General features: G+C 68.6%; 52 protein-coding genes (2 of these 52 running past the window's edge). 24 read left to right on the top strand and 28 right to left on the bottom strand.

Annotated elements, in window-relative coordinates:
- Both ABIB15_RS05180 and ABIB15_RS05175 read right to left on the bottom strand, forming a co-directional pair.
- On the bottom strand, positions 1–312 hold the 5' portion of the coding sequence (locus tag ABIB15_RS05180; RefSeq protein WP_354475828.1) for a DUF6023 family protein. Its footprint begins 240 nt before the window's first position; only the first 312 of its 552 coding nucleotides appear in the window; the start codon lies at positions 310–312; its stop codon lies off the left edge, out of view.
- 183 nt (positions 313–495) lie between these two features.
- On the bottom strand, positions 496–1,053 hold the full coding sequence (locus ABIB15_RS05175) for a DinB family protein (RefSeq protein ID WP_354475827.1): 558 nt from the start codon (positions 1,051–1,053) through the stop codon (positions 496–498).
- 126 nt (positions 1,054–1,179) lie between these two features.
- On the opposite strand from ABIB15_RS05175, the gene ABIB15_RS05170 reads away from it, so the two are divergent.
- Positions 1,180–2,430 (top strand): alkaline phosphatase PhoX, encoded by a 1,251-nt coding sequence (locus ABIB15_RS05170; protein WP_354475825.1) that lies wholly within the window; start codon positions 1,180–1,182, stop codon positions 2,428–2,430.
- 251 nt (positions 2,431–2,681) lie between these two features.
- Positions 2,682–3,272, top strand: coding sequence for an SOUL family heme-binding protein (locus ABIB15_RS05165; protein WP_354475824.1), 591 nt, complete (start codon positions 2,682–2,684; stop codon positions 3,270–3,272).
- On the opposite strand, the gene ABIB15_RS05160 is transcribed toward ABIB15_RS05165, so the two are convergent.
- The 6 genes from ABIB15_RS05160 to ABIB15_RS05135 form a co-directional block, all read right to left on the bottom strand.
- Positions 3,269–3,553: an iron-sulfur cluster biosynthesis family protein gene (locus ABIB15_RS05160; protein WP_354475822.1), complete on the bottom strand. Its 285-nt coding sequence runs from the start codon at positions 3,551–3,553 to the stop codon at positions 3,269–3,271. The genes ABIB15_RS05165 and ABIB15_RS05160 overlap by 4 nt on opposite strands.
- Positions 3,554–3,693: 140 nt before the next feature.
- Positions 3,694–4,749, bottom strand: a complete 1,056-nt coding sequence (locus tag ABIB15_RS05155; protein ID WP_354475821.1) for a 2,3-butanediol dehydrogenase — start codon at positions 4,747–4,749, stop codon at positions 3,694–3,696.
- A gap of 97 nt (positions 4,750–4,846) precedes the next feature.
- On the bottom strand, positions 4,847–5,362 hold the full coding sequence (locus ABIB15_RS05150; RefSeq protein ID WP_354475819.1) for a flavodoxin family protein: 516 nt from the start codon (positions 5,360–5,362) through the stop codon (positions 4,847–4,849).
- Between the two features lie 32 nt (positions 5,363–5,394).
- Positions 5,395–6,324, bottom strand: a complete 930-nt coding sequence (locus tag ABIB15_RS05145; protein ID WP_354475818.1) for an alpha/beta hydrolase fold domain-containing protein — start codon at positions 6,322–6,324, stop codon at positions 5,395–5,397.
- 12 nt (positions 6,325–6,336) lie between these two features.
- The gene (locus tag ABIB15_RS05140; RefSeq protein ID WP_354475816.1) at positions 6,337–6,966 is read right to left on the bottom strand and encodes an MBL fold metallo-hydrolase; all 630 of its coding nucleotides are present in this window, start codon (positions 6,964–6,966) and stop codon (positions 6,337–6,339) included.
- Positions 6,963–8,066, bottom strand: coding sequence for an S-(hydroxymethyl)mycothiol dehydrogenase (locus tag ABIB15_RS05135; RefSeq protein WP_354475814.1), 1,104 nt, complete (start codon positions 8,064–8,066; stop codon positions 6,963–6,965). The genes ABIB15_RS05140 and ABIB15_RS05135 overlap by 4 nt, the downstream gene beginning before the upstream one ends.
- 208 nt (positions 8,067–8,274) lie before the next feature.
- Between ABIB15_RS05135 and ABIB15_RS05130 the strand changes: the two genes are divergently transcribed.
- A complete protein-coding gene (locus ABIB15_RS05130) occupies positions 8,275–8,574 on the top strand; it encodes a hypothetical protein (protein WP_354475812.1) in 300 nt (99 codons plus the stop codon).
- Between the two features lie 10 nt (positions 8,575–8,584).
- Here the strand turns inward: ABIB15_RS05130 and ABIB15_RS05125 are convergent, their stop codons facing one another.
- Both ABIB15_RS05125 and ABIB15_RS05120 read right to left on the bottom strand, forming a co-directional pair.
- On the bottom strand, positions 8,585–9,379 hold the full coding sequence (locus tag ABIB15_RS05125; protein ID WP_354475810.1) for a nuclease-related domain-containing protein: 795 nt from the start codon (positions 9,377–9,379) through the stop codon (positions 8,585–8,587).
- 127 nt (positions 9,380–9,506) lie between these two features.
- Positions 9,507–10,562: a zinc-dependent alcohol dehydrogenase family protein gene (locus tag ABIB15_RS05120; protein WP_354475808.1), complete on the bottom strand. Its 1,056-nt coding sequence runs from the start codon at positions 10,560–10,562 to the stop codon at positions 9,507–9,509.
- Between the two features lie 116 nt (positions 10,563–10,678).
- Here ABIB15_RS05120 and ABIB15_RS05115 point away from each other — a divergent pair, with 116 nt between their 5' ends.
- Together ABIB15_RS05115 and ABIB15_RS05110 are read left to right on the top strand one after the other, a co-directional pair.
- Positions 10,679–11,452 carry a lysophospholipid acyltransferase family protein gene (locus ABIB15_RS05115; protein WP_354475807.1) on the top strand — a complete coding sequence of 258 codons (774 nt, stop codon included), beginning with the start codon at positions 10,679–10,681 and terminating at the stop codon, positions 11,450–11,452.
- 125 nt (positions 11,453–11,577) lie between these two features.
- Positions 11,578–12,690, top strand: a complete 1,113-nt coding sequence (locus ABIB15_RS05110) for a baeRF11 domain-containing protein (RefSeq protein ID WP_354475805.1) — start codon at positions 11,578–11,580, stop codon at positions 12,688–12,690.
- Here ABIB15_RS05110 and ABIB15_RS05105 read toward each other — a convergent pair.
- From ABIB15_RS05105 to ABIB15_RS05095, 3 genes are read right to left on the bottom strand one after another with little or no spacing between them, the layout of a single operon-like run.
- Positions 12,678–14,741, bottom strand: a complete 2,064-nt coding sequence (locus ABIB15_RS05105) for a glycosyl hydrolase (protein WP_354475803.1) — start codon at positions 14,739–14,741, stop codon at positions 12,678–12,680. The genes ABIB15_RS05110 and ABIB15_RS05105 overlap by 13 nt on opposite strands.
- A gap of 1 nt (position 14,742) precedes the next feature.
- Positions 14,743–15,474 carry an HlyD family secretion protein gene (locus ABIB15_RS05100; protein ID WP_354475801.1) on the bottom strand — a complete coding sequence of 244 codons (732 nt, stop codon included), beginning with the start codon at positions 15,472–15,474 and terminating at the stop codon, positions 14,743–14,745.
- The gene (locus ABIB15_RS05095; RefSeq protein WP_354475799.1) at positions 15,471–17,249 is read right to left on the bottom strand and encodes a glycosyltransferase family 2 protein; all 1,779 of its coding nucleotides are present in this window, start codon (positions 17,247–17,249) and stop codon (positions 15,471–15,473) included. Before ABIB15_RS05095 ends, ABIB15_RS05100 begins: the two co-directional genes overlap by 4 nt.
- A gap of 403 nt (positions 17,250–17,652) precedes the next feature.
- Here ABIB15_RS05095 and ABIB15_RS05090 point away from each other — a divergent pair, with 403 nt between their 5' ends.
- The 3 genes from ABIB15_RS05090 to ABIB15_RS05080 all read left to right on the top strand — a co-directional run bounded on the left by ABIB15_RS05090 (position 17,653) and on the right by ABIB15_RS05080 (position 20,377).
- A complete protein-coding gene (locus ABIB15_RS05090) occupies positions 17,653–18,834 on the top strand; it encodes a MarP family serine protease (RefSeq protein ID WP_354475798.1) in 1,182 nt (393 codons plus the stop codon).
- A gap of 149 nt (positions 18,835–18,983) precedes the next feature.
- Positions 18,984–19,556 (top strand): hypothetical protein, encoded by a 573-nt coding sequence (locus ABIB15_RS05085; protein ID WP_354475796.1) that lies wholly within the window; start codon positions 18,984–18,986, stop codon positions 19,554–19,556.
- A gap of 8 nt (positions 19,557–19,564) precedes the next feature.
- A complete protein-coding gene (locus ABIB15_RS05080; protein ID WP_354475795.1) occupies positions 19,565–20,377 on the top strand; it encodes an SDR family NAD(P)-dependent oxidoreductase in 813 nt (270 codons plus the stop codon).
- Between the two features lie 65 nt (positions 20,378–20,442).
- Here ABIB15_RS05080 and ABIB15_RS05075 read toward each other — a convergent pair whose 3' ends face one another.
- Together ABIB15_RS05075 and ABIB15_RS05070 are read right to left on the bottom strand one after the other, a co-directional pair.
- Positions 20,443–21,537, bottom strand: a complete 1,095-nt coding sequence (locus tag ABIB15_RS05075) for an LLM class flavin-dependent oxidoreductase (protein ID WP_354475993.1) — start codon at positions 21,535–21,537, stop codon at positions 20,443–20,445.
- 50 nt (positions 21,538–21,587) lie between these two features.
- Positions 21,588–21,773, bottom strand: a complete 186-nt coding sequence (locus tag ABIB15_RS05070; RefSeq protein WP_354475793.1) for a hypothetical protein — start codon at positions 21,771–21,773, stop codon at positions 21,588–21,590.
- A 64-nt stretch (positions 21,774–21,837) separates the two neighbouring features.
- Here ABIB15_RS05070 and ABIB15_RS05065 point away from each other — a divergent pair, with 64 nt between their 5' ends.
- Complete coding sequence (locus tag ABIB15_RS05065; protein WP_354475791.1) at positions 21,838–22,563, top strand: RNase H family protein; 726 nt, start codon at positions 21,838–21,840, stop codon at positions 22,561–22,563.
- On the opposite strand, the gene ABIB15_RS05060 is transcribed toward ABIB15_RS05065, so the two are convergent.
- Positions 22,564–23,004 carry an SRPBCC family protein gene (locus tag ABIB15_RS05060; RefSeq protein WP_354475789.1) on the bottom strand — a complete coding sequence of 147 codons (441 nt, stop codon included), beginning with the start codon at positions 23,002–23,004 and terminating at the stop codon, positions 22,564–22,566. It abuts the gene before it with no gap.
- A gap of 1 nt (position 23,005) precedes the next feature.
- Positions 23,006–24,457 carry a phytoene desaturase family protein gene (locus tag ABIB15_RS05055; RefSeq protein WP_354475787.1) on the bottom strand — a complete coding sequence of 484 codons (1,452 nt, stop codon included), beginning with the start codon at positions 24,455–24,457 and terminating at the stop codon, positions 23,006–23,008.
- A 110-nt stretch (positions 24,458–24,567) separates the two neighbouring features.
- On the opposite strand from ABIB15_RS05055, the gene ABIB15_RS05050 reads away from it, so the two are divergent.
- Both ABIB15_RS05050 and ABIB15_RS05045 read left to right on the top strand, forming a co-directional pair.
- The gene (locus tag ABIB15_RS05050) at positions 24,568–25,614 is read left to right on the top strand and encodes a M4 family metallopeptidase (RefSeq protein ID WP_354475785.1); all 1,047 of its coding nucleotides are present in this window, start codon (positions 24,568–24,570) and stop codon (positions 25,612–25,614) included.
- A gap of 20 nt (positions 25,615–25,634) precedes the next feature.
- Entirely contained in the window at positions 25,635–25,913 is a 279-nt protein-coding gene (locus ABIB15_RS05045) for a protealysin inhibitor emfourin (protein ID WP_354475783.1), read from the top strand.
- Positions 25,914–26,379: 466 nt separating this feature from the next.
- Here ABIB15_RS05045 and ABIB15_RS05040 read toward each other — a convergent pair whose 3' ends face one another.
- The 4 genes from ABIB15_RS05040 to ABIB15_RS05025 all read right to left on the bottom strand — a co-directional run bounded on the left by ABIB15_RS05040 (position 26,380) and on the right by ABIB15_RS05025 (position 29,857).
- Positions 26,380–27,165, bottom strand: coding sequence for a nuclease-related domain-containing protein (locus ABIB15_RS05040; protein WP_354475781.1), 786 nt, complete (start codon positions 27,163–27,165; stop codon positions 26,380–26,382).
- A gap of 225 nt (positions 27,166–27,390) precedes the next feature.
- Positions 27,391–27,924, bottom strand: coding sequence for an adenine phosphoribosyltransferase (locus ABIB15_RS05035; protein WP_354475779.1), 534 nt, complete (start codon positions 27,922–27,924; stop codon positions 27,391–27,393).
- Positions 27,925–27,969: 45 nt separating this feature from the next.
- Positions 27,970–28,662, bottom strand: a complete 693-nt coding sequence (locus ABIB15_RS05030; protein ID WP_354475777.1) for an alpha/beta hydrolase — start codon at positions 28,660–28,662, stop codon at positions 27,970–27,972.
- A gap of 52 nt (positions 28,663–28,714) precedes the next feature.
- A complete protein-coding gene (locus ABIB15_RS05025) occupies positions 28,715–29,857 on the bottom strand; it encodes an acyl-CoA dehydrogenase family protein (protein ID WP_354475775.1) in 1,143 nt (380 codons plus the stop codon).
- 85 nt (positions 29,858–29,942) lie between these two features.
- Here ABIB15_RS05025 and ABIB15_RS05020 point away from each other — a divergent pair.
- Positions 29,943–30,840 (top strand): IS5 family transposase gene (locus ABIB15_RS05020; protein WP_354475774.1). Its coding sequence is split into 2 segments (ribosomal slippage): positions 29,943–30,293 and positions 30,295–30,840, totalling 897 coding nucleotides; the frame shifts between segments, so codons are not numbered across the junction.
- On the opposite strand, the gene ABIB15_RS05015 is transcribed toward ABIB15_RS05020, so the two are convergent.
- From ABIB15_RS05015 to ABIB15_RS05000, 4 genes are all read right to left on the bottom strand, one after another.
- Positions 30,837–33,080, bottom strand: coding sequence for a HelD family protein (locus tag ABIB15_RS05015; protein ID WP_354475773.1), 2,244 nt, complete (start codon positions 33,078–33,080; stop codon positions 30,837–30,839). The genes ABIB15_RS05020 and ABIB15_RS05015 overlap by 4 nt on opposite strands.
- Positions 33,081–33,186: 106 nt before the next feature.
- Positions 33,187–34,404, bottom strand: a complete 1,218-nt coding sequence (locus ABIB15_RS05010) for a PrsW family intramembrane metalloprotease (protein ID WP_354475772.1) — start codon at positions 34,402–34,404, stop codon at positions 33,187–33,189.
- Positions 34,401–35,813, bottom strand: a complete 1,413-nt coding sequence (locus tag ABIB15_RS05005; RefSeq protein ID WP_354475771.1) for an FAD-binding oxidoreductase — start codon at positions 35,811–35,813, stop codon at positions 34,401–34,403. Before ABIB15_RS05005 ends, ABIB15_RS05010 begins: the two co-directional genes overlap by 4 nt.
- Complete coding sequence (locus tag ABIB15_RS05000) at positions 35,810–36,724, bottom strand: ribokinase (RefSeq protein ID WP_354475770.1); 915 nt, start codon at positions 36,722–36,724, stop codon at positions 35,810–35,812. The genes ABIB15_RS05005 and ABIB15_RS05000 overlap by 4 nt, the downstream gene beginning before the upstream one ends.
- 109 nt (positions 36,725–36,833) lie before the next feature.
- Here ABIB15_RS05000 and ABIB15_RS04995 point away from each other — a divergent pair, with 109 nt between their 5' ends.
- Positions 36,834–38,315, top strand: a complete 1,482-nt coding sequence (locus ABIB15_RS04995) for a DNA-3-methyladenine glycosylase 2 family protein (RefSeq protein ID WP_354475769.1) — start codon at positions 36,834–36,836, stop codon at positions 38,313–38,315.
- A 306-nt stretch (positions 38,316–38,621) separates the two neighbouring features.
- Here ABIB15_RS04995 and ku read toward each other — a convergent pair whose 3' ends face one another.
- On the bottom strand, positions 38,622–39,485 hold the full coding sequence (gene ku / locus ABIB15_RS04990; RefSeq protein WP_354475767.1) for a non-homologous end joining protein Ku: 864 nt from the start codon (positions 39,483–39,485) through the stop codon (positions 38,622–38,624).
- A 104-nt stretch (positions 39,486–39,589) separates the two neighbouring features.
- Between ku and ABIB15_RS04985 the strand changes: the two genes are divergently transcribed.
- From ABIB15_RS04985 to ABIB15_RS04960, 6 genes are all read left to right on the top strand, one after another.
- A complete protein-coding gene (locus ABIB15_RS04985; RefSeq protein WP_354475765.1) occupies positions 39,590–42,058 on the top strand; it encodes an ATP-dependent DNA ligase in 2,469 nt (822 codons plus the stop codon).
- Entirely contained in the window at positions 42,010–42,792 is a 783-nt protein-coding gene (locus ABIB15_RS04980) for a glycosyltransferase family 2 protein (RefSeq protein ID WP_354475763.1), read from the top strand. The genes ABIB15_RS04985 and ABIB15_RS04980 overlap by 49 nt, the downstream gene beginning before the upstream one ends.
- A gap of 110 nt (positions 42,793–42,902) precedes the next feature.
- Complete coding sequence (locus ABIB15_RS04975) at positions 42,903–43,403, top strand: hypothetical protein (protein WP_354475761.1); 501 nt, start codon at positions 42,903–42,905, stop codon at positions 43,401–43,403.
- Positions 43,404–44,190: 787 nt separating this feature from the next.
- A complete protein-coding gene (locus tag ABIB15_RS04970) occupies positions 44,191–45,090 on the top strand; it encodes an aminodeoxychorismate lyase (RefSeq protein ID WP_354475760.1) in 900 nt (299 codons plus the stop codon).
- A gap of 30 nt (positions 45,091–45,120) precedes the next feature.
- Positions 45,121–46,152, top strand: a complete 1,032-nt coding sequence (locus ABIB15_RS04965; protein WP_354475758.1) for a glutathione S-transferase family protein — start codon at positions 45,121–45,123, stop codon at positions 46,150–46,152.
- A 41-nt stretch (positions 46,153–46,193) separates the two neighbouring features.
- Positions 46,194–46,889, top strand: a complete 696-nt coding sequence (locus ABIB15_RS04960) for an alpha/beta hydrolase family protein (protein WP_354475756.1) — start codon at positions 46,194–46,196, stop codon at positions 46,887–46,889.
- 352 nt (positions 46,890–47,241) lie between these two features.
- Here ABIB15_RS04960 and ABIB15_RS04955 read toward each other — a convergent pair whose 3' ends face one another.
- Positions 47,242–48,771 (bottom strand): CYTH and CHAD domain-containing protein, encoded by a 1,530-nt coding sequence (locus tag ABIB15_RS04955; RefSeq protein ID WP_354475754.1) that lies wholly within the window; start codon positions 48,769–48,771, stop codon positions 47,242–47,244.
- A 210-nt stretch (positions 48,772–48,981) separates the two neighbouring features.
- On the opposite strand from ABIB15_RS04955, the gene ABIB15_RS04950 reads away from it, so the two are divergent.
- Genes ABIB15_RS04950 through ABIB15_RS04935 form a run of 4 tightly spaced genes read left to right on the top strand, consistent with a single transcriptional unit; the run spans position 48,982 to position 53,551 of the window.
- On the top strand, positions 48,982–49,692 hold the full coding sequence (locus tag ABIB15_RS04950; RefSeq protein WP_354475752.1) for a hypothetical protein: 711 nt from the start codon (positions 48,982–48,984) through the stop codon (positions 49,690–49,692).
- A 30-nt stretch (positions 49,693–49,722) separates the two neighbouring features.
- Positions 49,723–51,867 (top strand): S9 family peptidase, encoded by a 2,145-nt coding sequence (locus tag ABIB15_RS04945; protein ID WP_354475750.1) that lies wholly within the window; start codon positions 49,723–49,725, stop codon positions 51,865–51,867.
- Positions 51,864–52,127 (top strand): mycoredoxin, encoded by a 264-nt coding sequence (locus ABIB15_RS04940; RefSeq protein WP_502908909.1) that lies wholly within the window; start codon positions 51,864–51,866, stop codon positions 52,125–52,127. Before ABIB15_RS04945 ends, ABIB15_RS04940 begins: the two co-directional genes overlap by 4 nt.
- Positions 52,128–52,165: 38 nt before the next feature.
- Positions 52,166–53,551 carry a maltokinase N-terminal cap-like domain-containing protein gene (locus tag ABIB15_RS04935; protein WP_354475748.1) on the top strand — a complete coding sequence of 462 codons (1,386 nt, stop codon included), beginning with the start codon at positions 52,166–52,168 and terminating at the stop codon, positions 53,549–53,551.
- Between the two features lie 157 nt (positions 53,552–53,708).
- Here the strand turns inward: ABIB15_RS04935 and ABIB15_RS04930 are convergent, their stop codons facing one another.
- Positions 53,709–55,880: a DEAD/DEAH box helicase gene (locus ABIB15_RS04930; protein ID WP_354475747.1), complete on the bottom strand. Its 2,172-nt coding sequence runs from the start codon at positions 55,878–55,880 to the stop codon at positions 53,709–53,711.
- A 334-nt stretch (positions 55,881–56,214) separates the two neighbouring features.
- Here ABIB15_RS04930 and ABIB15_RS04925 point away from each other — a divergent pair, with 334 nt between their 5' ends.
- A protein-coding gene (locus ABIB15_RS04925; protein ID WP_354475746.1) for a phosphodiesterase crosses the window boundary here: on the top strand, positions 56,215–56,410 show its 5' portion. 758 nt of this gene lie beyond the right edge of the window; only the first 196 of its 954 coding nucleotides appear in the window; its start codon is at positions 56,215–56,217; its stop codon lies off the right edge, out of view.

Raw genomic sequence — 56,410 nt, 5'->3', positions numbered from 1 at the left:
GCTCGTGATGTGAAACTCGACCGGGCTCTCGCCGCGGCACACGACATGAACCAGATAGTCGCCGGGCGGCACGCTTCCCAGCCCGACCCCACTGCCGACGTCATCCGTCGAGGCGTCGAGCCTGCCGGAGGCAGCGCCCTCGAAACCCTCGGTGTCACGGAACGGGAGCGCATTCTCCGACCACTCGACCTGCTCATCCATCTGGCTCTGGATAATGGTCGCGCCGGCGGCGCATCCTGCAAGGAGCGGCACCGCGACGAGTCCGACGGCGGCTACGGTGACCGCCTGACGCAGACGAAGAGGACTCCTCATTACGTCACCCTGGTGTGTGCGTCGCCGCGGCGTCTCTGGCTCTGGCGGGGTCACACCGCGCTGTTCCGCAGCAGCGCGCGGTCTTTGCGTCCAGACCTGCCGAGGCGTTCGATGAACATGAAGATGCGGCACTTCGCGCGGAACACGCGAGTTGTGTACTCGCTGCTCGCGTCGTCGCGCAGCTCAACACGCGCCGCTGTCGCGCCGCCGCTTGACCTTATCGGTGCCGCCCACATCGTGCAGATGATGCACGGGATCGTGGATGAAGTACCGCGCGAGCGACTCGACCGTGAAGGCGCTCCCGTCCGAGCGCAGTCCCGTACGTCCGAGGTCGACATCGTGGACGGCGGAATAGTCGCGCGCGAGGGCATCCGCCGCTGCGACGAGCTCGACCGCGACGACCGCCGGGTCCTGCTCGTTGTAGCGCTCGGCGATCGCGGTCGCGTCTTGGTCCCAGTTCGCGAAGGCGGGCGCATCCCTCTCGAGCATGAGGTGCAGTCGCTCGCGGAAAATGCGGAACACGTCGCGCACATGGGCGGCGTATTCGAGGGGTGACCAGGTCGCATCATCCGGGCGGTCCCGCACGTCGGGCTGCGCCAGGCGCTCGGGCCAGGCCGCGGCGGTGAGCTCGATCAGCGACGGGATGTCGCGGAACGAGACTTTGCCGGCATCGAATCCGCACTCGGGGCAGGGCTTCTCGAGAACCCACTTCCAGTTCTTGTCGTCAGGGGTGATCGGCATTCCGCGAGCCTAACGAATGACCGGGCCGCGGCCGTGACGCGCGATGTTCACCTGCGGCCTCTGTGCCGTTCGCGTGCCGCAAATAGCGTCGGGCCCGTCACTCGCATCCACACACTAGGAGAAATCATGCGAAATCGATTAGCAAGCTCAGCAGCAGCCGGCGTCATTTCCGCCGGGGTTCTCGTCGGCGTCGGCTTCGCCCCCGCCGCCTACGCCGCCGGCGGCCCGATGGGCTTCGATCCCGTCGACGGAACCCCGTACGGTGCGGCGACCGCCGACTGGACCGAGCCTTTCGTCATCCCGGCCGGCTACACCCAGTCCCTCATCGCAGACGAGACAACCCTCGACATCTACCCGGGCGGCGTCGACGACCTCACCGACATGAACACCGTCAACGAGACCGGGCGCCACGCCGGTCGCTACCTCTACCGCACTCATGAGGTCGGCGCGAACGGGTCGATCTCCGTCGTCGACCTTACGACAGGCGACGCCAAGGTCATTGCACAGGATGTCGACTGGAATCGACTCGACGGCATTCGGTGGACGCCATGGGGCACCATCCTCTTCGCCGAGGAGACCACGGGCGGGCGCCTCTTCGAGGCGATCCTCGACCCCGCCGACCCGACCGTCGTGCTCGACGTCGTCGAGCGCACCGAGGTCGGTGTCATGCGCCACGAAGGCATCGAGGCGCTCGCCGACGGAACCGTCTTTGTGATCGACGAGCTCAACGGCGGATCGATCTACAAGTTCGAGCCGACGACCCGCGGCGACCTCTCCGACGGGCAGCTCTACGCCCTCAAACTCACCGGGCTCGCCGATGACGCACAGGCCTGGAACCAGTCCACCTTCAACGACAAGGTCGGCGCGTTCGAATGGGTTGCCCTCGACATGGACGCGGTCGTCGTTGACACCGACGCGGCGGCGAACGCCGTCGGAGCGACCGAGTTCGGCCGCCCCGAAGACGTCGAGGTGATCGGCAGCACCCTCTATGTCGCGAACACCTCGGAGGACCGCGTGGTGGCGATCGACCTCAACACGCAGGTGCTGACGCCGTTCGTCCAGGCCGGCCTCAACGTTCCCGTCGAGGATGCGGCGGCGGGGGTCACGGGGTTCAACAACCCCGACAACCTCGCGCAGGGTCCGGATGGCGCGCTCTGGATGGTCGAGGACAACTACCTCTCCGACGTCTGGGTAGCCGGCCGGGATGCTCGCAAGGACGGCACCGCCGACAGCGTCGAGCAGTTCGCCTCGCTCAAGGACACCGGCGCCGAGATCAGCGGAATCTACTTCGGCAAGGACCCGAAGACGCTGTTCCTGAACGTGCAGCACCCGACCAAAGCACTCGCCGACGGCACCTGGGCGATCACACGCCGCTAGAAACACCATGGCGGGCCCGAGTGTGCCTCACCACCGAGAGTGCTCGTTTACGCCGAGTGTGCCCGACGGACCAGACACGCTCGGCGTAAACAGGCACAGTCGGCGACCCTGACGAGGGCACGGACGTGCGGGACGCGGTCACGGTAGCGCACTCGGGGTAGCGCACTCGGGGTAGCGCACTCGGGGCGGCGCACTCGGGGCGGCGCCTGCAGCCCAGCCGAGTCCCGACCACCGGGTGTAGCTTCACCACCATGACCGAGCAGCAGCCCTACCTCGTGCTTCGCACCGAACCCGGCTTCGAGCTGCGCCGGTACCCCGCACACATGGTGGCCGAGGTCACCGTGAGCGCCGGGTTCGACGATGCCGGCAATCGCGCCTTCCGCTACCTGTTCGGCTACATCACCGGCGAGAACCGGTCACGGCGAAAGCTCGCCATGACATCGCCGGTGGTGCAGCAGTCCGCCCCGGAGGCGATGGAGATGACCGCGCCGGTCGTGCAGAGGACAGCGGATGCCGGCTCCTACACGGTCGCGTTCGTGCTGCCCGCGATGATCACCGCAGAGACCGCCCCGGAGCCTGTGCGACCCGAAGTGCGCGTTCGGCTGGTTCCGCAGAGTCTCAGCGCCGCAACGCAGTACTCCGGGCGGTGGACGCAGGCCTCCTACCAGCAGCACTGCGCCGACCTCCTCGCGGACGTGTCGGCTGCGGGGATGACGCCGCTCGGCGAGCCTCGGTTCGCGCGCTTCGACCCGCCATACAAGCCGTGGTTTCTGCGCCGCAACGAAGTCCTCATCGACGTTGCCGATGGTGCGGCGCCCGGCGGTGACGGGGCCGCGCGCTAGGAGGCGGTCCCGACCGAGAAGCGCACGGCACCGTCGTCCTCGACGTCGGCATCCAGAACCGCCTCAGACAGCGCCTCAGCCGCGCTGGGGTCGAGGAAGACGCGGGCCCCGCCGTTCTCGACGAGGGTGTCGCTCGGCTCGGCGGCCGGAACGACCGAGATGCTGAAGTCGGCTGCATCTCCGTCGGCGGCAATGCGAAGGCCTCCGGATTCGGACTCGGTGGACTGCGCCGAGATGGCCTTGACGACAGTGCTCGCCTTGTCGGTAAGGGTCAGAGTCACGGTTCTACCTTTCATCGGTGGGGCATCGGATCGAACTGCCGAGTCTTCTACACCTCGACGCGCGATCACAACCCGACTCGCGATCTCGGATGGTTTACACACGTGCGGGGCGAGGCGATCGCCCCGCACGGGTGAGCTCACTACGGGTGAACGAGGATCTTCACCTGCGTGTCGTTGTGATTGATGAGGGTGTCGAATCCCTTGCTGACGAGGTCGTCGAGGGCGATCTTGCCGGTGATGAAGGGAGCCAGATCGACCTTGCCGTCCTGGACGAGCTTGATCGTCGCCGGGTGGTCGTTGGCGTAGGCGATGGTGCCGCGCAGGTCGATCTCCTTGAGCACGAGCTTCTGCATGTCGACGGTCGCCGGGTGACCCCAGATCGACACGTTGACGACCACCCCGCCGGGCCGAACCGCGTCGAGCAGGGTGTCGAGCACGACATTGACGCTCGAGCACTCGAAGCCGACATCGACGCCGTTGCCACCCGTGAGCTCGCGGACCTTCGCCACGACATCCACTTCACTCGGGTCGAGCACGTGGTCGGCGACCCCGGTGCTCGTCGCCTTCTCCTTGCGCGCCTGGCTGAGCTCGGAGATGAAGACGGTGAGCCCCTCGGCCTTGAGCACGGCGGCGAGAAGGAGGCCGATGGGGCCAGCTCCGCCGATGAGGGCGGTGTCGCCGGCCTTCGCCCCACTGCGCACGAAGGCGTGATGCCCGACGGACAGTGGCTCGATGAGCGCGGCGACATCGAGCGGAATGTCACCGATCGGGTGCACCCATCGGCGCTCGACGACGACCTTCTCGCTGAGCCCGCCGCCGTGGCCGCCGAGCCCGATGAAGTTCATGTTCTCGGAGAGCTGGTAGCTCTCGCCGGGTCCGGTGGACACGTCGGGGCCGACGATGTAGGGCTCCACGACGACGTTCTGTCCGACCTCGAGGTCGGTCACGCCCTCACCGACGGCCGTAATGGTGCCCGAGAACTCGTGCCCCATGGTGATCGGGGCCTCTTCGCCGGAGATGGGGTGCGGATGCCCCGGCGCGGGGATGAAGATGGGCCCGTCGAGGTACTCGTGCAGGTCGGTGCCGCAGATGCCGCACCAGGCGACATCGATCGCAACGGTGCCGGGGCGGAGCGTTGGGGCATCGACCTGCTCGATGCGGATGTCGTTCTTGGCGTAGTAGCGAGCGGCTTTCATGGGGATCTCATTCCTCTTGAGGCCGTGAACGCGGCCACAATCTCAGGCTACGCCCGCTCCCCCGTCCGCGCCGCACGGCAGCGCGATCACCCTCCCGCTATGAGCGCACCGAGCCCTCCATGGCAGCGTTGACGATCGAGCGGGCCCACTCCGCTGCGCGCTCGAGTTCGCCATCGATCAGCGGACCTCCATAGCCCTGCACGCGGAATGACTCCTTCTTCACCACCATCTGCGCGCCGAGGCTACGCAGTTCCTGCTTCGCGGCCTTCGCTGCCGAGCCCGGCAACCTCGGGGCGTTCACCCGGGTGTCGAAGGTCGCCGCCTTCGTGGCGTGCGGGAGCACCACATCGGCCAGCCACTCCCGGATTCCACGACCGGGCGCATGCGGCGCGGCGTGATCAGAGACAGCGCTCTCGCGAGTAGTGGACCTGGACATCGAGAACGCGTGCGTCGGTCCGCCGACCAGGAGCAGGTCAATGCCCTCGAGCGAGACCGGCGCCGTGTCCGCCTCGACCACCTCGACGTCCATCTTCGTCGCCAGCTCGGCCGCGACCGCCCGCGCGATCTGCTCCGTGTTACCCCAGAGACTCTCGTAGACCACAAGGGCGTGCATGGCGCCCCTCCAATTGTCGGCGTGGAATCAGGCTAGGGCTCGACAACGCCCTTCGGACAGGGCTTGACCGTGAGCATCGCCGCCGTGATCACCCGGCGTGCCTCGCGCGCCTCGGGAATCGGCAGCAGCGGGTACACGTGCAGCATTTCGGGCGCCTCGTGGTAGTCGAGCGGGTGTCCGGATGCCGCCGCAAGGCGCACGAGCCGCGATGCGTCCGCGTTGACGATGTCGCGGGTGCCGCTGAGCAGGGTGATCGCACCGAGCCCGGCGAGGCTGCCGTTGATGGGGCTGACCAGGGTGTCGTCCTCGGCAAGCTCACCGCGGTAGAGCCGGCCGGCGGCGTGTGTTCCCGGCACGGCGAGCCAGGGGTCGCGCGGCGCAATGACCGCGAGCTGGGGATCGGTTCCGCTGATGTCGAGCCACGGCGAGATGAGGACCAGGCGCGGCGCGCCCCGATTCTCGTCGCGCAGCCGCATCGCGACGGCAAGACCCATGCCCCCGCCGGCGGAGTCGCCAATTAGTGTCGTGTTCTCGGCCCCGACCTCACCGATCAGCGCGGCGGCGAGTTCGGTCGCCGCCGGAACGATCCGCGCGGCAGTGTCTGCCGGTGCCAGCGGAAAGATCGGCACCGTGAACCGTGCCCCGGACGAGATGGAGAGGTCGGCGATGAGCGACCAGTGTTGGGCGGCGATCTCGAAAACGTAGGCGCCGCCGTGCAGGTAGAGAGCGCGGCGACTCACGGGTGCGCCGCGCGGGGCGACCTCGTACACGGGCCATCCGCCGACCGTGCGCACGGTGATGTCGACTCGACGCGAGAGCCTCCGGGGAGGCGCCCAGCTGCGGGGTCGAACCCGCAACTGGGCGACGCGCGCGAGTGTCGCCTCGGCGGTGTTGAACTGCTTCTTCGACCCCCGGAGGGTCAGGGCGAGCGGCATGAACCTGCTGGCGAGACTCTGCATCATGTGGGGCGCGGGCTACTGCCCGCGCGCGATCCACTCCGCGAGGTGGGGAGCCTCGGCGCCGATCGAGGTCGAGTCGCCGTGTCCGGTGAGCACGACGGTCTCGGGTGGCAGCACCAGCAGGCGCGACTGGATCGACTCGATGATCGTGCCGAAGTCGCTGTGCGACCGCCCTGTCGCCCCCGGCCCACCTTTGAAGAGGGTGTCGCCCGAGAACAGCGTGTGTTCGCTCGGGAGGTAGTAGCAGGTCGACCCGGGCGAGTGCCCCGGAGTCGCGACCGCGGTGATCGTCGCCCCCGCGATCTCGAAGGTCTCTTCATCGCTGACCTCCCCCTCTGGCGCGATCCCGGGATACACCTCGTCCCAGAGCATCCGGTCGGCGGGATTGAGGTAGATCGGCGCGTCCACTTGGTCGGCGAATTCGCGGACGGCGCGGATGTGGTCGTCGTGCGCGTGCGTCAGAAGGATTCCGATGACCTCGCGGTCGCCGACCGCAACCGCCACGGCCTTCGCGTCGTGCGCGGGGTCGATCACGACCACCTCGTCGTCGTCACCGACGATCCACACGTTGTTGTCCACCTCCCAGGTGCCGCCGTCAAGTGAGAAGGTGCCGGAGGTCACGATGTTGTCGATGCGCAAGCTCACGACGACACCGCCGCCGAGATCTCGACGACCGATCGCAGCACTTCGCCGCGGTGCATCTTCTCGAAGGCCTCCTCGATGTCTCCGAGCCCGATGCGCTCGGAGACGAACGCGTCGAGGTCGAGGTTGCCCCGCTTGTAGTGGCTCACGAGCATCGGGAAGTCGCGCGACGGCAGGCAGTCCCCGTACCAGGACGACTTGACCGCCCCGCCGCGGCCGAAGACGTCGAGCAGCGGCAGTTCGATCGTCATCTCGGGTGACGGGACCCCCACGAGCACCACTGTTCCGGCGAGGTCGCGCGCGTAGAACGCCTGGGTGAAGGTCTCGGGCCGGCCCACGGCGTCGATGACGACGTTCGCACCGTTGCCCTCGGTGAGGGAGCGGATCGCCTCGACCGGGTCGTCGTCGCGGGAGTTGACGCCGTGCGTCGCCCCGAGCGAGACGGCGAGGTCGACCTTGCGCTGGTCGATGTCGACGGCGATGATCGTGGTCGCGCCGGCGAGTTTCGCGCCGACGATCGCGGCGATGCCGACGCCGCCGCAGCCGATGACGGCGACGGAATCGCCGAGGCCGACGTCGCCCGTGTTGATTGCGGCGCCGATGCCGGCCATGACGCCGCATCCGAGTAGCCCCGCGGCGGCGGGGTCGACGTCCTCGTCCACCTTGGTGCACTGGCCCGCCGCGACGAGGGTCTTCTCGGCGAAGGCTCCGATGCCGAGCGCCGGCGAGAGCTCCGTGCCGTCCTCGAGGGTCATCTTCTGGGTCGCGTTGAAGGTGTTGAAGCAGTACTGCGCCTCCCCGCGGCGGCAGGCCCGGCACTGCCCGCAGACCGCGCGCCAGTTGAGGATGACGCGGTCCCCCGGCACGACGTTCGTGACGCCGTCTCCGACTGCCGCGACGACTCCCGTGGCCTCGTGCCCGAGCAGGAAGGGGTAGTCGTCGTTGATGGCGCCCTGCTTGTAATGCAGATCGGTATGGCAGACCCCGCAGGTCAGGATGTCAACGAGCGCCTCCCCCGGTCCGGGGTCGGGCACGAGAATCGTCTCAAGCGAAACGGGGGCATTCTTGCTCCTGACGACGACCGCCTGAACCCTGTGCACCATCTGTGTGGACCGTTCCTCTCGTTGTGCTGCCGACTTGTTGTGCGTTCCCCATCAGATCACAGTCGGCTGATGGCTCGAGTTCGCCTCGATCGGGCACGCAATTCGACTCACTGTCACGTCTTTGCAACATTCAATCGATTAATGCTCGACACTGGGCTAGCGTAACGAGAGCTGGCCCAGACCCCGCCAGCGCGTTCGGGGGAGATTCGTGGCAGAGCACACCCGGGAGCACCCGATCCTCACTCCGACGCCGCAGCGTCGGCGAGCGCTCCGGATGAAGCCCGAGACCCTCGCGTTCGCCGCGGCCCTCCTCGGAATTATCGCTGCCGCCCAGTCCGCCATCCCGGCGATCAGCATGGTGGGGCTCGTGCCCGCTCTCCTCGCGCTCGCTGCGGGAATCGCCGCAATGCAGCTCAGAACCACCCGGCCCGGCTTCGCGATCGCGGGAGTCACCCTCGGCGCACTCGCCGTCGTGGTCGCGATCTCGATGAGCACGTCCGCGGGCTGATCCCGCGCGGCTAGGTGACCGACAACAGGTTCGAAAGCGCCAGGGCTCCCACACCGAGGGCGCCAAGGACCGCAGTCAGAGCGAGCACGATCCAGCCTCGCGCGCGCGATCGTGCGGCGTCGACCTCGGAGCGAAGCACTGCGAAGGACGCCTCGGGGCTCTCCGCCTGGTCGTCGACGAGCGGGCAATCGCGCCAGGTCGCGGGGGTCTCCGCGGCCGTCGCGATCCGAGCGACGGCGCCGTCCGAGTGAACAATGGGCTGGTTCAGGAGCCACGCGCACACCTCGCCCGACTCGAGCACCGCAACCGATGAAGGGCGACGAGAGGTCGAGGCGGGATCGATGATGACGATGACCGGGCGCACCTCGACGGCTTCACCGAGCGCCCTGCCCAGCGACGTTGCGGCACGCTCGGCCTCGTCACGCGCGATGCGAATGAAGTCGGTGGGCCGCCCATCGACACGCACGGTGCCCCCCATCACGACCACTCGCTGCCCGCTCGGGTTCCTCGTCGTGATTGCGTAGAGGCCTCCAGGACCGATTGCCAGGTGGTCGACTTCGCTCGTGCTCGAACTGAGCGGAACGGCGTGCAGCACCGTCCACTCGTCGCCCAGGCGCCCGAGCTCCCCGACCACCTCCACTTCCCCCAGGGCGCCGCGATACCAGCCGCGCACCTCCGGATTCAGTGGAGACTGGCCGAAGACCCGGGCCGCAGTGCCCCGATCGGCGGTCGCGGACTGGCGCCGCAGGCATTCGCGCATGACCGTGTACGAAGGGATGCGCTCCCTCACCGGTTCACGTTGCACCGTTGGGATTCCAGCCGTGTGATTCGTTCATCGTGTTTTCCCGCCGTCCACAGTTCCGGGCTGTATTGTGCCCGGATCAGAGTATGCGAGATTATCTCGGCGTATTAGCCCCCGAACGGGGAGCCTCTCACGCGTTGAGAATGACCTTCAGGGCCTTTGTCTCGGCGGCGCGCCCGAACACGTCGTAGGCCTCGATGATGTCCCCGAGCTTGAAGGTGTGACTCACGAAGTTCTCGGCCACGATCTTCTTCTGCGCGACGAGTTTGAGCAGGATGTCGAGCGTGTCGGTGTTGACGAGCCCCATGCTGATGTTGATGTTCGAGATCCATAGGTCCTGCAGCGGGAAGTCGACCGACTTGCCGTGCACACCGACGTTCGCCACGGCACCGGCCGGGCGCACGATGTCGAGACACATCGTGAAGGTCAGCGGAATACCGACGGCCTCGATCGCGACGTCGACGCCGAGCCCATCGGTCATCGCGAGCACCTGCTCCTTCCAGTCGGCATCACTCGAGACAACCGTGTCGGTGGCGCCGAACTTCCTCGCCTGCTCGACCCGGTTGGCGTCGAGGTCGATCGCGATGATCCGTGAGGGACCGTAAAGACCAGCAGTGGCGATCGCCGCGAGGCCGACCGGCCCCGCACCGACGACCGCGACAACGTCGCCGGCCTTGACCCTGCCGTACTTCACGCCAATCTCGTGCCCGGTCGGCAGGATGTCCGAGAGCACGGTTCCCTGCTGGGGGGTGACGTTCTGAGGAAGCCGGTAGACCGACGTCTCGGCGAAGGGCACACGCACGTATTCGGCCTGCGTGCCGTCGATGAGATGGCCGAAGATCCAGCCGATGCCGGATGCTCCCTCGTCGGCGAGGCAGTGCGAGTAGACGCCCATCTTGCAGTAGCTGCAGTGTCCGCAGGCGGAGATGCAGGAGAGGATCACCTGGTCGCCCACCGTGAGGCTCGTAACGGCGGCGCCCAGCTCGGTGATCGTGCCCACGCCCTCGTGGCCGAGGATCCGACCCACCTCCACAGTGGGGACATCCCCCTTGAGGATGTGCAGGTCGGTGCCGCAGATCGTCGTCGTGTCGATCTTCACGATGATGTCGGTCGGCTGCAGGATCTTCGGGTTGGGAACGTCTTCCCATGACTTCTGGCCTGGACCTTTGTAGACGAGCGCCTTCATGGAGTTCCTTTTCGAGAGATGGGCATAGTTCAACTGTCCCGACCGTAGCCCCATCGCAACCGGCACTGCTAGAGCCCTAAGCCCCGAGGCTCAGGAACCGGTTCTACGATGGTGAGGTGAGACGTCGCCCCACCGAAGCCATCTACGACACCGCCATCATCGTCGGGCGCGCCCTGTTCGGATTCTGGCGTCTTCGACGCGCGGAGACGGGGCTCGCGAACATCCCGGACTCGGGGGGAGCGGTCATCGCGATGACCCACTTCGGCTACCTCGAATTCGCCCTCGTCGAGTGGGCGACCTGGATGCACAACACGCGCCGCATCCGCTTCATGGCCAAGCGAGCGGTCTTCGACAAGCCCGTGCTCGGCTCCGTCCTGCGGGGAATGGGCCACATCTCGGTGGACATGACGGCTGGCGCCTCGGCCTACACCGAGGCCGTCTCGGCCCTGCGCAATGGCGAACTCATCGGCGTCTTCCCCGAGGCCGGCGTCAACTCCTCGTTCACGGTCCGTGAGCTCAAGACGGGCGCGGTGCGCCTCGCGGCAGAGGCCGGAGTGCCGATCATCCCCGTCGCGATCTGGGGAGGCCACCGCCTGCTCACCAAGAACCACAAGGTTGCGTTTCGCGAGCGCTTCGGCATTCTCGTGACCTACGCCTTCGGTCGCGCGATGACCGTCACGGCGGACGACGACGTGCGTAAGCGCACCAACGCGCTGCGCGACGAGCTCCAACGCCTCGTCGACGGGCTGCAGTCGGAATATCCGGTCGACGGTACCGGCCAGTGGTGGCAGCCGCGTCACCTCGGCGGAACCGCTCCGACACCCGAGGAAGCGGCCGCGGCCGACGAGGAACGACGCCAACGCCGCGAACGAGAGGCCAGCGGCGGCTGACCCCCGCAGCTGACGCTCGGGCGGAGCCCACGGGCCGTAGGACCCTTTCGGCCCCTTCGGGCTCGGCGTACCCTCCAAGTGATCCGTCGCCGCCGCAGTAAGCCGCAGTCAAAGGAGCCACGTCAATGCAACCGGTGCTGCCCACCCAATCCGACCTACGCGAACTCACCAGTCACCGCGACGAGGCGTGCGTATCGATCTACCTTCGCTCGTCGCCGATACCGAGGGAAAGCGACGAGTCGAGGATTGCGCTCAAGGGAGCCGTCGCGCACGCGGAGCGCGAACTGAAGGAAAAGGGAATGGACCCCGCGAAGTTACGCGAGATCATCGGGCCGCTCGAAGGCCTCGACGACAATCCGGTCTTCTGGACCGACCAGGCCCGGGGCTTCGCGATCTTCGCCGCGCCGGGATTCCTGAGGGTCTTCCGGCTCGTCAACGACCTGCGCAACCACCTCGCCGTCGGCGATCGATTCGACATCGGAATGCTGCTGAGGGCCGTGTCGTTCAGCCATGAGGCCTTCGTGCTCACTCTCACGGAGGGCACGATCGAGCTCTACGCCCTCTCGAGCAGCCAGCCGGTGCGGCACCTGGAACTGCAGCTGCCGGATGATGTGCACAGCGTGCTCGAGTACACGACAAGCGAGGACGACTTCGCCATGCCGCGCGCCCAGGGTGCCAACGGAGAGAAGACCGAGCAGCACAAGTACTGCCGCATCGTGCAGGATGCCGTGCTCGACGCGATCGGCGCCAGCACGATTCCGCTGATCATCGCCGCGAGCACCGACCTCGAGCCGGCCTATCGCGCCATCAACCGCTACCGGCACCTCGCCGACCAGGGCATCGGGGCGAACCCCGAGTCGCTGAGCCTCGTCGATCTCACTGAGCGCGCCCGCGCGATTCTCGACGACCTCCACGCCGCCGACCTCGCCTCGTGGTGGGAGCACTTCGAAGTCGAACGGTCGCGCGACAAGGCCACGACCGACCTCGGGCACGTGGCGAGGGCGGCGACGGCCGCCGCGATCGACGAGCTGGTCTTCGACATGGACTCTGCCCTTGAGGGCTCGATTGACGAGGCCGGCGCGCTCAAGGTGGCACCCGGCGTGTCCGCCGACACCTACGGAATCGTCGACGAGATCGCGGCGCGGGTGCTGCGCTCCGGCGGCACTGCGCGGGCCGTCAGGTCCGCGGACATGCCGGCCGGCTCCCCCGTCGCCGCGGTGCTGCGCTACCCCTTCTGACCCGCCTCGACCATGAGCCACGCCAGCATGTAGGCGCGACTGTTGCCGTCGTCGATCCGCTCGTCGCTCAGCGTCCGCGCGATGTCGATGGCCTCCGCCGCGGCATCCGGCCCCTCAAGGGCGGAGTACATGAGCAGGTAGTCGCCGAACAGAACGTCGAACCCGTCGGGTGCGGAATCCTCGAGGTTCGCGCGCACCCGGTCGGGATCGACCCCGAGATAGCCGGACACCGGGCTGATGGGCAGCACGACGATGCCGAGCATCGCGCTCGACTCGGCACTGAACCACGTGGCGTAATCGCGCTTGCCACCCCAGACGAGGGAGGTGATGGTGTGGTCGAACCCCTCGTAGATCGGATCGTCGAGCGGGAAGTCGGTCCAGTAGGCGCGCGCGGAGTCCGCCTCGGCCGACAGCATCGAGGTCGCCGCGGTCAGCAGCTCCGGCTGGTCGCTCGCCGTCGCCCAGAGGGCGAGGCCGTTCCAGGCGGTCACCGCCTCGGAGCTCGACTCCTGGTTGTTGCCGTCGCCGAACGGCGAGGTGCCGCTCGCCCAGGAGTGGCTCCCGTACGCGTCGAACACCCGCAGCTCGGGAAAATAGCTGCTCTCGCCGGAGGTGGCGAGATCGGCCGCAAGCAGGTTCATGACCGGAGCCCACTCCTGAGCGAGGTCGGGGTCGTCGGCCGCGACGACGCCGGCGGCGTAAAGGAAGTAGCCGTAGTGGAAGTGGTGGTCGTTGAACTCCTCGGAGCCGAACGATGGCATGAGCCCGACGATCCCCTTCCCCTCCGCGTCGTAGACGAAGCATTGGACATCGCGCACCTCACAGCCGCCCGGCTCCATCCACTCGCCGATCTGCCTGACGAGACGGTCCTTCAGCTCGTCAGCCGCGTCGTCGGCTCCGACCTGGCGAGCGACGCTCATCAGGTTCACGGAGCGGTACAGCGACTTGCCGCCGAAGTAGGTGTCCTCGGCGAAGGGCAGCGACGAGGCCACATCGGCCTCGACCTGGCCGGCCAACTCGGCACGCTGCTCGTCGTCCAGGCCCGAGAGGTCGAGCTCGCCCGACGGCTCGAGCAGCGGCGCGGACCACGACAGGGTGTCGCCCGCGCACAGCCGCATCTCGCCGTAGACGCTCGAATAGCTCCCCGCCGCGCAGTCGGTGGTGCCGGCGAGCGCCCCGTGCTGGTGCGGCAGTGCGGCGAACAGGGTCTCGCCGTCGCCCTCCGTCTCGTAGCGAATGCTCGTGGTGACGCGCTCGGCGTCGACGGCGTAGTCGAGGCTCGTTCCGGTGACCGGATTCCGCGCCGCCTCGGCGAAATCGGCGAGCTCGGCGCCGTCGGCGACCGCGAACCAGCTGGCGTGCTGGTCGCCGTCGAGCTTCAGCGTCGTGCCGGTGTCGGAGAGCGACCCCTCGCTGACCAGGCCGTAGGTCGTGCCGTCGATCTCCGCGGTCCAGAGGCCCTCGGAATTGTCGGGTGTGAACGCCGTGCGCAACTCGACGTCCACCGCCTCGGATGCCGTGAAGTGTACGAACGGCGATCCCTGCGCAATTACAGTGGCGCCCAGTTCGGTGTCGCCGTCGAACTGGGAGATCGTGACCGACGCGGTGTCGTAGGCGGTGACCCGGTGGGAGTCCGCGCCGATGTCGGCGCCGACGTGCCCGACGAATCCGCCCATGATCACCTTCGGTGCGGTGGTGACGTTGGGCACACCGAGCTCGAACCCGCCATCGGTGAGTTGGAACGACAACGGGAGCGGGAATACCGGCATCGAGTCCTCGCCGAAGACGAGGCCGGAGAACCAGCGGTTGGTCGGCGGAAGCAGTCCCTCGGCCAGACGCGCCTCGGGCAGCTCCGCGACCGTGCGCTCGGGCAGGGCATCGATGAGGGGTGCCACGACGGAGTCGGGGAAGATTTCGGCGCCCGACTCGCCCTCGCCGGTCGGCCCGGGCCCGGCATCCGACCCGCCGAACGAGCAGCCGGTCACAGCGACCAGCAGTGCAAGTGCCGCGGCGGCGGGTGCGAGCTTCCGGGCAGACCGGTGGTCAGCCATGTCAGAGTCCGATCTTGCGCAGGAAGTCGAACAGTCCATCGCCGACCCCGGCAAGCGGGCCGTCGTCGCGCAGCGCGAGCCTGGCCGTCACGGGGGTGCCGCGGGAGACGAGGCCGTTGAACGCGCCGTCCTCGAGCTCGTCGCTGTCGATGCGCACGGAGGTCTCGGCCTCCCCCTCCGTCGTGGTGACCTCGATCGAGCTCACGACGCCACGGATGAGCGCCTGGTTCGGCAGTGCGATCTCGACCTGCGCACCATCTTCAATGCGGGCGTAGTCCCGGCTCGAGAGCACGTAGTCGGCGGCGACGTACAGCGAGCTGGCCTCGTCGATCGTCGCGAGCACCTGGCCGGCCTGCACGAAGGAGCCCCGCTCGGTCGTGATTCCCGAGACGGTGCCGTCGACGGTCGCTGTGAGGGTGACGATGCCCTCCGGGGTGACCTGGTAGGCGACGGTGTCGGGCTGCACGAGCCCCTCCGCGAGGTCGGCCTGGAGCGACGGGCTCTGCACTGTGAAGAGGGTGTCTCCCTCGGTCACCGCGTCGCCGTCGTCGACGAACCGCTCGATCAGCGTTCCGCCGTAGTCGGTCCCCACTGGGTACCTGTCGGCCTCGATCGAGGCCGAGGTGCTCGTCACCTGCGCCTGGCGCTGGTTGAAGACCACGGTGAGGGCCGCGACGATGACGACTACTCCGATGAGTCCAAAGAACAGTTTGAAGCGATTTTTCCAGGTCATGAGAGCGGTGCCGCCTTTCGGGCAGAGCGGGAGGTACGGGAAGTGGGTGCGGTGGCGCGCCGGGCCTTGGCGGTCTGTCGTTGCGTGCTCGACTCGCGCATGGCGGCGACGACGAAGCTTCCGAGGATGAACGTGTTGGTGACGTTCCAGGCCATCGCGAGCGTCGCGACGCCGTTGTCGACGTCGCGCCAGATGGCAACGACCGAGGTGAGCAGCAGGAAGACGAAGAACAGCACCTGGGGAATCATGTAGTTGAAGGGAGAGCTGACCTTCGACTTGTCGCCGGTGGCGCTCCAGCGCTGCTCCTTGCCGACGAGCACGTTGACGAGCGCGGCGACGTAGATCGGGAAGGATGCTGCGGCGAGCATGAGCGTCTCCCAGCGGAAGGATCCCATCGTGTAGAACGCGAGCAGGATCTGCAGCAGGTAGAAGCCCGCGTAGTAGAGCACCCAGGTGACGACGGTGGTCTGCAGGTCGACGGGGCGCAGGTCGAAGAAGATCTCGAGCGGCGGGACCAGCAGCAGGAGCAGCGGGCTGATCCCGGTGAGGTAGAAGGATGCCGTCACGAGGTACTGGAGGCGCTGGTCGAGGGTGAGGTTGCGTTTCGGGCTCAGCGGGTTGTGCTTGAGCAGGATCTCGAACCCGCCGGTCGCCCAGCGCAGCTGCTGCTTCGTATAGGCCTCGACGGTGTCGGGGGCCGCGCCGATCGCGAGCGTCATCGGGACGAAGATCGTGCGCCAGCCGCGCTCGTGCAGCATGAGCGAAGTCCACACGTCCTCGGACTTCGAGTCGGTGTAGATGCCGCCGACGTCGTTGACCGCCGTGCGCCGGAAGATCACGTTGGTGCCGACGCAGAATGCCGCATTGAAGCGGTTTCGCCCCGGCTGGATGAACCGGTAGAACACCGCCTGCATATAGCCGGCGCCCCGCGAGATGACGTTGTGCAGGTTGCCGTAGGTCTGCGGCGTCTGCACGAACGCGACGTGCTCGTCCGAGAAAAACGGAACCGTCTCGACGAGGAACTCCTCGGAGGGTACGAAGTCGGCATCGAAGATCGCGAAGTACCCGGCGCTGCTCAGCGAGAGCGCGTGGTTGACGTTCCCCGCCTTGGCCCCGCCGGAACTGAGGCGCCGGACGTAGCGGGCTCCGAGCTCGCTGGCGAGGTCGCGCACCTCGTCGGAACGGCCGTCGTCGAGAATCCACGTGGTGTGTGCGCCGCGGATTCTGAGGGCTGCCCCGACGGTGCGCCGGATCACGTCGAGGTCTTCCCCGTAGGTCGTGATGAAGACGTCGACCGCGATCGGGGCGCCGTCGAGGTAGAGCTGGTCGCTCGGCGAGCCGGTCGCGGCATCGCCGAAGAGCTCGCTCTTGGCCTGGTGGAAGCCGAACTCTCGCGGGTCCTGCGTTCCGGAGAGAATCGTCCACATCGACAGGAGGGCCTGAACGATGAGAATCATCTCGGCGATGATCACCATCGTGTAGGGCAGCCAGTCGCCCCTGCTCTCGGGGTTCAGCAGGAAGCCCGCGTAGGCGAGGATGCCGAGGGTCGCGATGAGCACCAGCATGACCAGCGACGGCGACTGGGTGCGAACACCCGCGCCGGGGTTTCTCGCTGCTCGTGTGGTGCGCTGGAGTGCGGGCGCCCTGGCGGACTCCGCGGCGGCGAGCCGCTGCGTAAATGCGGCATCCGGGTCGAGCGGCGTGGAGTCGGACCCGTCGGTGAGGGAGCCAGAGGGAGGAGGGGAACTGGGGGGTCGAGATTCCAGGGTCGTCATATCGTCTCTTTCGGGGTGAAGAGCTGGGCGTGCGGGGCAATATGCCAGCAACGACGAATTCGGGACGCGCGAGCGCCACGGGGCGACAGGACAACAGACGGCAGGAGTGTAAGCCAGGTCGTCGGCGGTCAGATCGCAGCGACGTCGCTGGCATCCGCGTGCCACGTGGTCGTCGGGTAAACGACCGGTGGCGGCGGTGCGGAGTGGTTTTTCAGCCGACTAGGAGGCAGAAAAACGACAACTCACAACGGCGGGTGTATTTTCACCCTATGTCACGGTCGCTCATGATGGGAAGTCCCAAATGTCGAGTTCGTGAACACTTCCCAGCGGAAGCACGTAACCTCGAACGCGCTGACGGTTCGTTCGAGTCCGGGCGCGCCGCCGATCAGACAAGGACCCATGCATGCCGGTACCGGCCCTTCTCGACGTGCTGCTCGTGCTGGTTCTGCTTGTGTTCTTCGTCTACGGCTACCGCGCGGGCCTCGTGCGCAGCCTCAGCGGAATTGTCGGCATGGTGGCCGGGGGAATCGCCGCCTTCTTCATCGTGCCGCTCGTCGGCGCGTGGGTGCCGTCTCCGGAGTGGCGCACGCCGGCGACCCTCGCGGCCGCGATCGCCCTCGTCCTCACCGGTCTGTCGATCGGCGCATCCGTCGGCTACGCCCTGCGGCGCCAGGTGGACCGCATCAAGCTGCGGGTCGTCGATCGCGCCCTCGGCGCCGGGCTCACGACGGTCGCGGCGGCGCTGATCGCCTCGATGCTCGCCTTCAGCATCGGCACCCTCGGCGTGCCGATTCTGACCACGGCGATCGCGTCATCGACGGTCATCCGCACGATCAACGCGTGGACGCCCGTCCAGGTGCGCGGATTCCTCGCGGAGGTGCGCTCCATCGCGGTCGACGAGGGCATCCCGAATATCGTCGAGGCGTTCCAGGGGCCGAGCCCCGAGATCCCGAACGTCACGACCGACAGTCCCGAGCTCACGGAAGCGGCTCGCTCGGTGGTGCGGATCACCGGCAACGCCTACTCGTGCGGGCAGAACCAGTCAGGGAGCGGGTTCGTCGTCGCACCGGGACGGGTCGTGACCAACGCGCACGTCGTCGCCGGCGTCACCGAACCCGTCGTCGAGGCGCCGGGGCTCGGCGCCCTGCCGGGTCGCGTGGTCTACTTCGACCCGGTCGACGACCTGGCCGTGATCGCGGTCGACGCACTCTCGGCCGCCCCGCTCGAGCGCGGCTCGGACCTCGCCGTGGGGAGCGCGGCGGTCTCGAGCGGTCATCCGTTCGGCGGGCCGTTCGACTCGGACGCCGCCGAGGTGATCTCGGTCGGGCCGGTCAACGTCGCCGACATCTACGGGAACAACCCGACGCCGAGGCAGGTGTACACCCTCGCTTCCGACGTGCAGGAGGGCGAATCGGGGGGCCCGCTGCTGAGCGAGTCGGGAGTTCTGGCCGGGGTGATCTTCGCCAAGTCGGCCACGACCGAGAACATCGGCTACGCGCTGGCGATGGAGGAGGTCGAGCCGGTGGCCGTGCTCGCCGCCTCGCTGGAGAGCGCCGTCTCGTCCGGAGCCTGCACGACCGGGTAGCCGGGCGCGTGTGCACGCGAGATTGACGACGAGCGGAGGCAGGCTCGACAATTCTCGACTCGGAGGTGTTAACTGGCGAGAACGGCAGTCCGTCGTGACCGGCGGCCTCCGCGCCCCCGCCCCGCCCCCGCTTCCCAGGAGTCACCGACGTGAACCACAGCGACAACGTCCAGGCCGCCGCCACCCTCTCCGTCCCGGAGCATGACCTCGGGATCAGCTCGGAGCCATTCGAGGTCACGGCGGAGCTGGTGGCCACGAACCTCAACTTCGGCGGGGGCCAGCTTCCCGACGAGATGATGAGTACCGTCGAGCGGATCTGGCTCGACACGGACTTCACCTGGCCGACGACCCTCGCCGTCACGCGCATCATGCTGTCGGTCGAGCCCTCGCCCGACACCGAGCCGCCGCAAGAGGTCTGGTCGCGCGTCTCGATTCTCGGAACAGGGTGGGCGAGCGATCGCCCGGTCTCGCTCACGTGGAACAATGCCTTTGGATTTCCCGGCGCGTCGATCGCGCTCCCGGCGGCCCAGCCGAACGACAACGGTTTCTTCGGCATCGACGTCGTGATGAAGACGACACCTCGGCGGCACTCCGACTTCGTCTGGGAGCACAACAACCAGCTCGTGCTCGTGGCACAGCAGAAGGACGAGGCCGGCCAGATCGAGCACAGCGCGGCGCAGCGCGCGATTCCGCCGCACGTGATCTGGCAGTGGGCTCGCTAGCCGGGCCGGTGGGCGGGACGCCGGAGGCCGCCGAGCCGGCGCGAGCATCCAGACCCATCGCCCTGGTCACGGGGGCAACGGCGGGGATCGGGGCGGAATTCGCCCGTCAGCTTGCCGCCAGCCGACACGACCTCGTTCTCGTGGCGCGAACGACCGAGCGTCTGGAACGGGTCGCGGCGACCCTCACGGCCGATCACGGCGTGCGGGTCGCCGTGCTCTCCGCCGACCTGATGACCGTCGACGGCCTCGCCGCGGTCGAGGCGCGGGTGCGCGCATCCGACTCCCCCGTCGACGTGCTCGTCAACAACGCCGGATTCGGGCTGCTGCTCCCGTTCGACGAGAACACGGCCGAGGCCGAGGCCGGGCACCATGATCTTCTCGTGGCGGTGCCCCTTCGCCTGATGCACGCGGCACTCCAGCAGATGCTGCCGCGCTCCTCCGGCACAATCATCAATATCGCGAGCGTCGCAGGCTTCACCCCGCGCGGCAGTTACGGTGCCGCGAAGGCCTGGCTGATCAGCTTCAGCCGCTGGGCGAACATCCACTACCGCCCGCGCGGCATCACCGTGACCGCGGTTGCTCCCGGATTCGTGCGCACCGAGTTCCACGAGCGGATGGATGTGCAGACGGACACGATTCCCGCGGTGCTCTGGCTCTCGCCCGAGCGGGTGGTCAGGATCGCCCTGCGTGACGTCGCGAGGGGCAGGGCGGTGACAGTGCCGACCGTCCGGTACAAGCTCATCGTGGCCCTGTCGCGGGTGCTGCCCGCGCGACTCGTCGCGGCGGGGACACTGACCCGACGGCCCGCCACTGGCGCGTAGAGACGCGCACCCCGGCCAGTCCCCTCCGGCGACGCCGGGACCTCGCCCAGCACGGGGAGAGCCGTCTAAGTTCTGAGGCTCTCGCGCATCCCGCGAGCGGCGAGCATCGAGGCGTGGGTGGGCGCATCCGGAACGTCGGCTGGCCGGTTCTTTGCGAGTTCGGCCCGCAGCACCGGCACGACTTCGGAGCCGAGGATCTCGAGCTGGTCGAGCACGACGCCGAGGGGAAGCCCGGCGTGGTCGACGAGGAACAGCTGCCTCTGGTAGTCGCCGAAGTGGTCGCGCATGCCCGCATACCGGTCGATGACCTGCTGCGGGCTGCCGACCGTGAGCGGGGTGGACTCGGTGAACTCCTCGAGTGTCGGCCCATGCCCGTAGACGGGCGCGTTGTCGAAGTACGGTCTGAACTGTGCCACCGCATCCTGCGAGACCGCGTTCATGAACACCTGTCCGCCGAGGCCGACGATCGCCTGCTCCGCCCGGCCGTGGCCGTAGTGCTCGTAGCGCTCCCGGTACAGGCCGATGAGCTTCATGTAGTGCTCTTTGGGCCAGAAGATGTTGTTGGCGAAGAATCCGTCGCCGTAGTAGGCGGCCTGCTCGGCGATCTCTGGGCTGCGGATCGACCCGTGCCAGACGAACGGGGGAATGCCGTCGAGCGGCCGGGGTGTGGACTGGAAACCCTTCAGCGGGCTTCGGAACCGGCCCTCCCAGTCGACGACGTCGTCGCGCCACAGTCGGTGGAGCAGGGCGTAGTTCTCGACGGCGAGCGCGATTCCCTCGCGGATGTCCTTGCCGAACCACGGGTAGACCGGTGCCGTGTTGCCCCGCCCCATCATCAGGTCGACTCGACCGCCGGAGACGTGCTGCAGCATCGCGTAGTCCTCGGCGAGCTTCACCGGGTCGTTGGTCGTGATGAGGGTCGTCGCCGTCGACAGGATGATCGACTCGGTCGTCGCGGCGATGTAGCCCAGGATCGTCGTCGGCGACGAGGGGATGAATGGCGGATTGTGGTGCTCGCCGAGAGCGAAGACATCGAGGCCGACCTCCTCGGCCTTCCGTGCGATTGCCAGAATCGCCTTGATGCGATCATTCTCGCTCGGGACCCGGCCGGTGGTGGGGTCGGGCGTGACGTCCCCGACGGTGAAGATTCCGAACTGCATCACGGCCTGCTCCCTTCGAGCGCGTTACCCATGGTAGGCACGGCTGCCCGTCATCCGCGCGGGCTGGACCGGGTCAGCAGCGAACGGAGGCCGACGAAGACCAGTCCGGCGACGATCAGGACCACGATGACCCTGATCAGGAGCGCGAGCGCGCTGAATACGAATCCGACGAGCCACCACGCGATGACGATCGAGACAATGACGCCGATGACCGTGATGACGGTGGTTTTGTTCATCCGTCGAGCTTATCCCCGCCCGAATGGGACACTTGTTCGGTCCCGTCTTCGAGAGGCTATATTCGTGATCACCGCTGCCGCCGACGGCTCCGCCCTCGGCAATCCCGGTCCGGCCGGCTGGTCCTGGTACGTCGACGAGTCGTGCTGGGGTGCCGGCGGCTGGCCGCACGCGACCAACAACCAGGGCGAGCTCAAGGCGGTGCTCGAGCTGTTCCGGGCGACGGCACACCTCGACGACGAGCTCCTCGTGCTGTGCGACAGCCAATACGTGATCAACTCGGTGACGAAGTGGATGCGCGGGTGGAAGGCGAAGGGCTGGCGCAAGGGCGACGGCAAGCCCGTCCTCAACCTCGAGCTGCTCATGGAGATCGATGAGGCGATCGCGGGGCGCAGGTACCGGTTCGAGTGGGTCAAGGGCCACGCGAATCATCCGCTCAACGAGGCGGCCGACTCCCGGGCGCGGGCCGTCGCCGAGGCGTTCCAGCGTGGGGCGCGAATTCCGTCGGGGCCCGGCTGGGTCCGTGAAGGGGATCCGTCGCGCGATCCCCTCCATGAGGGACTCGTCGGTGCCGCGATCACGGCCGAAGTCGCTGCCGACATCGCCGCGGATGTCGCGAACAACGTCGCGTCATTGCCGAGCACGCATCCGCAGCTCTTTTCCTTCGAGGCCGAACCCGACCCGGAAACGGCGCTGACGGTGCTCCTCAGCCCGCAGGAGCACGCTCGGCTGCTGGAGCGGGCCGCGGCCCGCGGCGTGAGCCCCGAGAGGCTTCTGCGCGACCTGATCTGACTAGCGCCCGGCCCCACCCTCCGAGAGGTAGGCGAGCCGGCGCAGCGTCTCGATGTTGCGGCCGTGGATCAGCATGTCGCGCACCAGCTTCGGTAACAGGCGCCCCGGGCCATCGGAGGCATCCTCGACGATCCTGACGACGCAGCCACTCCCGCGGGGCTTCACATCGATCACGACGGAGGCCTCACCGATCGGCCACCCCCGTGCCCGCATTCGCGCGTGCCGGGGCGGGTCCCATTCGGTCATGCTCGTCGTGTCGTCGATGATGGCCGGCCACACGCCGAACGAATGCGCGATTCGACACCCGGGGGCGGGCCACCCCTCATCCACGGCGCGGATGCGCGAGGCGCCGACCACCCAGGCGGGATAGAGCCACCCGTCGGCAAGCACCCGGAACACGGCCTCCGGTGTGCAGCGCAGCACTCGGGTGGTGGCGGCCATGTCAGGCCACCCCGAGGCGGGGAGGAGTCGTGATGCCGAACTCCGCGGCGAGGGCGCTGCGGGCGGCGTAATAGCCGGGCAGCCCGTGCACGCCGGGGCCCGGCGGGGTCGACGACGAACAGAGGTAGAGGCCCGGTGCGGGCGTACGCCACGGGTCGGCCGACAGCACCGGTCGGGCGACGAGCTGCCAGAGGCTCGGCGCTCCAGCGGCGATGTCGCCGCCGACGTAGTTCGGGTTGTAGCGCTCCATCTCGACCGCGTTCTGGCTCGACGACGCGAGGATCACATCGCGGAATCCGGGCGCGTACCGCTCGATCTGCGCGGTGACGGCCTCGGTGGGGTCGGCCGTGGACCCCGCGGGCACGTGCGTGTACGCCCAGAGCGTCTGGAACCCGAGGGGCGCCCTCGACCGGTCGAGCAGGGTGGGTTGCGACGCGAGCACGTAGGGGCTTCGCGGATGCCGGCCAGCGGCGACCTCCGCCTCCGATGCGGCCAGCTCCGCACGGGAGCCTCCCAGATGCACAGTGCCGGCGGCGCGAACCTGCTCGTTCGCCCACGGCACCGGTGCGGAGAGGGCGAAGTCGACCTTCGCGGCCGCATTGCCGTAGCGGAAGCGTCGCAGCGCTCTGGCATAGCGCGGGGGAAGGGCGTCGCCGGCGATGGAGGCGAGCGAGCGAGCGCTCACATCAAGGATCACGGCTCTGGCCGATGGCAGCTCGGCGAGGGAGGTGACCTCGGTGTCTGTGACGATTTCGCCCCCGTGGGCGATGAGGTCCGCGGCCATCGCGTCGATGATCGCCTGGCTCCCGCCGACGGGGATCGGCCAGCCCTTCGCGTGCGCGTGGGTGGCGAGAACGAGCCCGACTGCAGCGGTCTCGAGGCTCGGCATCCGGCGGATCGAGTGGGCGTTGACCCCCGTGAGCATCGCGGGGGCCTCGTCCTCAACGAAGCGCGCGTTCCACGCCGGGCTACCCTGCTCCAGGATGCGGGCGGCAAGGCGGAGCGCGGTGAGCGGATGCCGGGGAAGCTGCAGCATGTTCGACCCGGTGAACTGGGCGACCTCCGCCGCATGGTCGACGAGGGGGCCGAATAGCCGCTTCCACGCGCGGCCGTCAGGGCCGAGGCCCTCCGCGGTGCGGTCGAGGTCGCGCCACGCGACCCCCGCCCTGCCGTTGTCGAGCGGATGCGCGTAGGAGATCTCGGGCAGGAGGAGCGTGATGCGCCGGTCCAGCTGGAACTTCTGGAAGAAGCCGGACGCGAGCGCCATCGGGTGGACCGCCGAGCAGACGTCGTGCAGAAATCCGGGGAGGGTCGACTCGACGGTGCGGGCGCCGCCGCCGATCGTGGGGTTGCGTTCGTACACGCGCACCGACAGCCCCGCCCTCGCCATCGTCACGGCGGCGGCCATCCCGTTCGGCCCTGACCCTACGACGATCACATCGATGGTGTGCATCCTTCCAGCGTGCATCGTCGAGAGTGGATAACCCAAGTCTCGCACCACGTCCGGGCGGGGACCATCGCGTCGCGATACCGGCTGTCGGGGGCTCGTGGCACGATCGAGCAATGAGGCACACGATCGTTCCCCCGTATCTGCTCAGGCGACTCACCACGCTCGACGACCCGGAGATGGCGCACGTCGCGCAGGCCGCTCGGGAGTCCCTCGCGATGGACGAGTCGATCCGTCGCCACCGGGCCGTCGCGGGCGAGCACGGGGCGCAGCGGGGCGCGCGCCGGCTCGGACCTTCCGCGCGCTCCATCTTCGACGCCGAGCGGACCGAGAACCTGCCGGGCACCCTCGTGCGGTCGGAGGGCGACGAGCCAGGACCCGACATCGCGGTCACGGAGGCCTACGACGGGTTCGGTCACACGCACGCACTCTTCCGCGAGGTCTACGGCCGCGCATCCATCGACGACGACAACCTGCCCCTGCTCGGCACGGTGCACTTCGGACGCGACTACGAGAACGCCTTCTGGGATGGCGAACGCATGGTGTTCGGCGACGGCGACGGAATGGTCTTCGGCCGGTTCACCGCCGCGCTCAGCGTGATCGGGCACGAGCTCGCGCACGGTGTCACCCAGTACACCGCGAACCTGATCTACCGGGGCCAGTCGGGAGCGCTCAACGAGTCGATCTCCGACGTGTTCGGAGCACTGGTCGAGCAGCGGGTGCTCGGCCACACCTCGGAGGACGCCAGCTGGATCATCGGCACCGGGCTGTTCACCGATCGGGTCGAGGGGGTGGGCCTGCGCTCGATGAAGGCGCCAGGAACGGCCTACGACGACGACGTTCTCGGCAAGGATCCTCAGCCGGCCGCCATGGAGGACTACGTCGACACGGTGGAGGACAATGGGGGTGTGCACCTGAATTCGGGCATCCCCAATCGCGCGTTCTACCTCGCCGCATCGGCGATCGGCGGCAATGCGTGGAGCTCCGCCGGACAGATCTGGTACGACACGGTCTCGGGCGGCACGATTCCGGCATCCTGCGACTTTGCCGCGTTCGCCCGTGCGACAGCGGGCGCCGCTGCCGCCCGGTTCGGCTCCGACTCCGACTCGGTCGAGCATGTGGCCGTGGCCGAGGCGTGGGCGACCGTCGGGCTGGGCATGTGACCGGGAATGCTAGGCCGGCCATGAAGATCACGGTGACCCGCAGCGGCGGCATCGCCGGACTGACACGCGAGTGGGTGGTGCGTGTCGAGGAACAGGGCGACCCCGATTCATGGTTTCGGCTCGTCGAGCAGTTACCGTGGCAGGAGCCTCATCGTTCGCCGGCGCAGCCCGACCGCTACGTCTACCGGATCGGGGTGTCGCGCCGTCGCATCACGCTGCCGGAACAGGATCTGACCGGGCCGTGGCGCCAGCTTGTCGACCAGGTGCGCGACGCGGTCGAACGGTCCGAGAGAGAGTGATGGACCGGAAGCCCCCCGGCTTCCGGTCCATTCCGCGCCCTATGGCACTGATCATTCCCCCGAATGACCCACTGACCATTCCCCCGAATGGTCTACTTCGCCTTCCCCCCGGAAAGCGTCGTAGGACAATGATGCGGCATTTCACGACGTGAGGAATATCCCCACTCCGGGGGTTCCCCTGTCGGGGGACACGGGGGACACAATTCCTGTGACGAATTATGGCCGCGGGAAGCCCCGCGACGGGGTCCCGAGCTCTGGGCAGCCAGGACCCCGCCACTCGACGCACACATTCGGACGGGCGCTTAGGAGTCGCCTCATCGTCGAGTGAATCGAACTCGGTCATGCTGGACACCGACCGGGTCCGATCGTGGGACGCGTGCCGAAGCACGTGAGCGCCACAGTACGGCCCCAATCTCCACGGAAGCTTGGAACTGCGCGGGCGCGTGGCGAATTCGCGCCGCGAGGCTCAGTGCAGGGAGTAGTTCGCTGTCGTCGCGAGCACGATCCCCCACGCAGCCAGGAACACCACACCGAGCAGCGCACTGCTGATCGCGACGATCCACCGGCGCCGCACGACGCGCGCGGTTCGGACCTGGCGGTGGACCGCGGTGAACCGGGTGCGGAGCTCGTCGCCATCCTGCGGCACGGCAGCGATCCCACGCCAGGTGCTCGGCTTCTCCGCCTGTGCCACGAGCCGTCTGATCTCGTGCTCGTCCAGGCAGGTCGGAAGCGCCTCGAGGGCCCTGACCAGGCCGACGGGGGCGACGACGACGACATCACGCGGCATGTCGCGAACGGTGATGCTGTGCGGGTCGACGACGACGATCACGCCGATCGCCTTGACGGGCGAGCCCTGTGCCACTCCGAGGGCGCGCTCGGCCCTCCCCACCTCGAACTCGGATTCCCGCAGGTGGGAGGATGTGGACCCGGCAACCCGCAAGGAACCCCGCGCGACCGAGACTCGCTGCTGACCGACGTCGATCGTGCGGATGCAGAACACTCCGGCCGGTCCGATCGCCAGATGGTCGATGTCGACCTGGCCCTCCCCCTGCGGGATGGCATGCAGCACCGTCCAGCGCGGGTCGAGTCTCGCGAGACACTCGCCGACGCCGAGCTCGCGGAGCACGCGCCGGTACCGCTGGCCGCTCTCCTCGTCCAGCGGACTCGCCCCGAAGCTGCGGGCGAGTCTCGACTGTGGCGGGGCCTGGTCGTGGCAGGCCAGGAACCCCGTCATGGCGCCGTGCGCTGGCACTCGATCACGCAGGGAAGCAGGGTGAATCACCCCGCCCTGCTCCGGAGGTTGCGCCATGTCATTCCCGATCCCGAGAGCGACACCAGACCATCCGAATTGGATGATGACCGTCCCTCACACCACCTTGTCAACCCGGTCGCGGTTTCAAAACCCCCCGAGAGCGGGTGGGAGTGCCCCCAGTTCGGGGTCCGGCACCGGCGTCACGAGGTCGACTGCGAGTCGGTGTCAGCAGTTCGCGATGCTCTGCACGTCGTATCCGGTGAGCCGGTCCCGGCCGCCGAGCGCGTCCAGCTCGAGCACGACACGGATGCCGGCAACGACGTAGCCGGCGCGCTCGACAAGGCTCGCCGCCGCGGCCAGGGTTCCGCCGGTCGCGAGCAGATCGTCCACGAGCAGCACTCGCGAGCCGGCCGGTAGTCGACCCTGGTGCAGTTCGAGCTCGGCCGTGCCGTATTCGAGGTCGTAGGTCTGCGCCAGCACGTCGCCGGGGAGCTTGCCCGCCTTGCGCACGGCGACGACGCCCACTCCGGTGCTGTAGGCACCGGCCGCCGCGAGCAGGAAACCGCGAGCCTCGACCCCCGCGATGGCAACGACATCGGCGGTGAGTGCGTCGTGCATGAGCGCGTCGATGACGGCGCGGAATGCGGTCGGGTCGGCGAACACGGGGGTGAGGTCGCGGAACAGGATGCCGGGCGAGGGGAAGTCCGGGTAGGTGTCCATGAGTTCGTGCACGTGGTTGCTGGCCTGCTCGCGGATCATCCTGTCAACGCTACGCGGTCCGGCCGGTGCCGCGCGCACATCGGGCTACCGCACCAGCGTGCGGCGCAGGAACTCGGCGACGTCGTCGATCTCGTCACGGGAGATCGAGTGCCCGATGCCGGGGTATTCGCTCACGGTGAGCTGCGCGTGCTCGGGCAGCCACCGCATCGTGCGCTCGATCGCGTCCGCCGGGATCACCGGGTCTGCGGGGTCGCGGCCCCAGAACACCGGTCGTGCGGCAGCGGCGAGGAGCGCATCCTGTTCGGCATCCGCCCCGCCCTCAATCCAGAAGCCCGCCAGATTCACGAAGCTCTCGAACCGGTGCGGCGCATGGCGGAGAAGCTGGGTGGTCAGCGCCCCGCCCTGGGAGAACCCCACGACGGCGACGCGCGAGTCCGGTGCCGCCCGCGCGAGCCAGTCGAGCACTCCGGCCGTCGCGGCGATCGCACTTGCGGGGTCGGGAAGTCCGGGGAGACCGGAGCGAAACCATGCCCAACTGTCGCCCGGTGCGCCGCCGACGTGCGGGAGCGGGGCGCGCACGGACGCGTAGACCGCATCCTTCGGCAGCGCCGGGACGAGCGAGAAGAGGTCGCGTTCGTTTGATCCCCGGCCGTGCAGCAACACGACGAGCGGCCGCGGGTCTCCGGGCAGGAGACGGTCGGACCAGACGACGGCGTCGTCGTCGAGGGCCAGGTCGCCGGTGCGGTCGGACGGGAGTGGCGCGATGGTGTCGGTCATGATCGGTCCAGACTAGATGCCGTGTCCGCCCGCTGCGCAAGCTGCGGTGGCCTCAGTCGGCGATCGGTCCGAGCAGCGCCGTCGCCACGGTCTGGTGGGCGGAGTCGGCGGTGCTGGGGTGGAAGCCGCCCGCGAGCACGTCGCGGTAGAGGCGGGAGAGTTCGCTGTCGGCGGCGAAGCTGGCGCCCCCGGTGGCGGAGATGGCGTCGTCGACGACATTTCTGGCGGACTGGGTTGCCGCGAGCTTGAGGCCCGCGGCCTTGCGGAACCACTGGTCGCCGTGGTCGACCCGGTTGTCGACGTCGTCGGCGAGGGCATTCAGGCGCGGCCATACCGCGTCCTGGGTCATCGCTGCCCGCGCGATGGTCGTCCGAATCACCGGGTCCTGGCTCTTCGCAGCACCCGTGGCGCGGGAGACCCGGGCGGTCGCCTGCACCGCCAACTCGAGCGCGCGGTCGCCGATGCCGGCGTAGACGGCGGCAATGAGGATCTCGAAGTTGGTGAAGATCGCGAGGATGAGCGGGTCGGCGCTGGGCCCGGGGTCGAGGCGTCGGTACACCCGCTGTGCCTGGGCGGTCGCGCCGTCGAGCGTGGTGGTGCGGCTCTGGGTCGCGCGCATGCCCAGCGTGTTCCAGTCGTCGTGCACGGTGATTCCGGGGCTGTCCCTGGTGATGACGGCGTGGACGAGCTTGGGGGCATCCGCCGATGTCGTATCCAGCCCGAAGGTGCCGAGGCGGGTCCAGGCCGGCGAAAGGCTCGTGAAGACCTTGGTGCCGGTGAACGCGTAGCCACCGCCGGGCAGTGGGGCGGCGACGGTCGAGCTCGCGAGGAGCACCAGATCGTTGCCTGCCTCGCTGATAGCGAAGGCGAACAGTTCTCCGGCCGCCGCGTCGCGCAGCACGAAGTCGAGGCTCGCGTCGCCGCGCTCGTGCAGGCTCTTGGCGACAGCGGTCCAGATGAGGTGCATTCCGATCGCGAGCGCCGTCGCGGGCGCGGCGCGCGCGAGCCGGGCCTGCTCGCCGACCACGTCGCGCAGCGACAGTCCCGCGCCGCCAAACTCGGCCGGCACGAGGGCGGCGAGGTAGCCGGCCGCCGTGAGCTCGGCGAGGTCGTCAGTGAAGAATGCGTTGTCGCGGTCGTAGCCGGGGGCTCGGGCGTGGACGCGCGCGAGGAGGTCGTCGCTCAGGAAAGACATGCGGTCAAGTCTCGCAGCTTCGCCCCGCAGGCGGACTAGGGCGTGTCTGGCAAATAGATTCGGTGTTGTCGGGCATGCTGGCGGGATGTCGCGCTTTCGGTTGCTTTCGGATGCTCAGTGGTCGTTGATCGAGGGATTGTTGCCGCGACCGACCGGTCGTAAGGGCCGGCCGTTCGCGGACGCGCGCACGATGGTCGAGGCGATCATCTACCGGTATCGGTGCGGGATCGCGTGGCGAGATCTTCCTGAAGTGTTCGGGAAGTGGCAGACGGTCTGGACCTGGCATCACCGAATGGCGGTCGACGGAACCTGGGATCAGGTTCTGTCGAGACTGACCGCGGCGGCGGATGCGGCCGGCTTGATCGATTGGTCGTTGTCTGTGGACTCGACCATCGCCCGCGCTCACCAGCACGCGAGCAACATCACCCGCCACACAGGGGGCTTCATCGAATTACAAGAATTCGAGCACGCTGGAGCCGCTTGATCACGGAATAGGGCGGTCGAGGGGCGGTTTATCGACCAAGGTCCACCAACTCGTCGAGGGCAACGGCCTGCCGTTGGTGATCGCGATCACTGCCGGGCAGGCTGGCGATTCGCCCATGCTGCTTCCGCTGCTGGCCGAACTGCGCGTGCAACGCCCAACCGGTCGACCCAGAACACGGCCCGACGCGCTGCGTGGCGACAAGGCCTACTCGTCCCGAGCGATACGAACCCACCTTCGCGAGCGGGACATCACCGCGGTGATCCCTCAACCGTCGGACCAGATCGGGCACCGGAAACGTCGAGGATCCCGAGGAGGACGCCCGCCCGCGTTCGATGCCGACGACTACAAGAACCGCAACGTGATCGAGCGACGCTTCTGCGACCTCAAGCAATGGCGCGGACTCGCAACCCGCTACGACAAACTCGCCACCACCTACCGCGCCGCAGTCGTCCTCAACGCCGTCATCGCCTGGAGCCGCCAATTGTCAGACACGCCCTAGGCCTCGCCCACGCCCGTCGGCAGGTCGCCGTCGGTCACGAGCGTGAGCCGCTGGGTGGGCCTGGTCATGGCGACGTACAGTGCGCCCGCACCACGTTCGCTTTCGCTGACGACACCGCGCGGATCGACGACGACGACCGAGTCGAACTCGAGCCCCTTCGCATCCTGCGGGCTCAGCACCGCAATGGAACGGGACAGCCCGTTTGACCCGAGCCCGATGTGCCCGGCGAACTCGGCGCGCAGCTGTGCGAACACCGTGCGGACCTCGCCCGCCGGCGCGATGACGGCCAGTGTGCCCTCGGTCGAGATCGCGCGGTCGTGGCGGACGGCCTCGAGCAGCGAGCCGGTGACCCGGATCGGCCACTCGCTCTCCCGCACCGCCGTCGACGGTGTGACGGCGAGCCCGTGCGCGATCGCCATCCGCTCGGCCGCGACGCTGATCTGGCTCGGGGTGCGGTAGTTCACCGTGAGCTCCTCGAGCCGCCACCTCTCGCCCTGCTCGGCCGTGCCGACGAGGGTGCGCAGCGCGGAGGGCCAATCGGCTGAAGCCGAGGCGGACGCGGCCTGCGCAATATCGCCGACGACCGTGAAGGAGCGCAGCGGGCAGCGGCGCAGCAGCAGCCGCCATTGCATCGGCGAGAGCTCCTGCGCCTCGTCGACGACGATGTGGCCGTAGGTCCAACGTCGGTCGGCGGCGGCGCGCTCTGCCGTAGTGCCCGTGGCGACGCCCTCGGCGAAGCTGTCGGCGAGGTCTTCCGCGTTGACCTGGCCGGCGACATCCATGTTCTCGATGGCGCGTTCCGCATTCTCGATGTCCCGCTTGCGCTGCTGCTTCGCCTCGCGCTTCTCGGCCGCATTCACGACGTCGTACTCCCCGAGCAGCTCCGCCGCCTCGTCGAGCAGTGGGATGTCGGAGACCGTGAACGGCGCGTCGCGACTGCGGCGCAGCAGTGCCCGCTTCTCGTCCGTCCAGTGGGGGGTGAGCTCGGCGAGCCACTGCGGCCGGGCGTAGAGGTCTTGCACGAGCTTCTCCGGCGTGAGTGGAAGCCACGCGGTGTTGAGGGCGACGCGCACGTCCATCGATGAGCGCAGATCCTCGCGCAGCATCGAGTGGTCCGACTCGTCGACCGAGTTGCCCTGCGAACGGAGTTGGTCGGCCCACTGTCGGGTGAGCTGGGCGAGCGCGTTCTTGACGAACACCACTCGCGCCTCGTTGTAGGGCTTGCGGCTCTGCAGTGCACGGTGCATCGCGTTCGAGATCAGCTGCGGGTCGAGGGTGACACGGTCGCCATTGACGTCAAGTTCCTGCGCGGCCGCGGGCACTCGCTGGCGGGACTTCACGGCGCGAGCGATGAGCTCCGCCATGGCGGCGGATCCCTTGACGGCCGCGACGGCCGGCGCATCCTCGGTCGCGGCATCGACGCCGGGGAACAGCTGGCCGACGCTCGCGAGCACGACGCCCGTCTCGCCGAGCGACGGCAGGACGGCCTCGATGTACTGCAGGAACGATCGCGACGGCCCGACGATGAGCACGCCGGAGTTGCGGAGCCGTTCACGGTGCGAGTAGAGCAGGTAGGCGGCGCGGTGCAACGCCACGGCCGTCTTGCCAGTGCCGGGGCCGCCCTGCACGACGAGGATTCCCTTGAGATCGGAGCGGATGATGCGGTCCTGCTCGGCCTGGATCGTCGCGACGATGTCGGACATGCGGCCGGTCCGCTCGGCGGTGAGCGCCGCGAGCAGAGCCCCCTCCCCCTGAAGCTCGAGCCCGGCCTCGCCCAACAGCTCGGCGTCGAAGACCTCGTCCTCGATGCGGGTGATGCTGCGCCCCGCCGAGATGAGGTGGCGACGGGCCCTCGTGCCGAGCGGGTTCGCCGCGGTCGCCTGGTAAAACGCGCTCGCCTGTGGCACCCGCCAGTCCAGCAGCACCGGCTTCAGGTCGACGTCGCGCAGCCCGATACGGCCGATGTAGCGGTGGACGTCGCCGTCCGCGTCGTCGGATGCCGTGGCTTCCAGCTCGATCCGGCCGAAGGCGAGGCGCTCGTTGACCTCACGCAGCTGCACGATGCGGTCCTCGTAGATTCGGGCGAAGGCGTCGCGCTCGGAGCGACTCTGATGGTTGCCCCCGACGTCCTGCCTGCGCACCTGATGGAGCTGCATTCTCGCCAGATCCTGCAGTTCGTCGAGGCGCGCGTAGAGGCCTGCGACGTACTCCCGCTCGCGTTCCAGTTCGCTCTTAGTCACGACTCACATCTCCCGAATTCCAGCGTGCAAGTTTACGCGCCCCGTCGAGCGCCTCTGACCAGTGCCCTTTTCGCCACGATTGCGCGGTGCCCTCTCGGGCCAGACGCTACGGTACCCGCGGCGCGCGCTCCGGCATGGGCGGCAGGCCGGCGAGGGCGAGCCGGTCGGTGGTGATGCGCGCGAGCAACGCCGCCTCAGCGTGTTGCGCCCCGATCCGGTCGCGGCTCGAAATGAGGCGCTGGCGCGCGAAGGCCAGTCGTGTGGCCGTTCGGGTGAAGTCCGCGAACGGCGTCGCGAGGCGGTGCCGGGCGGCCCAGACCCTGGCTCTCGCCCTGCCCGTCGCCGTTGACAGCATCGCCACCTCCCCCGCGGTGAACCAGCCGGCTGCCGCGTATTCGGCCAGCCGCTCCGCGGTCACCCGCTGCTCCGCACGACGCAGGAAGTACACGAAAGCGATCCCGAGCAGGAAAAGCGGAACCTGTACGACGAGGTAGTACCCGTAAAAGTCGCTGACGACAAACGCCATCCCGTTCCAGAACGCGTGCAGGGCGATGGCGGGTACGAGACCGATCAAAAAGTACCCGATCGCGCTGGCTCTGCTCGCGCGCCGGGAGGCGAATCCGAGGATGATCCCCGTGCACGCCGTGAACATGACGTGGGCGAACGGGGAGAGGATTCCGCGGAGGAAGAAGATCTCGCTGACCCCCGCGAAGTCGGTGCCGGTGAGGGCGAGGCCGAAATACTGCACGTTCTCGGTGAAGGCAAAACCGACCCCGATCATCGCGCCGTAGACGAGCCCGTCGACCGGGCCGTCGAAGTGCCGGCGGAACACCCAGAACAACAGCAAGATACCGAACCCCTTGCTCACCTCCTCGACGACGGGCGCCTGCACCACCGCGCTCAAGAACACCGTGGCGTAACTGTCGTCGACTCCGGCGAGTGCCTGGCCGATTTGTGCGATGAAGGAGAAGACGAGGGCGATCCCGACGGATGCCGCCGCCCCCCAGAGAAGCGCGAAGATCAGCGCGGCGCGTGGCTCCGGCTCCCACCGGTCGATCCAGGCGATCGTGCCGAGCACGATGGCGAGCGGCACGAGTGCCAGGACGAACGCGACTGCCGCGGCGCCGGTGCCGAGCGCATAGACGAGGTACGCGGCGACGGCCACGCCCACTATTGCGAGCAGGGCAAAGCCGAGGGTCGCGACCACAAAAATGGGATCGGCCCTGGGGCGCGGAACGGTGACGGGCGCGGCCGGAACCGGATGCGGGTTGGTGGCGATGGGGCGGTAGTCGCCGGCGCTGTCGGATGCGGGGTTCGAATTCATGAGAAGACCTTGCCGGGGTTGAGGATGTTTAGTGGGTCGAAGACGGCCTTGATCTGCCTCTGCAGGGCCAGCTGCTCCGAGCCGAGTTCGTCACCGAGCCACCGCTTCTTGAGCAGGCCGATCCCGTGCTCACCGGTGAGAGTGCCGCCGAGGGCCAGCGCCACCTCAAACAGCTCGCCTGCGGCGGCCCAGACGCGATCGGGGATCACATCTCCCCCGAAGAGGAAATTGGGATGCAGGTTGCCGTCGCCGGCGTGCGCGACGGTGGGGATGACGAGGTCGTGCCGCGATTCGATGTCACCGATCGCGTCGAACATCTCCGCGAGCCGGGATCTGGGCACCGCCACATCCTCGATGAGCACGCTCCCGCGCCCCGTCCCGGCCCCCAGCCGGGCGTAGGCCTCCATCGCGGGGTGGAAGGCCCGGCGGATCGCGAGCAGCCGTTCCCCCGCGACGAGATCGTCGGTGAGGCTCGCGTCCCCGCCCAGCTCGGTGATGATCGATGCGGCGAGGGCCGCCTCCGACTCGCTGGCCGAACCGTCGGTCTGCACGAGCAGGTACGCCCGGCGATCCCGCACGGGAAGCCCCAGGTGGGCGCCGATCAACTCGACGGCGCGCGCGTCGAGCAGCTCCATCACCGCCGGGCGAACACGGGCGGCGGTGATGGCCGCGGATGCCGCAGCCGCGGTGCGCACGTCGGCGAACCAGGCGCCGATGGTCCACGTTAACCCGGTCGGAACCGGCAGGAGTTTGACGGTCGCCTCGACGATCACGCCGAGCGTGCCCTCTGAGCCGATCATCAGAGCGGTGAGGTCGAGCCCGGTGACCCCCTTCACACTGCGATGGCCGAGCTCGAGCAGCGTGCCGTCGGAGCGCACGACCCTGAGGCCGAGCACCGCCTCGCGGGTCACGCCGTACTTCGCGCAGAGCAGGCCCCCGGCGCCGGTCGCGATGTTGCCGCCGATCGTCGAGATGGCCTTGCTCGCAGGGTCCGGGGCGAACCAGAGTCCGTGGCCCTCGAGGGCGACGTTCAGGTCGGCGTTGATGACGCCCGGCTCGACAACGGCAAGTTCGTCGGCGGGCGCGATCTCGAGCACCCGATTCATCCGGATCGTCGACAGGACGATCTCGCCGAGGCCGGCGATGCTCCCGCCGGCGAGCCCGGTGCCCGCCCCTCGCGTCACGACCGGCGTCTCGTGCGCGGTCGCAATCCTCAGGGTCGCCTGCACGTCGGCGATCGAGCCCGCGAAGACGACGGCGAGAGGAGCGCACAGCGAGCGATGCCCGGATCTGTCTGCTCGCGCGGCCTCGAGGGCGCCGATCTCGACCGAGACCGCGTCGCCGAGGGCGGCGCGCAGGGCGGCGACGACCGCGGCACCGTCGCTCGGACCGCGTGACGGCGTGGTCATCCCGACGCCGTCACGATCATCGCCTCGATGCGCGCACGGGTGGGGATGGACGGTACCGCCCCGAGCGTCTGCACCGACAGCGCAGCGGCGGCGGTCGCGAATGCCGCCGCCACGATCAGCTCGCTCCCCTGTGCGGTCGCGGCGGCGAACGCACCGCAGTAGGTGTCGCCGGCGCCGGTGGTGTCGACCGCGGTCACGACAGGGGCGGCAACCCGTCCCGCCTCAGCACGGCCGGCGTAGAGCACCGACCCCCGCGAGCCGAGCGTCACGATGAGCCGGGGCACGCGTGCGGCGAGCGCGCCGGAGGCGCGATCGAGATCGTCGTCGCCGGCGACGAGGCACGCTTCGTGCTCGTTCACGATGAGGTAGTCGAGGTTGTCGAGGAGCTCGTCGGGCAGCTGCCGGGCCGGTGCGGCGTTGAGCATGACCGTGGTGCCGGCCCTCCGTGCGGCCGCCGCGGCCTCGAGCACGATCGGGAGCGGGAGTTCGAGCTGCATGAGCAGCACCGCCGCCTCGGCGATCGCGGTCCGTGCCTCGCTCGTGAGGGTGAGCATCGTCGCGTTCGCGCCGGATGCGACGATGATGGTGTTCTCGCCGTTGCCATCCACGACGATGAACGCCTGCCCAGTGGGCGCCGTGGAGCGCCGCACGAGATCGGCGCCGATGCCGTCCGCGGCGAGGACCCCGGCGAGTGCGTCGCCGTGGTCGTCGGTGCCGAGTGCGCCGACGAACGTGGTGGGTGCCCCGGCCCGGGCGGCGGCGACGGCTTGGTTCAGGCCCTTTCCGCCGGGGTAGAGGGCGGCGGGGTCTGCGAGCACCGTTTCACCGGGCGACGGCGCGCGGTCCACCGTGACGACGATGTCCATGTTGGCGCTGCCGATGACGACGACGCCTGCGTGTTGGGGGTCCATTTCGTTTCACTGTAGATCAGAACGGGTGCAGAACTCCGCGTGCCCGGCCAGGCGCGGTCATGTCCGATTTCCGCTGGCGATGGCCGCCACACCGTGCAACAGTCAATGGGTGAGCATCACCGCCGCGGTCGGTCCGGCCGATCCACTCTTCGCCGCGAGATACTTGGCGGTGTCGAGCCGGGATGCCCGTTTCGATGGCCAATTCATCACGGGGGTTCGCTCGACCGGAATCTACTGCCGTCCCAGCTGCCCCGCACTGACCCCCAAGGCGAGCAACGTCACCTTCTACCGCACCGCGGCCGCAGCTCACGAGGCGGGGTTGCGGGCGTGCAAGCGGTGCCAGCCGGACGCCGTGCCCGGCTCTCCGGAGTGGAATTCGCGTGACGACCTCGCGTCGCGCGCGATGCGGTTGATCGCGGACGGCACGGTGGATCGGCGCGGCGTGCCGGGGCTCGCAGAGACCCTCGGCTACACGCCGCGCCATCTGACCCGGGTGCTCGTGCAGGAACTCGGGGCCGGCCCCCTCGCCCTCGCCCGCGCCCACCGGGCGCAGACCGCGAGGACCCTGTTGGCGGCGACCGACCTGCCGATCGCCGATGTCGCCTTCGCCGCCGGATTCTCGAGCGTGCGCCAGTTCAACGAGACGATCGCCGCCGTGTACGAACGCACCCCGACGCAGCTTCGAGCTTCCGCGCAGCGTGCCCCCGCACCGAACCGGTCATCCGCTGGAGAGTCGACGGCCGTGACGCTACGCCTTCCCGCGCGGGCGCCGTTCGATGGCGAGGGCCTCCTGCGCTTCTTCGCCGATCACGCGATCCCGGGGGTGGAATCGGGAGGCGCGATGCACTACGCCCGACGAGTGCGCCTTCCTCGCGGCACAGCGATGATCGAGCTCGGACTCGACCGGGGCCACGCCGGGGAGAGCGTCGTCACCTGCGCCGCCCGGCTCGACAACGTCGCCGACCTCTCAACCCTCGTCGCACGCGTGCGGCGCCTGTTCGACCTCGATGCAGACGCTGCGGCAATCGACGAGGCCCTCTCCCGAGATCCGGCGCTGGCCCCGTCGGTCGCCCGCAACCCCGGCGTGCGCTTGCCCGGCAGCCTCGACTCGGAGGAGACCCTGTTCCGCACGCTCATCGGCCAGCAGGTGTCGGTGGCCGCCGCGCGCACTGTGCTCGCGCGAATCTGCCTCGACCTGTGCGGCGACAGCGGGCTGTTCCCCACCGCGACCCAGCTGGCCGACGAGGGCCGACGGGTGCTGAGGGGCCCGGCGCCGAGGGTCGCGGCGATCATCGGGGTGGCCGAGGCGCTCGCGAACCGATCGCTCGTCATCGATGTGGGGATGCCGGCGAGCGAACTGATTGCGAGGCTCGTGGCGATGCCCGGTATCGGCCCGTGGACCGCCGGTTATGTGGCGATGCGGGTGCTCGGCAACCCGGATGTTCTCATCAGCGGTGACCTTGTGATGCTGCGAAGCGCCGCCCTCCTCGGGCTCCCGGCGACGAGGCCCGGACTGGCCGCGCACGGCGAGCGCTGGGCCCCCTGGCGCAGCTACGTCGGCATGCACCTGTGGCGGTCGGCGAACCGCTGACGGCCCGCGATCAATGGTTTGCCACCACGGGGCCCGCTCGCGCTCATGATCGGCACTTGGCGAGGGGAGGGCGGCGGACCTGGCTCTGAAGGAGCGGTAAGCCAGGTCGGCCCATCGAGTGCGCAGTGCACGAACCGGATGCCGGTGTCCCGAAACGCCGGCCTCGTTGTCGCCCCGCAGCTGGCGACGCGGGTTGACCGCCTCGAGGTGACTGTTGACACTCATCGCCCGGCTGAATCCGGGTCCACATACGATGGTACGCCGATTTGTACCCCTGTGGGGTACGCATCCGCGACAAACGAGCACCTAACCGGATGCGGCCTTGCCTCTCGGCTTCGTCGCCCGCGGTGATCGCCGAGCACCCGTGCTCTCCTGCCCGCTGGAGGCACGCGACTTGTCGATGCTCTTGCGCAGCGCCTCCATGAGATCGAGTACCTCGCCGCCGCCCGCGTCCCGGGGCTTCTCCCCGAAGGTCGCCTCCGTGCCGATGGCCACGCCACTCTCGAGTTTCGCCTCGATGAGCCTGCGCAACTGGTCCTGGTAGTTGTCGCTGAACCTCTCCGGCTCGAAGTCGGACTCGAAGCTGCGGATGAGCTCCTCCGACATCTCCAGTTCCTTCGCCGAGATCGACACGGGCTCGTCGAGGGATGGGAATGATGCCTCGCGCACCTCGTCATCCCACAGAAGCGCTTGCAGAACGAGCACGTCGTCATACACCCGCAGAGCCCCGAGCCTGGTCTTCTGCCGCAGCGCGAACTGCACGATGGCGGTGCGGTTGGTCTCCTCGAGGGTGCGGCGCAGCAGGGTGTACGCCTTGGTGGACTTCGACGCCGGCTCGAGGAAGTAGCTGCGGTCCAACCTGATCGGGTCAATCTGCTCGGTCGGAACGAACTCGACAATGTCGATCTCCCGGCTCTTCTCCGCCGGAAGCGCATCGAAGTCCTCGTCGGTGAGAACGACCGTTCGTTCCCCGTCGTCGAAGGCCTTGTCGATGTGCTCGTAGTCGACGACCTTGCCGCACACCTCGCAGCGCCGCTGATAGCGGATGCGCCCGCCGTCGTCATCGTGCACCTGGTGCAGCTTCACGTCGTGGTCCTCGGTGGCGCTGTACAGCTTCACCGGCACGTTGACGAGGCCAAAGGTGATCGCGCCGCTCCAGATCGCTCGCATGTGCACCATTGTGCGACGCGAATTCGTCTGGCGGAACCCCGTGTTGCTCCCGACCGCACGGTCAAGGGGGTGGCCCCCGGGCGGGTGCCCGGTGAGGATGAGCCATGTCCCGAATCGAGGCCATCCGGTCGGCGCCGACGATCGTCACCGTGGACGGCCGCCGCATCCGCCTCACCAACCTCGACAAGGTCCTCTACCCCGAGACCGGCACGACGAAGGCCGACGTGCTCGACTATTACTCGCGAGTCGCCGACGTGCTTGTCGCCCACGCGGCGAATCGGCCTGTGACGCGCAAGCGCTGGGTGCACGGAGTCGGCACACGCGAGCATCCGGAGCCCTCGTTCTTCCAGAAGAACCTTGACGCCAGCACTCCCGACTGGGTGCAGCGCCGACGGATGGCGCACCGCGAACGTGTCACCGAGTACCCCCTGGTCAATGATCGGGCGACCCTCACCTGGCTGGCCCAGTCCGCCGCCCTCGAACTGCACGTGCCGCAGTGGCAGTTCGGCCGGACCGGGCTCGTGCGCCACCCCGACCGGCTCGTGCTCGACCTCGACCCCGGTGACGGTGCCGGTCTGGCGGAGTGCGCCGAGGTCGCTCGTCTCGCGCGGAGGATCCTCACCGGGATGGGGCTCGATCCGATGCCGGTGACGAGCGGGAGCAAGGGCATCCACCTCTACGCCGCGCTCGACGGAGGCCAGGACTCCGAGGCGGTGTCGCGCGTCGCGCGCGAACTGGCCCGCGCTCTCGAGGCCGACCATCCCGACCTCGTCGTGAGCGACATGAAGAAGGCGTTGCGGGGCGGCAAGGTGCTCGTCGACTGGAGCCAGAACAACCAGAGCAAGACCACGATCACGCCCTACTCGCTGCGGGGGCGCCTCCGGCCGACGGTGGCGGCGCCGCGCACCTGGCGCGAGCTCTCGTCGCCCCGACTCGCTCAGCTCGACTACCGCGACGTGCTCGACCGGCTCTCCCGTCACGGCGACCCGCTCGCCGGGCTCAGCGCCGGCCACCTCGCGGCGCTCGAGCCGACCCAACGACGAATGGCGCACTTCGAGCCGACCGCCGAATCCAAAGACCGGCTCGACAAGTACCGGAGCATGCGCGACCGGTCGAAGACGCCGGAGCCCGTGCCGGAGTCCACCGCCCCGGCCACGGACGGCAGGAGCTTCGTGATTCAGGAGCACCACGCCCGCCGGCTGCATTTCGACTTCCGGCTCGAGCACGATGGGGTGCTCGTGAGCTGGGCGCTGCCCAAGGGCATGCCCAGCGATCCGCGCACGAACCACCTCGCCGTACAGACCGAGGATCATCCCCTCGAGTACGGCACCTTCGAGGGCATCATCCCGCCGGGTGAGTATGGCGCCGGGGAAGTCACGATCTGGGACGCCGGAACCTACGAACTCGAGAAGTGGCGCGAGGGCGAGGAGGTCATCGTCACCGTGCACGGCGAGAGTCACGGCACCAACAAGTACGCGCTCATCCACACGGGCGACGACAAGTGGCTGATCCACCTCATGCGCTCCCCTCGCTCCAGGGCCGTGGGGCCGGGGACGAATGAGCGCGCGCCGAGCACGTCGCCGTCCGCGACTGCGCGCAGGGCGAGCGCGCCGATGCTCGCGACGCTCGGAACCCGCGCCGACGTGAACGAGAACGACGACGACTGGGCGATCGAGATGAAGTGGGACGGCATCCGCGCGATCGCCGCCGTCGGACCGGATGCCGTGACGTTCACCAGCCGCAACGGCAACGACCTGACCGGGAGCTACCCCGACCTCGCCGAGATGCGCGAGGCGGTGGACGATTCCCTCCTCGAGCACGGCACAGCGGTGCTCGACGGCGAGATCGTCGTGTTCAATTCCCGGGCCCGGCCCGACTTCGGCCTGCTCCAGACCCGGATGAACCTCAGCGGCGGCGACGCCAGGGCCGCGGCCAGGCGGCATCCGGCTCGCTTCGTCGTGTTCGACCTGCTCGAGGCGAATGACGAGTCCCTCATCGGGCGGCCCTGGTCCGATCGCCGGGCGCTGCTGGAGAAAGGTGTCACCGGGCGCGGCCCGATCGAGGTGTCGCCCGTGTTCGACGGGGATGCCGACGCGGCCATCGCCGCGAGCATCGAGCTGGGCCTCGAGGGCATCGTCGCCAAGAAACGCGCCAGCACGTACGCGGAGGGACGGCGCTCCCGCAGCTGGATCAAGGTGAAGAACAGCCTGACCCAGGAGGTCGTCATCGGCGGGTGGCGCCCGGGCCGGGGGCACCGCGCCGGCTCGGTCGGCTCGCTCCTGCTCGGCGTGCCCGGCGACGGCTCCCTGCACTACGTCGGGCGCGTCGGCAGCGGATTCAGCGACCGCGCCCTCGACGAGCTCGCCGCCCGCTTCCGTGGGCTGGAATGCCGGGAGTCCCCCTTCGACGACGTACCACGGGGCGACGCGGCCGACGCGCACTGGCTCGCCCCCACGCTCGTCGGAGAGGTAGAGTTCGCCGAGTGGACGTCGACAGGACGACTGCGTCATCCCGCCTGGCGCGGATGGAGACCAGACAAGAACGCGGCCGATGTCGCGCGGGAAACTACGTGACAAGAATCAGTGTCGTCGTGCCTGTCAAAAACGACGCGCGAGAACTCGACCTCTGCCTGTCTGCCCTCACAGGCCAGACGATCCCCGCGCTCGAGATCATCGTGGTGGACAACGACAGCTCCGACGACAGCGCGCTGGTCGCCCTGCGGCACGGAGCGACCGTGATTCCGGAACGCAGGAAAGGCATCTGGGCCGCCGCAGCGACGGGCTTCGATCACGCGAGCGGCGACGTCATCGCCCGCTGCGACGCCGACTCCCGACCCGGCGACGACTGGCTCGAGCGCATCGCGAGCGAACTCGACGCGCATCCGGAGGCCGCGGCCATCACCGGCCCCGGACGTTTCTACAAGCTGGGACCCGTGCGCCGCGCACTCGCCGACGTCTTCTACATGCGCGCCTACTTCGTGTTGGCGCACGGCGCCCTCGCCCATCGTCCGCTGTTCGGGTCGAACTTTGCCATCAGGGCGTGCGTCTGGCGCGAGGTTTCGGCCGGAGTGCACCGCGACGACCCCGACGTGCACGACGACTTCGACCTGAGCTACCATCTCGGCCCCGCCTCGACCGTGCTTGTCGATCGGCGGCTCGAGGTGGGGATCTCCTCCCGCCCGTTCTCCGGACCTGTGTCGATGCTGATCCGCACCAAGCGGGCGATGCACACTGTGGCCGTGCACGGGGTTCGAGAGCAACCCGTGCTTCGCTGGCGCCGCCGATTCCTGAACTCGCTGGGGCGATAAGTTCGGCGTGCACGTCCGTCGGCCCGTCCGTGGTCGCACGCTCGGCGGGTACGAAGTAGCGTAGAACCACGCGTCACACACGAGATCGTTTTCGACCAAAGGATTCCGCAATGCGCCTCAAACTGATTTTCATCGTCGGGCTCGCCGCCGGATATGTACTCGGCGCCCGATCGGGCCGGGCGCCCTACGAGCGCCTCAAGGCGAAGAGCACCGAGGCGTGGGAGGACCCACGCGTGCAGAAGGTCGTTCACGAAGCGGAAGACTTCGTCAAGGAGAACGCCCCTATCGTCGCGGACAAGGTTGCCGAAGGCGCCAAGGTCGCCGCGCAGAAGATCGCCGAGGGCTCGAAAGTCGCTGCCGAGGGAGCCAAGGCAGCTGGGGAGAAGATCGCGGGCACGTCGAAGATCGCCGGCCAGTCGGTTTCCGAGGGCGCCAAGGTCGCCGCCGCCGGAGCGGTGGATGCCGCGTCGAAGATCGCCGACACCGCGAAGGACGTGAGCGAGAAGGTCGCTGAGGCCGCGAAGGGCGTCGCCGACAAGGTCACGGGCAGCGACTCGAGCACAGAGAACGACACCGCAGCCAGCAGCGAGGGCAGCAGCGACAAGAGCTAGCTCCGCGCCCGCCGCGAGTGTCCTGGCCGCCCGCACTCTCGCGCGGGTGTTATTCGCTCGCGTGAGCGTAATCCCCATACGCGCCAGTGAACAACACCCGCGTCTGCTCTGATCGCCGCGACCTCGACCCGCCTCCCGCGATCAAGTCAAGGGGTACCAGCATTCTCGACTGTCGGCGTACTCTCGCTGCATAAGCGCCCGACGCCTGAGTTCGATTCCCGAGTCGTGAGGGTCAGGGCGCTTCGATCCGTGACCGCGACGTCATCGTGATGGATCGAGAAGTGGGGCGAGAACCGTCATGATCCGCGGTTCCCGCCCCCGTTCTCGTTAACCCCAGACCCCCGTCTGCGGCGAAACAGAAGGATGCCGATGCTCCCGAAGCAGCGGCCCTTCTCGCAGTGATGACGGCGGCCGGTAGTCGTTGACGTCCGCATCCGATCGCCCCCGCGATCCGATGCCGACCACGAGCCGCCGTCATCCCTAGCCCCCCGGCTAAGTTGCTGGTATTACTGTAGGCAGCGCGTGCCCGAGCGCGCGGCCCCCAGACCGGGGGTCCACATAAAGGGGGACCCCGGTAAGGGAAATTGGGCGAATTCGGGGTACAAACTGGCTGGTGCTGCCGGTGAACACACCGTATCTGCGCACTGGGCGAGTCGTAGTTACCCAACTTTCGGCCGATGCGGCGGGTGTGGACCGGCGGTCCCGCGAACATCTGTGTCGAGTCGTTCCGGCGCCAGCCGAGCATGACGCAGCCGGCGGGCCGACGCAGATTCCCTAAGCTGAGGCGATGAGCACCACTCCGGCATCCACCCTCGCGATCCTGAACCAGCCTTCCCGGCATGCGCCGGCGAGTCTCGACGGCGCGGCCCCGCTCCGGCTCGTCGACCCCGACGCGGTGCATATCGGCGTGCGCGACCTCGGGATCACCCGCGGCGACGGCATCTTCGAGACGATCGGGGCGGTGTCGGGCACCCCGCAGGCGCTCGAGGCACACCTGCGCCGCTTCGCGCGGTCGGCGGCCGCCCTCGACCTGCCCGAACCAGACCTCGATACATGGCGGGCCGCGATTACCGCGGTGGCCGACTCCCTCGCCGGCCACCGCGAAGCAGCGATCAAGACGATCTACACCCGCGGCATTGAGGGCGACGGCCGCCCGACCGGATGGGTGCACGGCTTCGCCAGTTCGGACTTCGCTGCGGCACGACGCGACGGGCTGCGCGTGGTGACGCTGGATCGCGGCTACCGGCACGATGTCGCGAGCATTTCGCCGTGGCTCCTCCAGGGAGCGAAGACCCTCTCCTACGCGGTGAACAGCGCGGCACTGCGCGAGGCACAGCGGCGCGGAGCCGACGACGTGATCTTCGTCAGCTCCGACGGCGTCGTGCTCGAGGGCCCGACCTCGACGGTGTTGCTGTTGCGCGACGGGCGGCTCGTCACGCCCGGTCCAGGTCTCGCGATCCTCGACGGCACCACCCAGGACAGCCTCTTCGCCTTCGCCGCCCAGCACGGCATCCCCACCGCCCTCGAACTGACGACCACCGAACATCTGCACTCGGCGGACGCCGTCTGGCTCGTGTCGAGCGTGCGCCACGCCGCGCCGGTGACCGCCGTCGACGGAACCCCCCGCGCATCCGAGGCCGACCTCACGGCGCAATTCAACCGCTACCTCGCCGGACGCCGCGACTAGTTTGCAGACAGCACTGCTTAGGCTGGCGAAATGACCGAAGACATCCAGCCCACCCAGGGCTCCTACGTCACCCCCGGCGCGGAGTTCACGCGCGACACGGCCTACATCGAGGACCGCATCACCGTCGATGGGCGGGACGGCTGGCCCGCGGAGGCCGGCCGGTACCGTCTCGTCGCGGCCAGGGCCTGCCCGTGGGCCAACCGCACCGCGATCGTGCGGCGCCTGCTCGGGCTCGAGGAAGCCATCAGCCTCGGGATGCCCGGACCGACGCACGACGAGCGCAGCTGGATCTTCGACCTCGATCCCGGCGGCCTCGACCCCGTGCTCGGGATCGAGCGGCTTCAGCAGGCCTACCTCGCGAGATTCCCGGACTACCCCCGCGGAATCACCGTCCCCGCGATCGTCGAGATCGCGAGCGGAAAAGTCGTCACCAACAACTACCCGCAGATCACCATCGACTTCGAGACCGAGTGGAGCGCGCTGCACCGGGACGGGGCGCCCGACCTGTACCCGGTCGAGCTGCGCGCGGAGATCGACGACATCAACGATGTCATCTTCCGCGATGTCAACAATGGCGTGTACCGTGCCGGGTTCGCCGGCTCGCAGCGTGCCTACGAGAACGCGTACGACCGTCTGTTCGACAGGCTGGATGCCCTCGAGGCGCGGCTCGCGGACCAGCGATACCTCGTCGGCGACACCATCACCGAGGCAGACGTGCGGCTGTTCACGACGCTCGTCCGGTTCGACGCGGTCTATCACGGGCACTTCCGTTGCAACCGCAACAAGCTCAGCGAGATGCCGGCCCTGTACTCCTACGCCAAGGACCTGTTCCAGACCCCCGGCTTCGGCGACACGATCGACTTCGTGCAGATCAAGCAGCACTACTACCTCGTGCACACCGACATCAATCCGACCGGAATCGTACCCAAGGGTCCCGACCTGTCAGGCTGGCTGAGCCCGCACGGCAGGGAATCGCTCGGCGGACGCCCGTTCGGCGACGGCACTCCCCCGGCGCCTCCTCTTCCGGGTGAGCAGGTCCAGCCCGGCCAGGGCGTCGCGTAGCACCGGCCGCACCTCCGCATCCATCGACTCGAGGACCGACCATGGCCAGCCACCTTCTCAGCTTCGCCCGGTGGGCGGAACGCCGCGCCCCCGGACTCGCTGCCGCCGCGGCATCCCCCCGCGTGCGCGGGGTCTCGGCAGTGCGCTCAGGGCAGGGCACGCTCTGGCAGAGTGACGGCTCGGCGGCCAGGTGCCTCGTTGTGTGCCTCAGCGGACACCCGTCGGGGCTCCGCTGGCTCGCGGGGTCGATCGCCGCCCGCCTGCCCGGCCTCGCCTACGTCGCCGGGGTGGACGAGGATGCGGCCTCGGCGATCGAGCACGCGAGCGGGATCGCCCGCGAGCGGGGGCTGGATGTCGGACTCGGCGCCGTCGTTGCCGAGGGCGATCGTGCGGAGGACGGTGTGCGGGCGAGCAGGATGCTGCCGGCGTCGCGCCTCGTTCTCGTCGCACCTCCGGGGATACCTGGTCTCGAGCCCGCCGGTCTCCCGACGACACTGCTGCAGGCGTCGCAGTCGGCGGCGGACCGGGCCGGTGTCGTCGAGCTCGAGGCCGCGATGCGTCGCTCCGGCGTCGCGGTGCGGGAGACGGAATACCGGGACATTGCCGACGAGTGGGCGCGTTACCCTCGGGCCGTGCCTGGCTCCCGGCGCGCGCTCGACGACCTCGTCGCGTTCCTCGAGCGCGGAATCGGCCAGCAGTCCACCTTCGAGGTCATCCCCGGCTGGGACCTGCACTGAGGCGTCGCGCCTCTGCATCCGCACGCCCAGTGTGACCATTCGCGCCGAGAGAGCCTCATGCTGCAGGCACACTCGGCGAAAAGAGACACACTCAGCGAAAAGTCACGCTGACGCTCGCGCGGCGCAGCCACTACGCGCGGCGCAGCCACTACGCGCGGCGCGTGCCCATTGCGGCGGGCATGCTGCCTGGGACCTGCACCGAGGCGTCGCGCTTGGGCATCCGCACGCCCAGTGTGACCATTCGCGCCGAGAGAGCCTCGTGCTAGAGGCACACTCGGCGAGACGAGGCACACTCGGCGAAAAGTCACTCTTACGCTCGCGCGGCGCAGCCAGATCGCGCCGGGCGCGCCCGCTAGCGCAGCCGCTTGAGGTCGTCGAGCGCCCCGGGGTAGTCGGCCAGGCACAGCGCCGCGCCGTGCCGCTCGACCTCGTGCAGCACCCCGTAGTCGAAGGCGTGCTCGCCCGAGCGAGCGGTCGCCCGCAGGTACTCCTGCATGAGCGAGCTGTCGCGATGTTCGCCGAGCAGGTCGTGGATGGCCTCCGCGGCCGCCGCCACCGTGCGCACCCGGCGGCCGAACACGCCGCCGACGCCAGCGCTGACGGCCTCGGCGGCATAGCGCAGTCGCTTCGCGGCCTTGCGTGTGGCGTGCAGAAGCTCGATCCGCTCGGGCTCTGTCTGGGCAGCATCCGCGGCCTTCGCGGTGCGCAGCACCCGGTTCAGGTCCCGCGCCAACGCGGGTGGAATCGCCGTGCGGGCCGACGCGAAGGCGTCCTCGGCGAGCGGCGGGCGGGCGAGGAACTCGTCGAGCGAGTCGAGCAGAGCCAGGTACCGCGGCGACGACAGCTCGGCCAGCACGCGCCCGTGCGCATCGGAGTACGCGCCCGCCCAGCCGTCGACGAGTCGCGTGCCGAGTCCGGCCACGAGCGCGTCGTGGTCGGCGATCAGCGCGCGCGCGCGATCCCGCATCACCTCGGCATCCCGCGCCTCGCCCAGCACGACCCCGAGGTGCTGGAGCTCATCGCGGATCGGGTCGGTCACCGCGCGGTTGAAAACGCGGCGATACGAGACGAACAAGCTCCGGAGCCGCCTGACCCTCGTGCGCAACTGGTGCACCGAGTCGGGCCGGTCGAGCCGCACGAGCGGGTCGATCCTGGCGATGTCCGCGACGAGGGCGCCGATCGCCGCGAGGAGAATTTCGGATGCCGGGCTCGCCCGGTCAAGTGACGCAGCCTGCTGCGCCGGCGCGAGGCTAGTTCGACCGAGCGCGGTCGCGAGCTTCGACGCGCTCGCGGCCGGCCGCGCCCCGGCGGCCAGCAGCCGCTCCTCCACCGCGTCGAGCAGGGCGGAGCGCGCCTGCGGCGATTCGGGCGCGCCACCGAGCAGCTCGGTCTCCCACTCGTGCCAGATCCTGAGCGTGCCCGCGGCGACATCGCTCGCCTCAACCCGGTCGTCGGCGAGCTCGAGCAGTCGTTGTCCCGAATCGCCCACGAGGTGCAGCGCTGTGCGGCGCGTGTGCAGGCGGGCGATGATCCGAAGCGGTCTCGCGCGCACGAGCGCGAGAATAGGCGCGATCACCTCGGCGGGCACCGAGGCGGGCGCGTCGTGGTACGCGTCCTCCGCCGCTCCGATCGACAGCGGCCAGTGCAGCTCGGTGCGCCCGACCGCAGCGGGGAACTTGATGTGCCACCCCTCGTCGCCCCCGCCGACGCGACGTCGCAACACGACGAGGTGCGCGGCGAGGTCGCCGGAGTCGGTGTCGAAGTAGTCGGCCGTGAGGAGCAGCTCCCCCGCCGGCTCCACCGTCGCGATGTCGGAGAGGTCCGGAACCGACGCATCCTCGTCGACCTCGTACTTGCGCTCGATTTCCTCGTGCGTCGTCATTGACATGCTCGTGCCACCGATCCCGCGCCCGAACCGGGGAGGCTCCACCGTTGCTCGAGGCGTCGTGATCAATAGCGTAGGACCGATCGCCGCGACAGTGGGGATCGCCACCCTCATTCCCGAACGGGGGGAGCGCGAAGCCCCGCCGCTGCGATTAGATGGTCCCCGGGGGCGCCAGTTGCGCGTCACAGCATCGATGGGGGTCGTGCAGTGAGTATTGCTTTTGCCGTTCCGGAATCCACCGTTTGGCCTGACGAGCTCTGGGACACCATTCTTGACCTGAGCGCGCTGCTCGACGAGGGTTCCTGGGTGCTCGTGGGAGGGCACGCCGCGATGGCCCACGCCCTCGCCCACGACGGCGACTGCGAGCTGGTCAGCCACTCCGCGCGGCCACTCGGTCGCCTGGTGACGACGGCGAGCGCCATGCCGACGGTCATCCGCTGCCTGCGCGAACTCGGATTCGTGCTCGAGGAGCCTTCTGTCTCGACGGAGTTCCGGTTCAGTCGACCGGCAGAACGGGGATCGCGCACCGACCTCCCGCAGCAATGGATCGTCGATGTGACAGGCATTACCTCGCTGAGCGGCGGCGACCAGGCGCTCGAACGCTGCGAACCCCGCGGTGCGAGCAAGGGACTTCGGGCACCGTCCGTTCCGCTGCCGAGCCTGCTCGCATCCATCGTCTACGAGGCCGCCCAATTTGGATCCAGCACTACCGAGCCGTTCGTGCACGCCAGAAACGCCGCGTTCCTCGTCTCATTCGTCCACGACCCGATCGGCACCCGGCACGAGCTGACGCCCGCCGACCGCCGCATCCTCCGCGCGCTCGATGCCGCCGTCGGGCTACGCCAGCACTCCGTCTGGTCGCGGCTGCCGATCGACCCGGATGCCTTCATCCGCTGGAAGCTTCTCATCGCGGAGTGATCCGGGCGCCATTGCTGGGTACGGTGGAGCGTGATCAATTCGAACCCGCCCACGGCCACCAAGCTGCCCATCGTCCGCTCCCACCACGGTCACGACTTCACCGACCACTACGAGTGGCTGCGCGACAAGGACGACCCGGCCGTCATTGCTCACCTCACAGCGGAGAACGAGTGGACGGCCGCGAACACCGCCCACCTCGAGTCGCTGACGGACGAGATCTACGGCGAGATCAAGGCCAGGACCCAGGAGACCGATCTCTCGGTACCGACGCGCCGCGGGGGGCACTGGTACTACACCCGCACTGTTGAGGGGAAGTCCTACGGGGTCTATTGTCGCGCGCCGATCAGCGGCGAGGACGACTGGAGCGCACCGGCTACGGATGCCGGCTCCCCCCTCGTCGGCGAGGAGGTGCTCCTCGACGCGAATGCCGAGGCGGAGGGGCACGACTTCTTCTCGCTCGGCAGCTTCGACGTCTCCACCGATGGCACCCTGCTCGCCTGGGCCGTCGACGTGGCAGGGGATGAGCGCTACACCCTGAGGATCAGGGACATCGCGTCGGGCGAGGCCAGCTCGATCGACGAAATACCGGCAACGGCCGCGGGAGCGCTGTTCTCGCTCGACGGCGCCTATGTCTTCTACTGCACCGTCGACGACGCCTGGCGCCCTGACACCGTCTGGCGGCACCGGATCGGCAGCGCCGCGGCCGATGACGTCACCGTGTTCACCGAGAAGGACGATCGCTACTGGGTCGGCATCGACCGCACCCGAAGCCGAAAGTACCTGATGATCCACATCGGGTCGAAGATCACCAGCGAGGTGCGCTACGTCGACGCCGCCGACCCGACGGGAGAGTTCCGCGTCATCTGGCCACGGGTGGAGGGGGTCGAGTATGACGTCGAGCACGCCGTCGTCGCCGGCGAGGACCGGCTGCTGATCACCCACAACGACGGCGCCGAGAACTTCGAACTCGTCGACGTCGCCGCCGCCGACCCCCTCGGTGACCGCTTGGTCGTCATCCCCCATTCGCTCCAGGCCCGCCTCGAGGGGGTGGATGCGTTCCGTTCGCACCTCGTGGTGTCCTACCGTCGCGAGGCCCTCACCCGGGTGGGGATCATCCCGTTGAGCGCGAGGGTTGTCGGGGCGGCGTTCGTGGGGTACGGCGGCCTGCGCGAGCTCGAATTCGACGAGGCACTCTTCGATGTGGGCGTGGGCGCGAACCCGGAGTGGAACGCCCCCACGCTGCGCCTCACGTTCACCTCGTTCGTCACTCCGACATCCGTCTTCGACTACGACGTCGACGCGAAGGAATACCGGCTGCTCAAGCGCCAGAGCGTGCTCGGCGGCTACCTCCCGGAGGACTATGAGCAGGCGCGGGACTGGGCGACGGCATCCGACGGCACGCGGGTGCCGATCTCGCTCGTCTGGAAGAAGGGGCTCGTCGACGCCTCCCGCCCGGTGCCGACCCTGCTCTACGGCTACGGCTCCTACGAGGCAAGCATGGATCCAAGTTTCTCGATCGCCCGCCTGTCGCTGCTCGACCGCGGGATGCTCTTCGCGATCGCGCACGTGCGCGGCGGCGGAGAGCTCGGCCGCGGCTGGTACGAGAGTGGCAAGACACTCACCAAGCGCAACACCTTCACCGACTTCATCGCAGTCGCCGAGCACCTCGTCGCCGAGGGGCGCACGACCCCGGGGCAACTGGTGGCCGAGGGGCGAAGCGCCGGCGGGCTGCTCGTCGGCGCCATCGCGAACATGGCCCCGCAGCTGTTCTGCGGGATCCTCGCGGGCGTTCCCTTCGTCGATGCGCTCACGAGCATTCTCGACCCCGAACTGCCGTTGACGGTGATCGAGTGGGACGAGTGGGGAAACCCGCTGCACGACCGCGCAGTTTACGAGTACATGCGGTCGTACTCGCCATATGAGAACGTGCGCGGCGACATCACCTACCCGGCGATCCTCGCCGTGACGAGCCTCAACGACACCCGGGTGCTCTACGTCGAGCCGGCGAAGTGGGTCGCGCGGCTGCGCGAAGTCGGGGCACCTGCGCTCCTGAAAACCGAGCTCAGCGCGGGCCATGGCGGCGTGAGCGGACGGTACGAGGCGTGGCGCGAGCGCGCCTTCGAGTACGCGTGGGTTCTCGACGTCTCAGGCGCGGCGCGTAAGCTCGAGGGATGACTGTGAACTACACCCCTGACGTCGGCGGCATCACGATGTTCTCCACCCCGTGGTGCGGCTACTGCACGCGGCTGAAGTCGCAGCTCAGCAAGGCGGGCATCGCCTACCGGGACATCGACATCGAAGCCGTTCCCGGAACCGCCGAACTCGTCGCGACGATCAACGGCGGCAACCAGACTGTGCCGACCGTGCTGTTCCCGGACGGGTCGTCGGCGACCAATCCCTCGCTCGCGGAGGTCACGGCACGCCTCGCGGCGTGACACCTCTCCACAACCCGCCCTACCCAGCTGGAGGCACCATGACCGCCCTGCCGGAATTCCTGTCAACCTGGATCACCGAACAGCGCTGGTACGCCGGCAAGGGTCGGGCCCCGTCCTGGGATCGGCTCGGCGGTTTCGATCTGCCCGACCCGGACGGACAGGCTCACATCACCGTGCACCTGTTCCTCGACACGGCCGAGCGTCCTCTGCTCTATCAGGTGCCGCTGACCGAAAGGTCTGCGCCTGTCGCCGGGCTTGAGCACGCTCTCATCGGCAGCTACGAGGAGAACGGCGTTACCCGGTTCATCTATGACGGTCCGCGGGACGAAGCGTGCGCGAAGGCCATCCTGCGTCTCATCCTCGACGAGGGCGCCGTGCTCCCCGACGATGGCGCGCCCGGCATAGCCGCGCGCGGACACTGCGTGCCGACTACTCCCGCCGTCGAAATCCGAGGTTCCCGGGTGCTCACTGGCGAGCAGTCGAACACCTCGATCATCTTTGACATGGTCGGGCTCGACGGCACTCCTGCCGATCCGATCATCTGCAAGGTGTTCCGGTCGCTGCACCACGGCGAGAACCCGGATGTGACGCTTCTCAGCGCCCTCGCCGGCGCAGGCTCAACCGTCGTGCCACGGTCCGTCGGGCACATCAACGGCCAGTGGCACGACACGGGAGAGCCGACCGGGTTCGCCCACGGCCATCTCGCCTTCGCCCAGGAGTTCTTTCCCGGGGTCGAGGATGCCTGGCGCGTCGCCCTCGGGGCAGCGGAAGCGGATGAGGACTTCACAGAGCGGGCTCGGAGCCTGGGCGAGGCCACCGCCGACGTGCATATGACCCTCGCCGCCGCCCTTCCGAGGCGCGCGGCCGCCCCGAACGATATCGCCGCGACGATCGCAAGCATGCGGGCCCGGTTCGATGAGGCAGTCGCGGAGGTGCCGGGGATTGAGCAGCACCGCGCGGCGCTCCAGTCGGTGTACACGAGGGCCGCGACATCCGCCTGGCCCGCCATGCAGCGCATCCACGGCGACTTTCACCTCGGCCAGGTGCTCTGGGTGCCCGGCCGCGGCTGGATCATCCTCGATTTCGAGGGCGAGCCGATGCGCCCCATGCACGAGCGTGCACGGGAGGACTTCCCGCTGCGCGATGTCGCCGGGATGCTGCGCTCGTTTGACTATGCCGCCGGCTCCGTCGCCCAATCCCACGGGCGGTCCGTGACCGACTGGGCGCTGGCGGCGCGGCGCGCATTCCTCGACGGGTATATCTCCCGCTCCGGCAGGGACCTGCGGGCGAACCGCTCGCTGCTCGATGCATTCGAGATCGACAAGGCCCTCTACGAGGCCGTCTACGAGGCGCGCAACCGACCCGCTTGGTTGTCGATACCGCTCGCCGCGATCGACCGGTTGGTGGAGCGCGCCGCGGCCTGACAACGCTGGCCGGCAGCTGACGGTCCGCTCATCACACGAACCGCACAGATTCCACGAGTTGCCCGCACGTGTTGGGTTCGGGCCCTCGAATGCAGCAGATGTGGGCGGTTCGCGAAGTTGCGGCCCCTTCGGTTCGGGTGCCGCGTGAGCCCCCACCTCAGTTCAACTGGCCCGAAACGTCGAGAGCCTCGCGCAGCAGGTGCATGAGCGCGTCGAGCTGCAGGCTCGACTCCCCGATCACCGCAGAATCGTCGCCGTCGAGAGCACGGGCGGCGAGGCCGGCCTTGCTGCCAATGAGCTCGGCAATCTTCGCGTCGATTGTCTGCGCCGCGATGATGCGCCAGGCCGTGACCGGCTCCTCCTGGCCGATGCGGTGCACGCGGTCGATCGCCTGCGTCTGCTCGGCGCTCGTCCAGCTGAGCTCGGCGAGCACGACGTTCGACGCGGCCTGCAGGTTGAGGCCAACGCCGGCCGCGGTGAGCGATGCCACGACGACCGAGACATCCGGATCGTTATTGAACGCGTCGACCTGGGTCTGCCGGAAGGCGGCGGTCTGATCACCTCGGATCGACACGGTCTTCAGGCCCCGCTTGGCGAGGGTCTGCTCCGCGATATCCATGACGTCGATGTGCTTCGCGAAGAAGACCACCTTGCCCACCGACCGGGCGAGCTGCGCGGTGTAGTCGGCGGCGAGCACCGCCTTGGCCGTTCCAATCTTGCGCACCATCGTGAAGACATTCTCGCCCGTCTTCGCCGCCTTGGACTCCTCGAGCTCGGCCTGGGCGACGAGCCGCACGAGCGCGTCCCTGTCGATCTCGTCGGGGTTCTTCGAGAGCGCCAGGCCACGGTTGTAGCGGTCGAGCAGGCGCTTCGACAGGGCCTCCTCAGCCTGACGGATGGAGCGCCCCACCTCGTCGTCGAGTTCGACCGGCAGGTCGGCGATGCGCTTGGAGGGGAGGTCGGAGGCGACGTCGAGCTTCTTGCGCCGCACGATTCCCATGTCGATGACGGTCTGGCGTGCTTCGGCGAAGAAGCCGAAGTCGGCAGGCGTGAGCCCCGTTTCCTCGAGCCTGTCGAGAAGGGTTGCCGTCGGCTTCTCGCCGTCGATCCAGCCGAGGAACTGCCAAATCGCGCGAAAGTCCTCGATCGTGTTGATGAGCGGGGTGCCCGTGAGCGCGATCATGAGTGCGCGCGGCGAGCGGGCGCGGATGCTGTCGGCAAGCGACAGAACGTGCCTAGACCGCTGCGACTCGCGGTTCTTGATGAAGTGGGCCTCGTCGACGACCATACCCTTGAACCCGAGGGTGCGCAGCCAGCCGACGTGCCGGTCGAGTACGTCGTAGTTGACGATCACGATGTCGGCGAAGGCGTCGAGGCTCTCCCCCGAGCCGTGGATGACGGTCGCCGTCTTGTTCGGCGTCCAGAGTTCGACCTCCCGCGCCCAGTTCATCTTCACGACGTTCGGCGCGACGACGAGCAGGGGGTAGGAGTTCGATGCGGCGGCGGCGAGCAGGGCCTGGGCGGTCTTCCCGAGTCCGGGTTCGTCGGCGAGCAGGTAGCTACGGTGACCCTCGCGCACGCTCGCGACGAAGGCGGCCTGGTGGGTGAAGAGCTCACGTCCGCCCGGAACGCGGCGGTCGGCCGCCGTCGGGGCAGGCAGATCCATGCTCGCAGCCTGACCGCCGGCGCCGTACTCGAAGGCGCGGAACAGCGGTTCGAGCAGCTCCCAGTTGGCGAGCCGCCTGGTCGTCGGCTTGGCCTTCACACTCTGGCTGAAATCGGGGGCGAGGAACGGGTTGGACAGCTGCCGTGCAACGACCGACTTCGGAACCACCTGGCGCTCGGCGGCCGGTGCGACAGCGACCGGCTCCTTCGTGATCACGAGGTCGTCCGGGCTCATCTGCACACCGGATGCCATGAGCATGTCGCGGCGCAGCGCCTTCGCGGTATCCGACACCACGACCTCCTCGGCGAGGAGCTGGATGAGCGAGGTGTCCCGCGCGGCTGTCTTGGCAAGAATCGTGGCGACGCCGTCGAGCCGCTTGAGCACCTCGGCCCGCTCCGAGTCGGTCACCTCGGTGTCTTTCTTGGCACGCGAGCGCTCCTCCCGCACGAGCAGCGCGACAACCTGGAACTTGGTGCGGTTCGATGGCCCCACCTTGCCTCGCTCGGCGGCCGCCTCGATCTCCCGCACGGCGCGCGCAAGCACCGGGATGAGACCGACCTCGTCGCCGTGGCGCGCTCGTCGCTGCTGCGACGGGCGACCGGATGCTGTCCTCTGTGGCGACTGCCCCCGCTGGGACGTCCTCGACTGGCCTGACCGAGCCATGTTCCTCCTGAACTGAGCGCGCTGAACGAATGCGGCGCTGACTCTACCTGCCGGATGGTCGTACACCGCTGGGGTGCCGACCCGGACGACCTCCGGTGGAGGACGGACACTTCCCGGTGGGCGCGGAATCCATCCTCGAGCAACTTGCGGACAAGGTCGGGACGGGAAGCGGATTCGTCGTGCGCTGCTAACAGACTACGCGGCTCGGGGGCCGATTTTCCACATCGACGCCCCGCAACGCGCGCAATGGACCTCCGAGTGTACCCTCGATTGGGGCCAGACTCTCCGGGGTTTGTTCACCTCTTGGCAAGCTTTAGGTGCTGTGATGGGTGTCATGTCCGGTTACAGGGCCCAGTACGCGAGGCCAGACCATTTCATTCTGCACTTGAGCGACACCCACCTGGTGGCTGCTGACCACCTGTACGGAGCTGTTGACAGCGAGGGGCTGCTGCGGCAGCTTGTCGCAGAGCTCGAAGCATCCGGCTCCCGCCCCGAGGCGATCGTCTTCACCGGAGACCTCGCCGACAAGG

Source organism: Marisediminicola sp. UYEF4 (genome assembly GCF_040546025.1).
Taxonomy (GTDB): Bacteria; Actinomycetota; Actinomycetes; order Actinomycetales; family Microbacteriaceae; genus Marisediminicola.
This window is presented reverse-complemented; position numbering and strand designations above follow the sequence as displayed.

Excerpts from the sequence above, each read along its gene's own strand:
- ABIB15_RS05135 (WP_354475814.1), bottom strand. The coding sequence starts at position 8,066 with ATGGTGCACAGGGTTCAGGCGGTCGTCGTCAGGAGCAAGAATGCCCCC.
- ABIB15_RS05035 (WP_354475779.1), bottom strand. The coding sequence starts at position 27,924 with ATGATCCGCGAGCAGGCCAGCAACCACGTGCACGAACTCATGGACACC.
- ABIB15_RS05060 (WP_354475789.1), bottom strand. The coding sequence starts at position 23,004 with ATGGCCGCCACCACCCGAGTGCTGCGCTGCACACCGGAGGCCGTGTTC.
- ABIB15_RS04930 (WP_354475747.1), bottom strand. The coding sequence starts at position 55,880 with ATGGCTCGGTCAGGCCAGTCGAGGACGTCCCAGCGGGGGCAGTCGCCA.
- ABIB15_RS05150 (WP_354475819.1), bottom strand. The coding sequence starts at position 5,362 with ATGCACGCCCTTGTGGTCTACGAGAGTCTCTGGGGTAACACGGAGCAG.
- ABIB15_RS05120 (WP_354475808.1), bottom strand. The coding sequence starts at position 10,562 with ATGAAGGCGCTCGTCTACAAAGGTCCAGGCCAGAAGTCATGGGAAGAC.
- ABIB15_RS04975 (WP_354475761.1), top strand. The coding sequence starts at position 42,903 with ATGCGCCTCAAACTGATTTTCATCGTCGGGCTCGCCGCCGGATATGTA.
- ABIB15_RS05090 (WP_354475798.1), top strand. The coding sequence starts at position 17,653 with ATGCCGGTACCGGCCCTTCTCGACGTGCTGCTCGTGCTGGTTCTGCTT.
- ABIB15_RS04965 (WP_354475758.1), top strand. The coding sequence starts at position 45,121 with ATGACCGAAGACATCCAGCCCACCCAGGGCTCCTACGTCACCCCCGGC.
- ABIB15_RS05025 (WP_354475775.1), bottom strand. The coding sequence starts at position 29,857 with ATGTCTTTCCTGAGCGACGACCTCCTCGCGCGCGTCCACGCCCGAGCC.
- ABIB15_RS04940 (WP_502908909.1), top strand. The coding sequence starts at position 51,864 with ATGACTGTGAACTACACCCCTGACGTCGGCGGCATCACGATGTTCTCC.
- ABIB15_RS04985 (WP_354475765.1), top strand. The coding sequence starts at position 39,590 with ATGTCCCGAATCGAGGCCATCCGGTCGGCGCCGACGATCGTCACCGTG.
- ku (WP_354475767.1), bottom strand. The coding sequence starts at position 39,485 with ATGCGAGCGATCTGGAGCGGCGCGATCACCTTTGGCCTCGTCAACGTG.
- ABIB15_RS05005 (WP_354475771.1), bottom strand. The coding sequence starts at position 35,813 with ATGACCACGCCGTCACGCGGTCCGAGCGACGGTGCCGCGGTCGTCGCC.
- ABIB15_RS05010 (WP_354475772.1), bottom strand. The coding sequence starts at position 34,404 with ATGAATTCGAACCCCGCATCCGACAGCGCCGGCGACTACCGCCCCATC.
- ABIB15_RS05000 (WP_354475770.1), bottom strand. The coding sequence starts at position 36,724 with ATGGACCCCCAACACGCAGGCGTCGTCGTCATCGGCAGCGCCAACATG.
- ABIB15_RS05175 (WP_354475827.1), bottom strand. The coding sequence starts at position 1,053 with ATGCCGATCACCCCTGACGACAAGAACTGGAAGTGGGTTCTCGAGAAG.
- ABIB15_RS05070 (WP_354475793.1), bottom strand. The coding sequence starts at position 21,773 with ATGAACAAAACCACCGTCATCACGGTCATCGGCGTCATTGTCTCGATC.
- ABIB15_RS04970 (WP_354475760.1), top strand. The coding sequence starts at position 44,191 with ATGAGCACCACTCCGGCATCCACCCTCGCGATCCTGAACCAGCCTTCC.
- ABIB15_RS04935 (WP_354475748.1), top strand. The coding sequence starts at position 52,166 with ATGACCGCCCTGCCGGAATTCCTGTCAACCTGGATCACCGAACAGCGC.
- ABIB15_RS05165 (WP_354475824.1), top strand. The coding sequence starts at position 2,682 with ATGACCGAGCAGCAGCCCTACCTCGTGCTTCGCACCGAACCCGGCTTC.
- ABIB15_RS05105 (WP_354475803.1), bottom strand. The coding sequence starts at position 14,741 with ATGGCTGACCACCGGTCTGCCCGGAAGCTCGCACCCGCCGCCGCGGCA.
- ABIB15_RS05145 (WP_354475818.1), bottom strand. The coding sequence starts at position 6,324 with ATGATGCAGAGTCTCGCCAGCAGGTTCATGCCGCTCGCCCTGACCCTC.
- ABIB15_RS05075 (WP_354475993.1), bottom strand. The coding sequence starts at position 21,537 with ATGCAGTTCGGAATCTTCACCGTCGGGGACGTCACGCCCGACCCCACC.
- ABIB15_RS04955 (WP_354475754.1), bottom strand. The coding sequence starts at position 48,771 with ATGACGACGCACGAGGAAATCGAGCGCAAGTACGAGGTCGACGAGGAT.
- ABIB15_RS05110 (WP_354475805.1), top strand. The coding sequence starts at position 11,578 with ATGCAACCGGTGCTGCCCACCCAATCCGACCTACGCGAACTCACCAGT.
- ABIB15_RS04960 (WP_354475756.1), top strand. The coding sequence starts at position 46,194 with ATGGCCAGCCACCTTCTCAGCTTCGCCCGGTGGGCGGAACGCCGCGCC.
- ABIB15_RS05155 (WP_354475821.1), bottom strand. The coding sequence starts at position 4,749 with ATGAAAGCCGCTCGCTACTACGCCAAGAACGACATCCGCATCGAGCAG.
- ABIB15_RS05100 (WP_354475801.1), bottom strand. The coding sequence starts at position 15,474 with ATGACCTGGAAAAATCGCTTCAAACTGTTCTTTGGACTCATCGGAGTA.
- ABIB15_RS05170 (WP_354475825.1), top strand. The coding sequence starts at position 1,180 with ATGCGAAATCGATTAGCAAGCTCAGCAGCAGCCGGCGTCATTTCCGCC.
- ABIB15_RS05095 (WP_354475799.1), bottom strand. The coding sequence starts at position 17,249 with ATGACGACCCTGGAATCTCGACCCCCCAGTTCCCCTCCTCCCTCTGGC.
- ABIB15_RS04980 (WP_354475763.1), top strand. The coding sequence starts at position 42,010 with ATGGAGACCAGACAAGAACGCGGCCGATGTCGCGCGGGAAACTACGTG.
- ABIB15_RS05050 (WP_354475785.1), top strand. The coding sequence starts at position 24,568 with ATGAGGCACACGATCGTTCCCCCGTATCTGCTCAGGCGACTCACCACG.
- ABIB15_RS05045 (WP_354475783.1), top strand. The coding sequence starts at position 25,635 with ATGAAGATCACGGTGACCCGCAGCGGCGGCATCGCCGGACTGACACGC.
- ABIB15_RS05055 (WP_354475787.1), bottom strand. The coding sequence starts at position 24,457 with ATGCACACCATCGATGTGATCGTCGTAGGGTCAGGGCCGAACGGGATG.
- ABIB15_RS05030 (WP_354475777.1), bottom strand. The coding sequence starts at position 28,662 with ATGACCGACACCATCGCGCCACTCCCGTCCGACCGCACCGGCGACCTG.